Genomic DNA, 56,665 nt, shown 5'->3' with positions numbered 1-56,665 from the left:
GTGACCGGCCAGTGCGTCGAGGTCCCCTCCGAGCCGGAGAACAGCAACTTCTGCAGCAACGTCAAGCTCACCGGGTATCCGCTGGTCAAGGTCGGGGACATCCTGTGGACGTACATGGGCGACCCGGCGAAGCGGCCTGGCCTGCCCGAGTTCGAGTTCGCCCAGGTGCCGCCGGAGCAGACCTTCACCTCCAAGCGCTGGCAGGAGTGCAACTGGCTGCAGGCGCTCGAGGGCGGCATCGACTCCAGCCACGTCTCCTGGCTGCACTCCGGCGCGTTGAAGACCGACCCGCTGTTCAAGGGCGCCCGGGGCAACCAGTACAACATGAAGGACCTGAAGCCGTACTTCGAGGTCGCGGAGGCGGACGGCGGCCTGTTCGTCGGCGCCCGGCGCAACGCGGAGGAGGGCACGTACTACTGGCGCATCACGCCGTGGATCATGCCGAGCTTCACGATGGTCCCGCCGCGCGGCGACCATCCGGTGCACGGGCACCTCTGGGTCCCGATCGACGACGAGAACTGCTGGGTCTACACCTTCGACTACCACCCGGTCCGCCCGCTGACCGACGCGGAGCGGCAGGCCATGATGGACGGCTTCGGCGTGCACAGCGAGAACATCCCGGGCACGTACCGGCCGGTGCGCAACAAGGACAACGACTACCTGATGGACCGCGAGGCGCAGCGGCGCGGCGAGGACTACTCCGGGATCAGGGGCATCGCGATCCAGGACTCCTCGCTGCAGGAGAGCATGGGCCCGATCGTCGACCGCTCCAAGGAGCGGCTGGTCCCCGCCGACAGCGGGATCATCAAGGCGCGGCAGAAGCTGCGCAAGGCGGCGATCGCGCTCCGGGATGAGGGGGTGACCCCGCCCGGGGTCGACCCGGCGCACCACCGGGTGCGGTCAGCCGCCGTCGTCCTCCCGCGCGAGGAATCGTTCCTGGAAGCGTGCCGCGACGCCGTGACGGTCACCCCGGGCGTCCCGCAGGCCTCGGTGTGAGGATGGCCGGCCAGCCGATCCTGCTCAACAGCTGCGCCCGCGCCGCCACCGCGGCCGAGGCCCGCTTCAGGATCAACGTACCGATCGCCCCCGCCCGGGCGACCCGCGTCGTGGCGCTCGACGAGGCGGCGGCCGCCGTCATCCGCCGGGCCGCCGAGGGGCGCTGGAACAACGCCCGCTTCTTCACGCAGGCCGCGCCCGCGCCCGCCGCCGACGGCGACGTCGCGGACGTCGTCCTGCGGTCCGTGGACGGGACCGAGTCGTGGCTGAGTGACGAACTGGTCGGCGTCGACGCGGCCGTCATGGTCGCCACGGCCAACGACGGCGCCGCGGTCGCCGCCGCGATCGGCGACGCCTGCACGCTGGGCGGGATCATGACCGCCGGTCTGGTGCTGACCGGCGGGCAGGACACCCGGCTGGCGGTCGCCGCGCTGCGCCCGCACGCCCGGGTCCTGCTGGTGAGCGAGGACGAGAACGACGTGACCGAGGTGCTCACGGCGCTGCGGGCCTAGAGCCGGTACTGAAAGGTCGACAATGAGCAGCCAGGTTACGGTCCCCGCGGTGCAGGCGATGAAGCGGGCCGGAAGGAAGATCGTCGGTGTGGTGGTGTGGGACTACCAGATGGCCCGCATCGTCGACCGGGCCGGCGTGGACATCGTCTCGGTCGGCGACACGGTGGGCATCAACCTCTGGGGGCAGCCGAACCCCTTCGAGGTGACGATGGACCAGATGATCGTCGTCGCCCAGGCGGTACGGCGGGGGGTCACCCGGGCGCTGGTCAGTTGCGACTTCCCGTTCGGGCCGCTGCAGGAAGGGCCGGCCAGTGCGGTACGAGCCGCGATCAGGCTGGTCAAGGAGGCCGGCGTCGACATGGTGAAACTGGACGGTGCGGCCGACCATCTGGACGCGGTTGAAGCGGTCAACCGCGCTGGCATCCCCGTCTTCGCCCAGTTCGGGATCACGCCGCAGACGGCGCTGCGCTTCGGCATGGCGTATACCGCCGACCCGGGCTCCAGCGCCCAGGTTCCGGCGGAGATGACCGACGCTCTCGTGGAGGAGGCCAAGCGGCTGGAGGCCGCCGGGGCGGCGCTGCTGAACTTCACCAACTCCGGCCCTGTCGCCGGTGCCGCCGTCGCGAGCGCGGTGTCGATTCCGGTGGTCGGGGGTCATGGCGGCGGGCCGTGGCTGGACGGGCGGATGCGGATGGCCACCGCGGCGATCGGGTACGCGGAATCGGCGCTGGACGACCCGCAGGAGACGTACGCGAACGTGGCCAGGATCAGCTACGACGCCATCACCGCCTACGCCGCGGACGTACGCGCCGGGCAGCAGATCAAAGGCGGCCCCCGCGCCTGACCGCCACGGGTCAACCGGCGCCGCCGCACAGGGCGGACCGGGCGGCCGGGCGTCCACCTCACTGGAACGGAGATTGTCGTGCCCACCGCGCTCATCGACGGCATCGTCACCGACTACGAAACAACTGGTGACGGGCCGCCGCTGCTCATGTTCTCGCCCGGCGGCTTCAACGCCGTCCGGGACAACTGGCGGACGCAGGGCGTCTACCGCCGGTTGGACCTGCTCGACCAGCTGGCCGCCAACTACACGTGCATCACCTTCGACCGGCGCGAGTCCGGGCGGTCGGGCGGCCGGGTGCAGCGCATCGGCTGGCTCGACTACGCGGTCCAGGGCAAGGGACTGCTCGACCACCTCGGTTTCGCGCGGGCGCACCTGATGGGCGGCTGCGTCGGCTGCTCCATCGTCACCACGTTCGCGGTCGCCTATCCGGAGGCGGTGGCGAGCATGGTGCTCTACTCGCCGGCTGGGGGCCCGCGGTACAGAATCACCCAGCACGAGCGGCTCTGGCGGCATCTGGCGTACGTCGCCGAGCACGGCCTGGAGCAGGTCGTCACGCTCGCGACCAGCACCGAAGCCGGTTTCAGCCAGGATCCGCGGCCAGGTCCGTGGGTGACCGTGCTGCGGCGGGATCCGGGGTTCGCCGAGGTCTACGCGAAGCTGGACACCGGCCGGTACACCGCGATGGTGGCCGGTATGGCCCGGGTGCTGTTCGACCGGGACACCGTGCCCGGGGCCGAGCCGGAAGATCTCATGCAGCTGGACATCCCGGCGCTGGTGGTGCCCGGCGAGGACGCCTCGCACGCTCCGTCGGCGGCCCGCTACCTGCAGGAGTGCCTGCCGCTGGTGGAGTACTGGGACGCGCCGGTGAGCGAGCAGACGCGGCGGAGCGCGCCCGCCCGGGTGCTCGCGTTCCTCGACGCGAACGCGGGCTGACCGATTCGTCCGTCAGTCGAGGTCCGTCAGCCGAGGTCCGTCAGCCGAGCGGCTCGCCGCGCTCCAGCGCCTCGATCTGGTCGAGCCGCCGCTGGTGCACTCCGCCCTTGAACGGCGTGATGAGCCACACCTCGGCGATCCGCACGGCCGCCTCCTCGTCGATCACCTTGGCGCCGAGGACGAGGACGTTGCTGCGGTTGTGGGCGCTGGAGATCTCGGCGAGGAACTCCGAGTGGCACAGCCCGGCGCGGATGCCCCGGATCTTGTTGCAGGCGATCGCCTCGCCGCCACCGGTGCCGCCGACCACGATCCCGCGTTCGGCGCTTCCGCCGGCGACCTGCTCCCCGACGGACGCGCACAGGGCCGGGTAGTCGACGACGTCGCCGCCGTGGGTGCCCAGGTCGTCGACCTCGTGGCCCCGATCCGCGAGCCAGGCGGCGAGCCGCTTCTTCATGGCCACTCCGTTGTGGTCCGCGGCGATGACGATCCGCATGGCCTACCTCCTCAGGCGATCAACTGGTGGGTGCTCTCCGGGAAGAGCTCCGCCATGGCAGGCGGACGTTCGATGATCCGTTGCCGTACGGCATGGCGGATCAGCTCGTCGATCATCGGCCGGTTCGGGGCGATGCCGTACGGCAGCGGATCCGCGCCGGTGATGTCCATGACCCGCCGGTGCATCCGGTCGATCCGGGTGGGCGCCCCGATCGCGTCGCGGCGGAGGCGGTCGACGTAACGCCGTTTGGCTTCGGCGAACGCCTCGAAGAGGGCGGGCGCGAGCCCGGAGTGCTCCGCGAGCAGCGCGTCCTTGACCACCACGAGGTGGTTGATGGGGTAGAGGCCGCGGCGGCGCAGCGCGTCGAAGGCGGCCTCCTCGGCGTCGGGGATGAGAGTCGGGAACGCGTCCGACTCGACCCCGATCGCCGCGGCGAGGTCGCCGCCGGCCAGCATCGTCTCCAGGTCAGAACCGGCCGGAACGTCCGCCACGTTGCCCGGCGGGCGGTACTCGGCCACGTGCTCGTCGCCGGAGCGCACCCAGGTCACCCGGTCGAGATCGACGCCGTACTCGTCGGCGAGAATGCCGCGGGCCCAGACGCCGGTGGTGACGGTGTAGCCGCGGCTGACGCCGACCCGCCGGCCGTGCAGCGCGGCCGGCGTGCGGACCTCCGCGCCGCGCCGGATCGCGCCGTGGTGCAGCCCGCGCACCAGGAAGACGGGCAGGGCCGTGAAGGGTTTGCCGTGCGCCTTCGCGCACAGGTAGGTGGTGAACGCCATCTCGCACACGTCGAACTCCAGCGTGCGCACCATCCGGCGGAACGCCTGGACCAGGACGGGCACCTCCTGGAAGGCGAGGGGGAAGCCGTCGGGCGTGACGGCGCCCTCCTTGAGGGCTGCGTTGTTGCCCTGGGTACGGGTCACGGCGGTGAGCGGTACGAGCGCCATGGTTGGAGACCGTAGCACGTCTTATGGTATTACCATAAGACCTTCAGCTAGAGTGGCCGCACCGTTGAGATGAGGAACGTTCATGGCAGAGCAGGTGGTGGCAGCCGTGCGCACGGCCCCCGGCACGACCGAGTTCCGTGAGTACCCGATGCCGGACATTCCCGACGACGGCGCGCTGCTCAAGGTCGAGGTGGCCGGCATCTGCGGCACCGACGTCAAGATGTACGGCAAGCCGGTGATCAAGGACCCGGTCATCATGGGCCACGAGAACGTCGGCGTGATCGCCCGCGCCGGCCGGACCTTCCGGGAACGGCAGGGCCTGGCCGAGGGCGACCGGGTCTTCGTCGAACACTACGTGCCGTGCCGCCGGTGCGAATGGTGCCACCTCGGCGAGTACCGCCACTGCGAGGCGACCGACTGGCGGACGAACCCGGACGCGCGCCGCTACGGCTACACCTCGGCGGAGAATCCGTACCACCTCTGGGGTGGTTTCGCCCAGTACATGTACCTGCCGTGGAACGCCGTCCTGCACCGGGTGCCGGACGGGGTCTCGGCGGAGCGCGCCGGGATCGCCACGCCGATGTCGAACGGCATCGAGTGGGCGCTGTTCGACGCGGGCGTGGGCTACGATTCGGCGGTGCTCATCCAGGGGCCGGGCCAGCAGGGACTGGCCCAGACGGTCGCGTGCAAGCAGGCGGGCGCCTCGCGCATCATCGTGACCGGCACGACGCGGGACGCCGCCCGGCTGGAGCTCGCCAGGACCCTGGGCGCGGACCACGTCATCGACGTCCAGGCGCACGACCCGCTGGAGCAGATCATGGACATCACCGGGGGGAAGGGCGTCGACGTGGTGCTCGACTGCACCTCGGGCGCCGGTGTCACCCCCGTCCTGCTGGGCATCGACGCGCTGAAGCGGCGGGCCGGGACGCTGCTGATCCAGGGAGAGATGGCCGCCTTCCCCGACTTCCCGGTGAAGAAGGTGACCGAGAAGGCCATCACCATCAAGAGCGCCCGCGGGCACAGCTACCGGTCCTGCGAGCTGGCCCTGGCGCAACTGGCCTCGGACCGCTTCCCGCTGGACCTGCTCACCACGCACACGTTCGGCCTGCACGACGTGGACAGCGCGGTCCGCACGGTGGCAGGGCAGGGCGATCCGGACGCCATCCACGTGTCCGTGCTGCCGAACGCCTGACCGGGGGAGTGGGATGAGCATCGTCGTCCGTAACATCCACCGCCCCGACGAGTCGGCGGTGGCGGGATTCGCGGCGCTGGGCGTCGCGACGATCCACGAGGCGCAGGGGCGTACCGGCCTGCTGGACGCGCGCCTGCGGCCGATCTACCCGGGCGCGCGCGCCTGCGGCCCCGCGGTGACGGTCAGCGTGCCGCCCGGCGACAACTGGATGATCCACGTCGCGGTGGAGCAGTGCCGCGCCGGCGACCTCCTGGTGGTGGCCCCCACCTCGCCCTGCGGGGACGGCTACTTCGGCGAACTGCTCGCCACCGCGCTCCAGACGCGCGGGGTACGCGGACTGGTGATCGACGCCGGGTGCCGGGACGTGGCGGAGCTGACCCGGATGGGCTTTCCGGTCTGGTCGACGTGCGTCTCCGCGACGGGGACCGTCAAGGAGACCCTCGGCGACGTCAACACCCCGCTGGTCATCGCCGGCGCGCTGGTCCACCCCGGGGACGTGATCGTCGCCGACGACGACGGGGTCGTCGTCGTGCCGCGCCGCCGGGCCGACGAGGTCCTGGCCGCCGCGCGGGCGCGCGAGGAGAAGGAGGCGGCCTCCCGGGCCCGCTACCTGGCCGGAGAGCTCAGCCTCGACGTCGGCGGGATGCGGGAGCGGCTCGCGCGCCACGGACTCACCTACGTCGACCAGGAGCCGGACGAATGATCATCGACTGCCACGGCCACTACACCACCGCACCGGCCGCGCTCGGGGCCTTCCGCGACGACCAGCTGGCCCGCCTGGCCGACCATGGCCGCCCGGCGCCGCGGCTCGCCGCCATCAGCGACGACGCCATCCGCGAGAGCATCGAGGGCACCCAGCTCAGGCTGCTGCGCGAGCGCGGCGGCGACCTGATGATCTTCTCGCCGCGGGCGTCGGGCATGGCGCACCATGTCGCCGACCCGGCCACCGCCCGCGCCTGGGCGCAGGTCTGCAACGATCTGGTGCACCGGGTGGCCGAGCTGTTCCCGCGGCACTTCGCCGGGGTCTGCCAGCTGCCGCAGACGCCGGGCGGATCGCTTGACGACTCGATCGCGGAGCTGCGCCGGTGCGTGGGAGAGCTGGGTTTCGTCGGCTGCAATCTCAACCCGGATCCGTCCGGCGGCCACTGGACCGCCAAGCCGCTGACCGACGAGTACTGGTTCCCGCTGTACGAGGCGATGGTCGAGCTGGACGTGCCGGCGATGATTCACGTCTCGGAATCCTGCAACCCCAACTTCCACGCGCTCGGCGCGCATTACATCAACGCGGACACCACCGCGTTCATGCAGTTGCTCGAGGGCGACCTGTTCGGCCGGTTCCCGACCTTGCGGTTCGTGATCCCGCACGGGGGCGGCGCGGTGCCGTACCACTGGGGCCGCTACCGGGGGCTGGCCGACCGGCTCGGGCGGCCGCCGCTGGCGGAGCATGTCATGCGCAACGTCTTCTTCGACACCTGCGTCTACCACCAGGCCGGGATCGACCTGCTGCACCGGGTCATCGACGTCGACAACATCCTGTTCGCCTCCGAGATGTTCGGCGCGGTGCGCGGCGTCGATCCCGAGACCGGGCACCACTGGGACGACACGAAGCGCTACATCGACGCCCTCGATCTGCCGGCGGAGGCGCGGGCGAAGGTGCTGGAGGGCAACACGCGGCGGGTGTACCCCCGCCTCGACGCCCGGCTCAAGGAGGCCGGGCTCTAGGGAGCGGGGGTCGCGACGAGCAGGTCCTTGAGCGGCACGTCGGCGCGTGCGGCCAGGTCCGCCGGCAGCGGGGTGCCCTTGGCCAGCGCCTTGCGTACCACCAGGTAGTCGGCGGTGCGGTTGACCGCGTTGACGGCCAGCAGCGCACCGCCGCGGTAGTACAGCGCCGAGAACGCCTCGCCGTCCGGGTCGCCGCGCACGACGACCTGGTCGTAGCCGTCCGCGACGCCGGCGATCTGCAGCTTGAGGTCGTATTGGTCGGACCAGAACCACGGCACGTCCGCGTACGGCTGCGGCTTGCCGGCCAGTGTCGCGGCGGCGACCCGGGCCTGCGCGATCGCGTTCGGCATCGACTCCAGGCGCACCCGGCCCTCGCCGGTCAGCGGGTTCGGCAGCACCGTGCAGTCACCGGCGGCGACGACGGACGGATCGCTGGTCCTGGCGAACTCGTCGACGACGATCCCGCCGTCGCACAAGAGGCCCAGCTGCTCGGCGAGCTCGGTGCGCGGCACGACGCCGACGCCCGCGACGACCAGGTCGGCGGGCAGCCGGGCGCCGTCGGCGAGGCGGACCCCGGTGACCCGGCCGTGCTCGCCCTCGATCCGGGTGAGCTGCGCCCCGAGCAGCACCTCGGCGCCCCGCCGGGCATGGGCGCGACGGTAGAACTCCGAGACCACCGGGGCCACCGCCCTGGTCATCAGCCGCGGGGCAGCCTCGACGACGGTGACGTCGCGGCCCTCGGACCGGGCCACCGCCGCGACCTCGAGCCCGATGAAGCCGCCGCCGACGACCACGACGTGGCGGGCCGGGGTGAGGTGATGGCGCAGCAGGGCGGCGTCGGCGAGATCGCGCAGGTAGCAGACGCCGGTGAGGTCGGAGCCCGGTACGGTGAGCCGTCTGGCCCGCGCCCCGACGGTCAGGGCGACACGGTCGAAATCGAGCACGCGCCCCTGATCGGTGAGCGCGGTGCCGGACGGAAACCGGCGGATATGGGTGACACGTTCCGCGGGCAGCAGGTCGATCCGCTTGCTCGCGTAGAACGCCTGGTCACGCAGTTCGAGGGAGGTGGCGTCGGCGGCCCCGCCCAGGTAGGCCTTTGACAGCGGGGGACGCTGATACGGCGGTTGCGACTCGGCGCCGACCAAAGTGATGGGCCCGTCATGGCCGTGCTCGCGGAGCGAAACCGCCAGCTGCACGCCGGCCTGGCTCGCGCCGACGACCAGGACACCGGCGCCGGTCACGGCTGCTCCTTCGGCGTCTCGACGACGAGGCCGTCGAGCGCCTCGGTCACGCTGATCTGGCAGGACAGCCGGCTCGTCGGCCGGCGATCGGAGACGGCGAGGTCGAGCATGTCGTCCTCGAGGTCGCCGGGCGGGCCGACCAGCGGCATGAAGTCCTCGCCCACGTAGACGTGGCAGGTGGCGCACGAGGCGTTGCCGCCGCACTCCCCGATGATGCCGGGGACGCCGTTGCGGACGGCCGCTGCCATGACCGACTCCCTGACCCGGGCGTTCGCCGTGTGCCGGGATCCGTCAATGGAAACGAAGGTGACCGTAGGCACTATCACAGTCCTCTCGCGCTCCGGAACCATATGGCTAATGGACTAACCATATTACCCTATCGGGACTCGCGGGCGATAGCGCCTTGCGACGTCTGGTAGAACGGTTATACCATTCGTCCAGTTCGATCGAGCTTGCGGCCGGTCGATGAGGAATGGAGCGGGCATTGGGTAAGAGTGGACGTGTCTTCGTACGCGGACTGACATCGCAGACCTACGGCCTCGGCGAGTTCCGCAGCCGCCAACTCGCCGTGCACCGGGTCCGCGACGACAGCGTCGTCGTGGACGACGCGAAGGTGGGTCACTCCGGTGACAGCGAGAAGAGCCGCACCTGGTGGCGCATCGGCCCGGGCGACGAGGAGTTCCTCACCCAGACGATCCAGGTCCACTTCGTGGAGCTGCCGCCGGAATCGTCCAACCACGGCCACGGCCACCAGAACGAGGCCGCCTTCTACATCCTGGAGGGGCGCGGCTACGAGATCCACGACGACCAGCGCTACGACTGGGCGAAGGACGACCTCGTCTACGTGCACACCGACTCGGTGCACCGGCACTTCAACCCCTACCAGGAGCGGGCCGTCGCGCTGGTCGTGAAGGCCAAGTGCACCTGGATGTTCATGGGCTTGATCCAGCAGGGACGTTCCGGGCCGATCGACCGCCCGGAGGAGTTCGGCCCGCGCGAGGACTGGTCGCGGATCTGGACGCCGGGCGTGCTGGAGCGCAAGAAGGTCATCAGCCCCGCCGACACGGTGTGGGAGGACACCCCGCTGGGCCGGGTCCGCGTCATGGCCTCGCCGGACCGCACCGACGGCCGCATCTTCAGCACTGACGCCTTCGAGCTGGACATCCCCGCCGGCGGCCGCAGCGGCAAGTACTGGAAGATGGCCGACGAGGTCTACTACGTCCTGGACGGCTCCGGCTACGCCCTGCAGTGGGAGGTCGAGGCCGAGATCGCGGAGAAGTACTACGCCCGCGTCGCGCTGGAGCCCAAGCGGTACGAGATCACCCGCGGCGACACGCTCTACGTCCCGCAGAACCACGTCTGCCAGCTGTTCGCCGCCGACGGCACCCCGCTGCGGCTGTTCAACGCCCAGAACCGCGTCTTCAAGCACCTCGGTTACGACACCGTCCACTACTTCGAGCCGGCCTCGTGAGGGCCCGGACCACCACCGGCGTCAGCCACTACGAGGTGCAGAAGACCCGGCGGGCGAAGTTCATCGAGGACTGGCGGGACAACCGCCGCGACGTGGTGTCCCTCGCCGACGTCACCCTGCACGACAGTCCGCGCGGCAGCCGTATCGGCGTGTACGTCGGGGTCGACGGCGACCGTCCCACCCGGACCATGGACGCCCTCGCCCACGAGTTCCCGCCCGGCACGGTCACCACCGTGCACCGGCACTCGTGGGACGCCATGGTCCTCGTCGTCGCCGGCTGGGGGTGGACGGAGATCGACGGGCAGCGCGTCGAATGGGGGCCCGGCGACTCGCTGCACATCCCCGCCTGGGCCTGGCACCGCACCGGCAACGACGGCTCCGCGACCGCGCGCTACCTCACCTTCTCCAGCGAGCCGATGCTCTCCACCATGGGCATGTCGATCGTGGAGGACGCCGGGCACACCCCGTACCGCGACCTGGCGCCACGGCCCGAGTTCACCGCGCACCTGGACGGGGACGACCCATACGCACGGCGGGTCCGCCGTCTCGGCCGCGAGCAGGCCACCCGCCGCGCCGGACGGCTGCACACCAGCTGGGACGATCTCGAACTCGTCAACACCCCGCGCGGCACGCGCACCACCTTCCTGCTCGACCGCGCCATCGGCTACCAGGCGTCCGGCATCACCATGGCCATGTTTGAAATCGCCCCGCGGCGTGGCCAGTCCATGCACCGCCACCCCGGCGAGGCCTGGCTGTACGTCCTGGACGGTCAGGGCCACACCTACCTGGGCACCGAGCCGGAAGGCGGCACGGTGCACCCGTGGCGCAAGGGGGACCTGATCGTCGTCGACCACTTCCTGTGGCACCAGCACTTCAACGACGACCCGGAACGCACCGCGAAGGTGGTGCGCATCCACATGTTCGACAGCCTGCTCGAAACGATGCGGGCCCTGTGCGACCCGCTGGTGCTCTTCGAGGAGCCGCCGACGCACATCCGCGACCGGCAGGCCGGCGATCCCGGCACCGTGGACTGGCCGGCGCCGCACCGCCCCAGCTGGCCCTGACCGTGGCCGACCTTCGCCTGCCGCCGGGTATCAGCGGCATCCACACCCTGCCCGCCGACCACCACGACGGCCCCTGGGACTCGATGATCGTCCCACCGGGGACGAAAGAGCGCCTGCTCGGCACGGCCGTTCTCGTGCTGCGCCACGGGCGGGCGCTGCGCTCGCTCTCCGGGCCGCCGCACGGCCTGGTGGTCCTGTCCGGGCCGCCCGGCACCGGCAAGACCACCCTGTGCCAGGGCCTGGCCCAGGCGGCGGCCGTCGCGGTCGCCGCCCGCGGCGCCACCACGTTCGTGGAGGTCGACCCGCACGCTTTTCCCGGCGAGATGCTCGGCGAAAGCCAGCGCGCCGTCCGGCGGCTGTTCACCGAGACCCTGCCCGAACTCGCCGCCCGCCGCCCGCACACCGTCGTGCTCGTCGACGAGGTCGAAGCCCTCGCGGTACGCCGGAGCGCCGCCTCCTTCGAGACCAACCCGGTCGACGTGCACCGCGCCACCGACGCCGTCCTCGCCGGCCTCGACTCGCTCCGCGACGCGTGCCCCCATCTGCTGCTGCTCGCCACCACCAACCTCACCGGGGCCGTCGACGAGGCGTTCCTGTCCCGCGCCGACCTGGTGCTGGAGCTGGACCTGCCTGACACCGACGTCCTCGCCCGCATCGTCGCCTCGTCGCTGGCCGAACTCGCCACCCTCTGGCCGAAGTTGCGGCCGCTGGCCGAGGACACGCCATTGCACGCCAAACTCGCCACCGCCTGCGCGGGCTTCGACGGCCGCCGGATGCGCAAGACCGTCCTCGCCGCCGTGGCACAACGGCCCGAACTGGCCGCCGACCCCGAACGCCTGACCGCCGATGACCTCCTGGCCGCCGTCGATGTCGCCGCTATCCCGGCGGTGACAGCGTGAATCCCGACGTGGAACGGCCGGAGGGACTGTCGCCCACGCGGGGGCTCCCCGCGTGGGGCAGTGACCTCGTCGTCGACCTGCTGCATGCCCAGGACGTGCCGTACCTGCCGATGAACCCCGGCTCATCGTTCCGGGGCCTGCACGACTCGGTGGTCAACCACGGCGGCAACCGGAGCCCGCAGCTGCTGCTGTGCCTGCACGAGGAGATCGCGGTCTCGCTCGCCCACGGCTGGTCCAAGGCCACCGGACGGCTCGGCGTGGCCGCCGTGCACGATCTCGTCGGGTTGATGCACGCCTCGATGGCCGTCTACAACGCCTGGTGTGACCGCACACCGCTGCTGCTGCTCGGCGGCAGCGGCCCGGCCGACCCGGCGCTGCGCCGCGCCATCGACTGGAGCCACTCCGCCACCACCCAGGCGCAGCTGGTCCGCGACTTCGTGGTCTGGGACGCCGAACCCGCCACCGCCGGCGCGTTCGCCGCCGACCTGCTGCGGGCCAGGCAGCGGGCGCTGTCGGCGCCGCGCGGACCGGCGTACGTCTCGCTCGACGCCGGTGGGCAGGAGGAACGCCTCGATGCGGTCCCACCCCTTCCCGACCCCCGCGCGTTCCTCCCCGCACCCGCCTTCGGACCGGATCCGGCCATCCTGGAGGAGGCGGTGAACGCCCTCGCCGCCGCCGAGCGCCCGGTCGTGATCGCTGGGCGTGTTGCCCTCGACCCGGCGTCGGCCCCGCCGCTGGCCGCGCTCGTGGAGCTGCTCGGCGCGGCCTACCACGACGACCGCAACATGACCGCGCTCCCAACAGCCCACCCGCAGAACTGCACGGGTGATCGGGGCGTCATCGGCGAGGCCGACGTCGTCCTCGCCGTCGACGTCGTCGACCCGGCCGCCATACTGAACCCGCGCCCGCGCGGCCCGCGCCACGGCGGCCCCGAACGTTCGGCGGACGCCCGGGTGGTCATCGACCTGTCCCACGGTGACCTCGGCCTGCGTTCCTGGAGCAACGCCGGGGCCGCGCCGTACCCACGCGACATCGCGCTGCTCAGCGATCCGCTGCTCGGCCTGCGGATGCTGCTCGACGCGCTCGCCGACCGGGTGAAACCGGCGGCCGCATCGGCCCGTCGTGAGGTCGTGCGCGAGCGCGCGGCCCGGCTTCGACGGCGGCAGCGCGGGGCCGTCGAGGCCCGCTGGGCGGACCGGCGCATCTCTCCGGCCCGGCTCGTCGGCGAGGTCTGGCAGGCGGTACGCGACGCCGACCATCTGCTGTGCCTGCGCAACACCCGGACCTGGCCGGAAGGGCTCTGGCAGCTGCCGGGCGCCGGTTCCTACCTCGGCCACTCAGGGGGCGGCGGCGTCGGTTACGGGCCGGGGGCGCTGATCGGCGGAGCGCTCGCCGCGCGCGACCGTGGCCAGCTCGCCGTCGGCATCATCGGCGACGGCGACCTGCTGATGGCCGCCGGTGCGCTGTGGACCGCCACCCACTACCGGATACCGGCGCTGATCGTGGTCAACGACAACAGCTCCTTCTACAACGACGAGCCGCATCAGGCAGAGGTGGCGAACGAGCGTGGCCGCCCGGCTGAGAACAGCTGGATCGGCATGCGCATCGCGGACCCTGCCGTCGACATCGCCGCGCTGGCCCGCTCGTACGGCTGCTGGGCGACAGGCCCCGTCGAGGATCCGGACGAGCTGGGGCCATCGCTGCGGAACGCGCTCGCGGCGGTCCGCGAGGGTGCGACCGCGGTGGTCCACGCCCGGGTGGCTCCCCGATGAGCCCGGCCGATGTGCAGCACCGCCTGATGCTGGTCGGCGGCGCCTGGGTCGACGCCGCGGCCGGTGGCCGGATCGAGGCCGTGGACCCGACCAGCGAGGAGCTCATCGCGACCATACCCGCCGCCGGCGCGGCGGACGTCGAGGCAGCCGTGGACGCCGCCCACGCGGCCGCCCCCGGCTGGCGCGACCTCGGCTGGGCGCGCCGCGGCGCCCTGCTGCGGGAGCTGGCCCGGCGCATCGACGCCGAGGCGGAGTGGCTGGCCCACCTCGACGTCCGCGACGCCGGTCTGCCGCTGTCCGGCGCGCGCGCCGACGTGACCGGCGCGGTCGCCGAGATCGGCTACTACGCCGGGCTGGCGCCGGAAGCCCGGGGCAGTACGGCTCCGCCCGCACCGGACACGCTGTCCTACACGGTGCGCGAGCCGTACGGGGTGGTGGCCAGGATCGTGCCGTTCAACCATCCGTTCAAGTTCGCCGCGGGCAAGGTCGCCGCACCGCTCGCCACCGGCAACACGGTCGTGCTCAAACCGGGCGAGCAGTCGTCGCTGTCCGCGCTCGAACTCGCCAGGATCGCCGCCGACGTGCTTCCCCCCGGCGTGCTCAACGTGATCACCGGTACGGGCGCGGCGGCCGGCGCGGCCCTGGTCGCCCACCCTGGCGTGCACCGGATCGCCTTCACCGGCTCCGTCCCCTCCGGCCGCGCCGTGCTCCACGGCGCGGCGGAGGGGATCAAGCACGTCACGCTCGAACTCGGCGGCAAGAACCCGATCATCGTCTTCCCCGACGTGGACGTCGACCGGGCCGCCGCGGCCGCGATCGCCGGGATGAACATCGCCCGGTGCACCGGGCAGTCGTGCGGCTCCACCTCCCGCCTCTACGTGCACGCCGACATCGCCGGGCGGTTCCAGGACGCGCTCGTCGAACAGCTGGCGCGGCTGCGCGTCGGCGACCCGATGGGGGAGGACACCCAGGTCGGGCCGCTCGCCTTCCGCGCCCACCACGACCGGGTCCTGGGATATCTCGACACCGCCCGCCGGGAGGGCGCCACCATCGCGTACGGCGGCGGTCGCCCGGCCGGTCGCCCGCGCGGCTTCTTCGTCGAACCGACCCTGCTCACCGGCCTCGACGACACCATGACCGTGGTCCGGGAGGAGATCTTCGGGCCGGTCATGTCGCTGCTCACCTGGCGGGACGTCGACGACGTGGTCCGCCGTGCGAACGACACGCCGCTCGGCCTGACCGCCAACGTCTGGACCAGGGACGTGTCGGCCGCGCACCGCACCGCGGCCGCGCTGGAGGCGGGCTACGTCTACGTCAACGGCACCGGCAGGCGCCCGACCGGCACCCCGTTCGGCGGCTGGAAGAGCAGCGGCCTGGGCAAAGAGAACAGCTTGGAGGAACTCGTGTCGTACACCCGCGAGAAGACCGTGACGGTGACCCTGTGGTGAACTTCGCCCCCTACTCCGAGCCGGTCTGGGGCTCGGACGTGATGGTGGACGTGCTGCGCGGGCTCGGGCTCAAGTACGTCGCGCTCAACCCCGGCTCGTCGTTCCGCGGGCTGCACGACTCGCTCGTCAATTACGGCGGCGACGAGATCACCATGATCGAGTGCCCGCACGAGAAGATCGCGATGGGCGTGGCGCACGGGTACGCGAAGGTGACCGGCGAGCCGATGGCCGTCATCCTGCACGACCTCGTCGGGCTGCTGCACGGCACCATGGGCGTCTACTACGCCTACATCGACCGCACCCCGGTCCTCGTCCTCGGCGGCTCGGGCCCCGCCGACCACGTCCGCCGCCGGCCCAACATCGACTGGATCCACTCCGCCAACGTGCAGGGCGAGGCGGTGCGCGCCTACACCAAGTGGGACCACGAACCGCGCTCGCTCGCCTCGGTGCCGGCCATCCTCGCCCGCGCCCACCGGATCGCCCGCGAGCAGCCGGCCGGTCCGGTCTACGTCGCGCTCGACGCCGGGCTGCAGGAGGACCAGGTGAGCGACCCCGTGCCGCTCCAGGACCTGGCTCGCCTCGCCGCGCTGCCCTCGGCCCTGGCGCCTGAGCCGGCCGCGCTGCGCGACCTGGCCCGGCGGCTGTGCGCCGCCGACCGCCCCGTGATGGTGCTCGGCTATCCGGGCCGGCACCCGGAATCCTTCGACACCCTCACCCTCCTCGCGGCGGAGGTGGGGATCGGCGCGGTCGAGACCCACTGGCGGCTGAACTTCCCCAACCGGCACGAGCTCAACGTGACCGGTTCCGCGGCGCTGGAGCGCGCCGACTGCGTGCTGTTCGTCGACGTGAAGGACATGGGCAAGGCGACCCAGCGGCTGGAGTCCGCCACCCGGCGGATCACCTCCCGCCTCGCCGCCGGCACCGCCATCCTCGACCTGGGCTTCAACGACGTGGGCATCTCCTCGTGGAGCGAGGACTACGCCGAGCTGGTCCCGACCGACCTGCAGGTTACCGCGGACACCTCGGTGGCGCTGCCGCTGCTGCTGGACGAGTGCCGCCGCGTCCTGGCCCAGGAGCCGCAGATGCGGCGGGCACGGCGGGAGGCGTGGCGCGACGAGCTGCGCGACCTGCACCGGGACACCTGGGCCGGCTGGCGGACCGCCGCGGACAAGCAGGCCGGGGACTCGCCGGTGTCCACCGCCCGGCTGGCCGCCGAAGTCTGGGAGGTGGTCCGCGAGCACGACTGGGTGCTCACCGCGGGAACCGCCGCCGAGTGGGCCCTGCGCACCTGGGACTTCGACCGCCCCCACCGGCACCCGGGCCGGCAGCTCGGGACGGCCACCCAGATCGGCATCTCGCTCGGCGTGGCCCTCGCCCACAAGGGCACCGGGCGGCTGGTGGTCGACCTGCAGCCCGACGGCGACCTCATGTTCGACGTGGGCGCGCTGTGGGTGGCCGCCAGGTACGAGCTGCCGATGCTGGTCGTGATGTTCAACAACCGCGCCTACTACAACGACTGGGAGCACCAGGAGCGGCTGGCCCGCCAGCGCGGCACCCCCCTGGACCGGGCCGCCATCGGCATGGCGATCGACACCCCGGCCCCCGACTTCGCCGCCGTCGCCCGCGGCTTCGGCTGGCAGGCCGAGGGGCCGGTGACCGACCCCGACGCGGTGCGGGCCGCGGTACGCCGGGCCGCCGACCACGTCATGGCCACCGGCCGCCCGGCGCTCGTCGACGTGGTCTGCCAGCCCAAGTAGCTCACTCCTCGGCGACGACGCCGGTGTAGGAGCGCACCACGGGTTCCCGCGTCCAGAACGCCGCGGCCACCAGGATCGGGCCGAAGGCTCCGACGGTGAGCGCGGCGACCGGGCCGACCAGCCCGGCGAACGCGCCGACGACGACATCCCCGATGGCCGGGCCGCCGCGGGAGGACATCTGGTAGAAGGCGGTGACCCGGCCGCGGATCTCGTCCGGCGTGTCGATCTGCACGGCGGCGTGCCGGATGGTGGTGGCCATCGCGTCGCAGGCGCCGAGCAGCCCGGCCGCCACGACCGCCGTCCAGTACAGCGGCGCGTGCGCCAGCAGCAGCGCCGACACGCCGTAGAGCGCGGTGGCGGCGAGCAGCACCGCGCCCTGCCTGCTGCTGCGCTGGACGGTCCGGTAGACGGAGTACGTGGCGAGCAGCGCCCCGGCCGAGGGGGCGGCCGACAGCACGCCGTACCCGGTGGAGCCGACCTGCAGGACGTCGACGGCGAGGGCCGGGAGCAGGACCCGGTAGGCGCTGAACACGGTGGCGGACAGGTCCAGCGCCATGAGCCGGTAGATGAGCGGGCGGTGCCGGATGTACCGGGCGCCCTCCGCGATGGAGTGCAGCACCGAGCGCCGCTCCCCGCCCGGCGTCAGGCCGGCGATCCGCATGACGGCGAGCACCGCGACGAGCAGGCCGTAGGTGGCCGCGTCGACGGCGTACATGAGCCCGGGACCGGCGACGGTGATCAGCATCCCCGCCAGCAGCGGCCCGACCAGGATCGCCAGTTCCCGCGACGGATTCAGCAGCGCGATCGCCTGGCCGATCTGGGCCCGGGGGACCAGGGCCGGGATGAGCGCCTGCCGGGCCGGCTGGTCGAACGTCGCGGCGGCGGTGGTGAGCACCACGGAGGCGACGACCTGCCAGGCCTGGACGCGGCCGGTCAGGGTCAGCCAGGCCAGCGCGGCGGCCACCACGAGCGCCACCCCCTGCGCCGCCTGAAGCAGCCTGCGCCGGTCCAGCCGGTCGGCCAGCGCGCCGCCGAGCGGGCTGAGCACCAGCAGCGCGACCGCCTGCGCCGCGCCCACCAGACCGGTGTACGCGATGGACCCGGTCAGCTGGTACACGTGGTAGAAGTTGGCGGCCACGGTGCCGCGGGTGCCGATCTGGGAGGCGACGACCCCGGCCCAGTAGAGGGTGAAGTCGCGGTTGCGGAGGACGGAGCGTTCAGTCAACCGGCACCAGCGACAGTTGGTCGGGGTCCAGCCGCACGAAGACGTCGGTGCCCGGCCGGATGGACACCGACGGGTTCCCGCGCGCCCGGATCTCGCGCTCGCCCACGCGCACCACGTGGTCGACGGCCTCGCCGAGGAAGGCGCGGGTCAGCACGGTGCCCTTCCACTCGTTGAGAGCCTCCCCGGTGCGCGGGACGGTGCCGACCTCGACCGCCTCCGGCCGGATGGAGACGATGACGTCGGCGCCGACGGCGATGTCCGCGGTCGAGTTCAGCGCCAGCGGACCGTCCAGGGCGTTCACGGTGTAGCGTTCGCCGTCCCGCGCCTCGACCTTGGCCGGGATGAAGTTCGAGGTGCCGATGAACTCGGCGACGAACCTGCTGTTCGGCTTCTGGTAGATCTCCCGCGGCTTGCCCAGCTGGATGATGTTGCCGTCCCGCATCACCGCGACCGAGCTGCTCAGCACCAGCGCCTCGGTCTGGTCGTGGGTCACGTAGACGGAGGTGATGCCGAGCTCGCGTTGCAGCCGCTTGAGCTCGTAGCGCAGCGACTCCCGCAGCTTGGCGTCCAGGTTGGACAGCGGTTCGTCCAGCAGCAGCAGCGGCGGCTCGATGACCAGCGCCCGGGCCAGGGCGAGGCGCTGCTGCTGGCCGCCGGAGAGCTTGGTCGCCTGCCGGCCGGCGAGCGCGTCCAGCTCCATCGTGGCGAGCACCCGGCCGACGCGTTCGCCGATCTCCCGCTTGCTGGGGCGCTGCCCGCGCCGGCGTACCTGCAGGGGGAAGGCGACGTTGTCGAAGACCGACATGTGCGGCCAGATCGCGTAGGACTGGAAGACCATGCCGAGCCCGCGCTCGTTCGCGGAGACGCTGAGCACCCGCTGGCCCTCCAGGGATCGGAACAGCGCCCGGCCGCCGACCTCGATGGTCCCCGAATCCGGCCGTTCCAGCCCGGCGATCGACCGCAGGGTGGTCGTCTTGCCGCAGCCGGACGGCCCGAGCAGGGTGAACATGTCGCCCTCGGGCACGGTGAAGCTGACGTCGTTGACGGCGAAGACGCGGTCCGTGGCGCCGGTGGCCGCCGCGCGGCGGCGGCGACGTTCGCCGTCGAACGATTTGACGAGATTCTCGACGCGAAGCATCGTGTCCTCCTGATCGTGGCCCGCCGGGCCTAGTTCTCCCGCAAGCCGACCTTGGCGCCGAGCTTGTATGCCACCGTGACGAGCACGACCAGCGTCAGGACCATCACCACGCCGAGCGCGGCGAGCACGGTGAACTGGCCGTTCTCGTATTGTTCGAAGATGAGGATGGACAGGACCTCGTTGCCGGGGCTGTAGAGCAGGATCGAGCTGGACAGCTCGCGGAACGAGACCACGAGGATGTAGATCCAGCCGGCCAGCAGGCCGGGCGCGAGCAGCGGGAGCAGTACCCGCCGGAAGGTCTGCCACCAGCTGGCACCGCTGACCTGCGCCGACTCTTCGAGTTCGGTGGCGATCTGTTGCATTGAGGTGACCGAGTAGCGCATGCCGTACGGCATGTACCGGGTGACGTACGCGATGAGCAGGATGAAAATGGTGCCGTAGATCGGAATCGGGCTGCGCAGGTACACGAAGGACAGCGCGAGACCGAGCACCAGGCCGGGGATGACCAGCGGCACGAACGCGAACTGGTCGATCAGCTGGCGCCCGGGGATGCGGGAGCGCACCGTGATCCAGGCGGCGATCGCCATCACGGCCATCACCAGCGTCGCGGTCGCGACCCCGAGGAACAGCGAGTTCCGCAGCGCGGTGGCCGCCTGCGACAGGCCCAGCAGTTCGACGTAGTTGTCCAGCGACATCGACCGCAGCGCCGCCATCGACGGCGCCTGGTAGAACTTGAGCAGCGAGGTGTACAGGAGCACGACCAGCGGCGCCGCGACGGTCAGCAGGAAGTAGCAGACGATCGCCGCGCCCATCACCGGGCGCCACTTGCCGAGCTCCATCGGGCGCGGGCGGAAGCCCTTGCCGGTCACGGTCTGGAAGCTCTTCCCGGCCCGCCCGACCAGGTTGGAGATGGCGACGCCGAGCACGGCCAGCACCAGCAGGCCGAGCGCCAGGGCGCCGGCGGCGGCGAGGTCCGGCGGGTAGCTGCGGAGCACGAAGTAGATCCGGCTGGTGAAGACGTAGATGCCGTTCTGCAGGCCGAGCAGCGCCGGCACCTCGAAGCTCTCCAGGCTGCGCACCGCCATGACGAGCACGGCCGCGACGATGGCCGGGCGGGTCAGCGGCACGGTGATCTTCCGGAACACCTGCAGGCGGCTCGCGCCGCACATCAGCGCCGACTCCTCCAGCGACGGGTCCATGGAGCGGAACGCGGCGACCATCAGCAGGAAGACGATGGGGGACAGGTGCAGCCCCTCGACCCAGATCATGCCCCAGATGGTGAAGATGTCGACGGCGGCGGGGCCGAAGACCGGTTCGAGGGCCTTGTTGATGAGGCCGATGTCGGGGCTGGCGAGGAAGATCCACGAGATGGTGTACAGGATCCCCGGAATGATCAGGGGGATGATCGACGCGGCGAAGAACAGCGCCTTGAACGGCACGTCGGTCCGGACGTTGAGGTAGGCCAGGCTGGTGCCGACCACGAGGGAGAGCACCGCGGAGCCGGCCGCGAACCAGAGCGAGTTGCCGATCAGGCTGCCGATCCGGGAGTCGCCGTACGCGGTGGCGAACCCGCCGAGGGTGAAGCCCGAGGCGTCGAAGAAGGTGCCCCAGAGCAGGTAGTAGAGGGGCACGAGGGCGAGGTAGCCGATGGCGCCCGCGACCGCGATGATGATGATCAGTTTCGGGGTCGGCCACCACCGGCGTCGCGGGGTGAGCGGCGCCGACCGGTTGGCGGTCACGACGGGGGATGCGGTCGACATACCTCTCTCCATGGGACGTACGGACGTGTGATGGCGGTGCGGGCGCCGGGCCGGCGCCCGCACGGGGTTATTCGGACAGCACCTCGCCGCCGGCGACGACCTTCTCGTACCGTTGGCTCCACTCCGGGCCCTTCTCGACGAGCGTCTTGACGTCGATCGGGATGATCTTCAGCTGCTTGAGCGGGTCGTCGCCCTCGACGATGGCCGGGGTGAGCCCCTCGTCCACGAGCAGCTTCTGGCCCTCCTGCAGCATCCAGTCCGCGAACAGCAGCGCCGCCGCCGGATGTCTGGCGCTCTTCATCAGGCCGAAGCCGTTGGGGCGGGCGACGATCGGCTCGACGAACGGCAGGTAGTCGACCGGAGCGCCCTTGGTCTTGGCGCGCTGCACGATGTAGGAGTAGTTGGAGGCGACCACGGAGAACTGGCCGGCCGACAGCAGCTCGCCCTGCACCGTGTGCCCCTTGACGATCTTCGCGCCGTTCGCCATGTCAGCGAAGATCTTGTCGATGTCCGCCGCGGACTTCCCCTGCTGCTGCCAGTAGGTGTAGAGCGTCAGGTACCAGTCGTAGTCGGCGAGCTCCATCGAGAGCTTGCCGTCCCACTTCGGGTCGGCCAGCTCCTCCCAGGTCTTGGGTTGCTGCCCGGCGGGTACCAGGGTGGTGTTCCAGCTTGGCGCGAACAGGTTGAAGCGGGTCGCGGTCCAGCCGTCGAACCGGCCCGCCTCCGGCACCAGGTCCCGGCGCTCGCCCGCGTACGTGCCGAGCAGCCCTTCCTTGTTGAGCGCGAAGAGCTCGTTCGCGTTCGTCTCCACCATGTCGTTGCCCTGGTAACCGGCGCCGCGCTCCTGCAGGATCCGCTGCAGCACGGTCTCGGAACCGGCCCGGTACAGGTTGATCTCGACGTCGTAGGTGTCGGCGAACGCGTCGGTGACCACGGTGGCGACGTCGCTCGTCATCGACGTGTACAGGTCGAGGGTGCCCTCCTTCTCGGCCAGCTCGACGAGCTTGTCACGCCGGGCCTGACCGGAGAGCGGGCCTATTTCCGCGTACAGCTTCTCGGCGGCGGTGGGTCCGCTGGCGCCGCCGGCGCTGGTGCTGGCGGTCGGGGACGAACCGCAGCCGGTCGCCGCCACCGTCAGGGCAAGCCCGGCGAGGGCGACCCGTTTCATTGGACCTCCTGTCCCGCGCTGAGGATCTGGGCGTAGAGGTCGTCCCACTTCTTCGGGTTCGCGAGCAGTTCCTGCTCGGGTACGGGGACCACGGTGAGATCGGCGAACGGATCCGTGGCACCGGGGATCGAGCCCACCCGGAAGGCCTCGGCGAGGATCTTCTGCCCCTCGGTGAGTTCCCAGTCGATGAAGAGCATCGCCGCCGCCGGGCTGGTCGCGGTCTTCATCAGCGCCACGCCGTTGGGCCGGACGATGATCGGCTGGACCGGGCCGCCGGACGCCGGATGCCAGCTGACGGGGGCGCCCTTGTCGGCGGCCTTGTCGACGGTGTGGCTGTAGGAGGACACCGTGATCCCGAACTGGCCGGCCGACAACAACTCGCCCTGCGTGGTGTGCCCCTTGGCGATCTTCGAATTGGCGGCGATCCGGGTGAACAGGTCGCGCACCTCGGCCTCGGACTTGCCCTGCTGCAGGAAGTAGGTGTACAGACCGGCGAACCAGTCCACGTCCCCGACCTCCATGGAGACCTGGCCCTTCCACTTCGGATCGGCCAGATCCTCGATGGTCTTGGGCTCCTCGCCCGGCTTGACCTTGGTGGTGTTCCAGCCGACGACGAAGGCGTTGAACCGCGACGCCGTCCAGCCCTCGGCCTTGCCCTCCTTGCGGACCGCCTCGCGAAGCTCACCCTGGTACGGGTAGAAGAAGCCTTCCTTGTTCATGATGTTGAGTTCACCGGCGTTGGTGTCGATGAAGTCGTTGCCGAAGTAGTTGGCCTGCTGCTCCTGGAGGACGCGCTGCAGCACCGACTCCGAGTTGCCCCGGTACACGCTGACGTCGATCTTGTAGGTGTTCTCGAACCCCTCGACCAGGCTGTCCATGTCGGTGTTGGAGGTGTAGATGGAGAGCTTGCCCTCCTTCTCGGCGAGCTCGACCAGCGTCTTGTGGCGCTCCTCGCCGGTGAGACCGTTGATGCGGTCGTAGACCGCCTGCGCCTTGGCTGCGGCCGCGTCTTTCGCGTTGGTGTCAGTGGTGCCGGTCGCGGTCGGGGACGCACCGCAGGCCGTGAGGACGAGCGCGGTCACCATCGCGGTGACCGCGGGAAGGATCGAGGGGTGTCGCATATGCAGCTCCTGCAGTGCTCACCGGGCCGGTGTCCGCCGGCGCGGTGATGGCGTGGTTCATGTGCCCCCGAGAGATGAGCGGTGGGTCAGCTGGTGTGCGGGTCGCTGACCGGCTCGACGATCGAGTCGGCCTCGCGGCCCTGGTGTCCGCCGTGCACGGTCCCGCTGTCGATCGCGGCCCGCAGGAGTTCGAACCCCTGCTCCTTGGTGAGCTGGACCGAGTGGCGCTCGATGTTGTGCAGCCGCATGGTGCGCAGCAGACCGGTGTCCTGGATCGCGAGGTACCGTGAGGTGTCGTTCTCGTCGAGGTTGAAGTGCTGGTGCCAGGCCCACCGCGGCGGCGCGAAGAGGGTTCCCTCCGACCACTCGACCACCTCGACCGGGTCGTCATCGTAGTTCAGGAGCGAGTAGCCGCTGCCTTTGACGATGTAGAGGTAGGCCTCCGTGGTGTGCCGGTGGCGCACCGAGGCGCCGCCCGGTTTGAGCTCCGCGAGGTGCGCGTTGAGCACCTCGTAGTCGGCCAGGTCGAACCACTGGCCACGGTTGTTGCGCCACGGCCGTTCCGGTAGATCCATCTTCCGCAGGTCGTGCGGGACGACGAGGCCCTTGATCGGGGGGTGTCGCTTGTTGAACTCGTCCCGCGCCGAGATCTCGGACGCGTCGCGGTTCTTCTTCTCGCTCGACAGGACGCCTTTCAGGTATTCGTCACGCACTTTTTTCCTCCAGAACGCCGTATTGACGATGAGTAGATCCCTGTTGGGGCTAAAGGTCTAACCTATGGTCCATACTGTTACGTGAATGTTACGCCCGTTATGACTGGTAGAGCGGCCCGTTACCCAGCAGACGCGCGACATCGCCCACGCCTATGGCGGTCATCACCCGCCGCGCCGTCTCGGCGACCGGAATCTCGAAGCCGACCTCGGCGGCGAGCGTGGCCGTGTTGGCGAGATCCTTGGCGTGCCAGGTCAGGCGCATCTGCTCCAGCTCCCGCAGGGTCCGCGAGTCGGTCGGCCCGTCCATCAGCGCCCGGCGCAGCACGCGGACATCGACTCCGGCGCGGCGCGCCAGCTCCAGCGCCTCGGTGACCGCGCAGATCTGGGCCCAGTGCACCAGGTTGTTCGCGGTCTTGCCGACCTGGCCGGAGCCGAGGGGGCCCAGGTGGTGGACCGCGGCGGTCCACGGGGCGAGCAGCGGGCGCACGCGTTCCAGGGCGGCGGGGTCGCCTCCGACGAGCAGGTTGATCTCGCCCGCCTCCGCGCCGCGTACCCCACCGGTGAGCGCCGCGTCGAGCACGTCCACGCCCGCGGGCGCGTCCGCCGCGACCTGGCGGCACGTCTCGGGCCGTACCGACGAGCACAGCAGGACGACGGCGCCCGCGCGGGCGCCGGCCAGCACGCCCGAGGAGCCGAGGCAGACCTCCAGGACATCCGCGTCGGTCGGCACGAAGACGGCCACCGCGTCGGCGTCCTTCGCGGCCTCGGCGTCGCCGGCGGCGGGGTGGGCGCCGTGCTCCTGCGCGGCCCGGACCGCCACCGGGTCGAGATCGCGCACCGTCACCCGCACGCCGGCGGCGAGCAGGTGCCGCGCGACGGGCAGCCCCATCGCCCCGAGGCCGATCACCGCAACTCCCATGACTTTTCCTCCTGATCGTGGTGATTCACGTGTGGTAGAAATGTAATACCATTCGTCCAATCTGGGAGGGTTGCTCGTTGCGTCGACTGAGCGCCGGTCTCGCCGTGCGCGTGCGTGCCGCCGGGCAACGGGTGTTCCGGTCCCTCGCCATCCGGAACTACCGCCTCTACTTCGCCGGGCACGCGATCAGCGTCGCGGGCACCTGGATGCAGCGCGTCGCCCAGGACTGGCTGGTGCTCGAGCTCTCCGACTCGGCGGTGGCCCTGGGCATCTCGACGTCGCTGCAGTTCCTGCCGACGCTCGTCTTCGGGTTGTGGGGCGGCGTCCTCGTCGACCGGTGGGACCGGCGCCGCATCATCATGCTGACCCAGACGGTGAGCGCCCTGCTCGCCGCCGCCCTCGCCGCGGTTGTGCTGACCGGCAGCGTGCGGCTCTGGATGGTGTACGCCCTCGCGCTCGGCCTGGGGCTGGTCACCGTGCTCGACACCCCGGCGCGGCACGCGTTCGTGACCGACATGGTCGGCCCGGAGGACTACATCAACGCCCAGTCGTTGAACTCGACGGTGCACAACGTCGGCCGCCTCGTCGGCCCGGCGATCGCCGGTCTGCTCATCGCCGCCGTCGACGTCGGCGTCGCCTTCGCGGTCAACGCGCTGTCCTTCGCCGGGGTGCTGCTCGGGCTGGCCCGGATGGACACCACGGCGTTACGCCGGCTCCCGCCGGTCGCGCGGGCCCGGGGCCAGGCCAGGGAAGGGCTCCGGTACGTCTGGCACCGTCCCGAGTTGTGCGCCTGCCTGGTCCTGGTGGCGGTGGTCGCCCTGCTCGGCCAGAACTTCCGCGTGGTCTTCCCGCTGCTCGCCCGCGACACCTTCGGCGGCGGCGCCGAGGTGTACGGCTGGCTCACCTCCGCGCTCGGCGTGGGCGCGGTGATCGGCGCGCTGGGCAGCGCCGCCCGCCAATCGGTTATGGCCTGGTCCCTGCTGCGCTGGACGTGGGTGTTCGCGGGGGTGAGCGCGGTCGCCGCCTTCACCCCGTGGCTGGCCGCCGCGCTGGCGGTGATCGTCGGCCTGGGCGTCGCGAACATCGTGTTCAACACGCTCGCCCGTACCCTCCTGCAGATCGGCGTCGAGCCCGCGATGCAGGGGCGCGTCATCGCGCTGCACAGCCTCATCTCCCTGGGCAGCACGCCGATCGGCGGCCCGATCACCGGGCTGGTGTGCCAGCGGTGGGGCCCGGGCGCCGGGCTGCTGCTCGCCGCCGTCTCGGTCGGCGCCGCTGCGGCGGCCGTGACACCGATGTTGCGCCGGGCACGGGCGAACGGCTCGGCCTAGCCTTCTGTCTCCAGCAGGCTGAGCCCCGCGAGCCGCAACCGGGCGAGCTGGTGACGCCAGATCTGCAGGTCGTTGAAGGCGCTGCCCAGATCGGGCAGCTCCGCCACGTCCTCGGGCGGAAGGTCGGCCACCGGGCGTCCCAGCCGGGCCAGCTCGAGGCCGAGCCCGGCGAGCACCTCCAGATTCAGCGCCCGGACGACCGCCTGCTCGACTGCGTGCTCACCCGAGCCGACCGTGACGATGCCATGGCCTCTGAGCACGCACACCGGCGACGAGCCCATCGCCGCGACCACCTCGCGGCCGAGTTCGGGACGGCGGACCAGCACGGAGCGCGGGTAGACCGGCACCCCGTCGAGGGCGAGCCGGGCGGCCGGAATGTTGTAGGCCCCGAAAACGGGGCGCAGCGGGACGTCCGTCAGCCCGGCGAGGAGGACGCCGGGCGGATGGGCGTGCAGGACCGCGTCGACGTCGGGGCGCGCCTTCAGCACCTCGGTGTGGATCGGCAGCTCCGCGGGGGCCGACCAGCCGTCGAGCGGCTGGTCCCCACCGTCGAGGCCGACCAGGTGGATGTCCTGCTCGGTGGTGAAGAGCAGCCCTTCCTCGCGCGGACCGCGGCACCGGACGAGCAGCGTGTCGGCGGTGGCGCGCACGCTCACGTGGCCGAGGATGTCGGCGGCGAGTCCGGCGTTGGCGAGGATCCGGCACGCGAGCGCCACGGTTCGACGCAGCCGTCCCGCTGGTGTTGACGTCACCAACCCCGCCCTCCTCTTGAAACCGGGGAATAGTCTATTGGTATGACCACACTCCCATCGCACCGTACAATATCCACAGCGGCGGGTAGCGGCGCTCGATGCGAGAGGACGACCTGATGGCCGGCGATGAGGATTCCCGATTCGGGTCCGTGGAGTCGGGAGCCGAACTGTTCAGTCCGGTGAGCCTCTCGCGGGTCTCCCAGGTCATCGTCGACCAGATCCGCCTGCTCATGCGCCAGGGCAAGCTCAAGCCCGGCGACCGCCTGCCCAGCGAACGCGAGCTGTGCGGGCGCTTCGGGGTGAGCCGGGTCACCGTCCGCGAGGCACTGCGGGTGCTGGAGGCCGGCGGCCTGGTCGACATCCGGGTAGGGGCGCACGGCGGCGCGTTCGTGACCACGCCGACCAACGCCCGCCTCGGCGAGGGCCTCGCCGACCTGCTCAAGCTCAGCCCCCTCACCGCGGCCGAGGTGACCGAGGCGCGCATGGTCTTCGAACTCGGCATCGTCCCGCTCGTGGTGGAGCGCGCCACCACCGAGGACATCGCCGCCCTGAAGGAGATCTGCGCCCGCCAGCGCGCGGCGCTGAAGGACGACTCATACTCGATGACCCTGTCCGCCGAGTTCCACATCCGCGTCGCCGCCTGCACCCACAACATCGCCATCGAAATGCTGGTACAGAGCTTCCACGGCCCCCTCCTGATGTCCCTGCGAGAAGCCCAAACACTGGCTCCACTAATGGGCCGCCGCGGCAACACCGAACACCAGGCCTTCGTAGACGCAATCGAAGCAGGCGACACCGAGGCCGCCACCAAGATCATGCGCGAACACCTCCAGCGCACAGCCGACCGAGTCGCCAAGAGCACCTCGGAAACCTGACCGACCCGGGCCTGGGTCCTGGACAGGCTGCCGGCCGAGTGCGGTCCTGCTGTCGCCGGGACAGCCGACGACCTTCAGCCTGTCGACGGGTGGAGGTCGTCGATCCGGGGCGGGAGCGTCAGGTGGGCGCGGTCGCCTCCGCCGAGATCTCGTCGAGCATGGCATGGGCGGGGGAGTCGTCCGGCACGGCGCGAGCCGCGAGACCGGCCTTGAGCTTGATCGCGGCCAGCGCCGGTCCCAGCCCGTCGTGCAGGTCGCGGCGGAGCCGGCGGCGCTCGTCCTCCCGCGAGGCCACCACCTCGGCCCGGGATCGGGCCAGGTCGTCGTGGAGCCGCACCGCCTGCACCGCAGTGCCGACCTGCTGCGCCAGCGCGCCGATCAGGCGGAGGTCGACGGGATCCAGCGGGTCGTCGCCGCCGCGCGCCCCCGAGCCCGGCCACGAACGGCAGCGCCGACAGGCCGAGGGCTCCCCAGGGCAGAAGACGAGATTGCCCCAGCTCTGCGCGAGCAACGGGTACGGATCCGGACGCTCAACCCGCACTGCCACAACCCCCGCATCCTGCCGTACCACGTCATACGAGAGGCTCGTTCCCAGTCGCGGGCGAGCGACAGCGCCAAGACCATCGGCGAAACGACTCCCGGCGACGCCGGTCACGAGATCCCCGGCCAGCAACCCTGACCCCGCCCGCGGGACATCCACCACCACGCCGTCGAGCTGCCAGGTCGACCAGCCCAGCCGCACCACGCTGCCGTCCGACGGCGCGTCCAGTCGAACGGCGGTCGCCAAGACCCCCAGCACCACCAAGAAGATCGCGACCGCCGCCGGACCCCGCCGCGACCGCGACAGCCACGCGGACACGCACCCCATTCTCCCCGACACCCGAGCAGGAAACCATCAAAGCGAGGTCACAGGCTGCGGAGCGGCAACGCGGCGGCAACAGGGCCCGGCTATTCATGTCTCAGCGTGCAGCCGTCCGGCCGCGCCCCATCGTCTTGAGGAGACCTCGACATGAGCGACGCCTCCGCTGTCGCCGCCAACTGATCGAGGAACGGAAGGGGTTCCCCATGCACTCTCCATCGGCCGACCGGTACGACGTACTGGTCGTCGGCGCGCGCTGCGCGGGAGCCGCCACGGCGATGCTGCTCGCCCGGGCTGGACTGCGCGTCCTGGTCGTCGACCGCGCCGAATCCGGGACCGACACCCTGTCCACGCACGCGCTCATGCGCGCCGGCGTGCTGCAGCTGGCCAAGTGGGGGCTGCTCGAAAGCGTCATCGCGGCCGGGACGCCGGCGATCACCCAGACCCACTTCGACTACGGGACCCACGCCGCCACCGTCCCCATTCGAGCCACGGCGGGGGTGCCGGCCCTGTACGCGCCGCGGCGGACCGTGCTGGACGCCCTGCTCCTCGACAAGGCCGCCGCGGCCGGTGCCCACGTCACGCTCGGCGTCAACATCACCGGCGTCCACCATGATCGGCTCGGCCGGGTGTGCGGCGTCACCGGCCGGGACCGGCGGAACGTGTTCCACGCGTACGCGCCGCTGGTCATCGGCGCCGACGGCCTGCGGTCGACCATCGCCGAGGCGGTGGGCGCACCGGTGACCAAGCGCGGCCGGAGCGCGGGAGCGGTGTGGTACTCGTACGTGACCGGCCTGGCGAACGAGGGCTACCGCTGGTTCTACCGGCCGGGGGCGGCGGCCGGCTTCATCCCCACCAACGGGGGCGCCACCTGCGTGTTCGCCGGCATGCCCGCCAGCCTGTTCGGCGTGTCCCGCGTGCAGGACCACCGGCAGGCGCTCGCCGACGCCTTCGCCCGGGCGGCCCCGAGGGCGGCCGCCGAACTCCGCGCGGCCGTCCCCGCCGGGCCGGTACGCGGCTGGCCGGGCGTCCCGAGCCTCATCCGGGCGGCGCACGGCCCCGGGTGGGCGCTCGTCGGCGACGCCGGCTATTTCAAGGACCCCCTCGGCACGCACGGGATCACCCAGGCCCTGCGGGACGCGCAGCTGCTCGCCGAATCGATCGTCTCCGGTCACGGCGGATCGGAACCGATCGAGACGGCGCTCGCCCGCTACGAGCGCACGCGGGATGAGCTGTCCGCCGACCTCTTCACCGCCACCGACGCCATCGCCTCCTACGACTGGGACCTGCGCGAGGTCCACCGCCTGCTGCGCCGCCTCTCCGGGGCGATGAGCCAGGAGGTGGAGCTCCTGACCTCAGGATGCGCGACGGCTTCCGTCGTGCGGACGGCCTGACGCCGGCGCCAGGCGAAGCAGCGGCCGCGGATCCGCGACCCCCCGCAGGACGCCGGCCACGACGTGCCGCAGCCCTTCCCCGGGCTCGATGCCGAGCTCGTCGACGAGCGTGCGGCGGGCCCGCCGGTACGTCCGGTGCGCGTCCCCGGATCGGCCGTTCACCTGCAGCGCGACGATCAGCAGCTCCCAGAGCCGCTCCCGCAGCGGATGCTCGGCGACCAGGCGTTCGACCTCGCCGACCGTCGTGTCCCGCAGGCCGGCGGCCAGCCTGGCGGCGAACAGGCCCTCGTACGCCTGGAGCCGCAGTCCCTCCAGGTAGTCCGCCTCCGCGACCGCCCAGCCGTGCACCGGGCAGCCCGTCAACGCCGGCCCGCGCCACAGCGCCAGGCCGCGGGCGAAGCTCCGCGCCGCTTCGGCGTATCGCCCCTCCGCGCTGTGGCGCAAGCCGCTCGTGGCCAGCTCCTCGAACCAGTCCCGATCGACCCGTACGGCATCCGCGGCCAGCGCGTACCCCGGATCCCGCCGCTGGATCGCCCGCCCTCCTTCGACCTCGGTCAGGGCGGCGCCCAGCTTGGCGATGTGCGCCTGCAGCGTGCGCATGGCCGTGGGCGGCGCGTCCTCACCCCACAGTCCGTGCACCAGCTGCTCGGCCGTGACCATGCTGCCCGCCTTGAGCGCCAGCAGCGCCAGCAGGCCCCTGCGGCGTGGGGGCAGCGCGACGACGCGGCCCCCGCACCGCGCCTCGAGCGGCCCGAGCACGTTGATCGCCCAGGTCCCGCGCCGGATCTCGATTGCCGCGTGGAGGGTTGTCGGTTGGCCCATCTCAGTTTTCCTCATATCCGGCGGGAGCTACCCGCACCATCGCCCCGTACCTGGTCTGCCCGACCGGCTAGCTCGATCTGCAGCTCGTAGATCTCCGTCGTGGGATGTCCGGCCTTGTCGTGGACCCGGAGCACCGCTTCCTTCGACGGACCGGAGGAAAGGCAGAAGACCTTGCCCGCCTCCGGGTCAAGCCACGCGCGTTCGAAACGCACGCCCTCGCTCGCTTCGACCGCCAGAGCGCGCTCGTGCACCTCGCGCAACTGGTCTTCCGTGACATCGACGAATCCGCTGTGCACGTCCATGAACTTCGCCATGGGTACAAGCCTCTATGCGGATAGCGTGCGAATCATCGGTCAGGTGACCTATTGCGCCGGTGTCGGATACTGACGTGGAGGGGGTGCGGAATGCCGGCTCATGGTGTGGTCCAGTCGCCCGTTCTCGTCGGCAGGGACGAGTTCGTCGCGCTGGCGGATCGACGGCTCGCCGAGGCGGCGGCCGGGGCCGGCCAGTTGCTGTTCGTCGCCGGCGAGGCGGGCATCGGCAAGACGCGCCTGCTCGGCGCGATCGCGCGGCGGGCCCAGGCGAGGGGTTTCACGGTGGTACGGGCGGCGGCCTTCCCCGGTGACGCGCAGTCGTTCGCGGGTCTGCTCCTTGATCTGGCCGGGGATCTGACGGCTGCTCGCGAGCCCGCGCTGAGCGACCTCGGCCGCAGCCTGTCGTCCCGGCTGCGCGCGATCTCCACGGCCGACGGGGACGCGCATCGCCAGCGCCGCCTGCTGGTGCAGAACCTGGTCGACCTGCTCGTCATGGCCGAGCCGGGCGGCCCGATGCTGGTGATCCTGGAGGACCTGCACTGGGCCGACGAGCTGAGCCTCGATGTGCTCGGCCACCTGCCCGGCCGGCTCGCGTCGAGGCCGGTGCTGGTCGCGGGCGCGTACCGCAGCGACGAGCTGTACCCGAAGCTGCCCATGCGCGACCTGCGGGCCCGGCTGCTGCCGCAGCGGCTGGCCGAGGAGATCCGGCTGCCGCGGCTGAACCCGGACCAGATCGCGACCATGACCGGCGCGGTGCTGGGCCGGCCGGCTCCGGCCCAGGTGGTGGCGGCGATCCATGACCGGAGCAACGGCATCCCGCTGCATGTGGAGGAGTTTTTCGCCGCCATCGACCAGGACGCGCTGACGCCGCAGTCCGGCGCTGTGGTGCTGGCGGCGGCGGTGCCCGACACGCTGGCCGACGCGGTGCTGAGCCGCGCGCGGCACCTGGCCGCGCGGACCCGCGAGGTGGCGTCGGCGGCGGCCGTCATCGGCCGCTCCTTCGACTTCGACCTGCTGACCGCGGTCACCGAAGCCGCCCCGGCCGAGGTCGCCGACGCCCTGCGCGAGCTGCGGGAGGCATACCTGGTCATGCCGGGAACCGACGCCGTCACCTTCGACTTCCGGCACGCGCTGATCCGCGACACCCTCTACGCCGACACCGACCTGCCCGTACGCCGCCGCCTTCACGAGAGCGTGGCACGGACGGCGTCGGAACGCGGCTACCGCGATGAGTTCATCTCCACCCATTTCGAGCAGGCGCAGCTCGCCGAACGCGCGTACCACCACGCGCTCCTCGCCGCGCGGGAGGCCGCGTCGATATCGGCCCACGGCGAGGCGCTCCAACTGTTCCGCCGGGCGGTGCGCAACCTGCCCGCCGGGCTCTCGGCGGTGGATCGGGCGGACCTGTTCGCCGCGCTCGGCGACGAAGCGGCGGCCATAGACGACAACACCGCAGCCGCCGAGGCGTACCGGACGGCTCATGACCTGGCCACCGGCGTCGGCGAGGTGCGCGCGGCGGCCGCTCTGGTGCCGCGCATGGTCGCGGTCGCGCACCTGCTCGGCACCGGTCTCGACGCCCGGGTACGGACCCTGCGCGGCGCGCTCGACAGCCTGGAGGGCGTGACCGGTGCGGACCGCGAGCGAGCCAGGTTGCGCTCGGCGATGGCCGCCACATACCTGATGGACGACGGCCTGGACGAGGCCATCGTCCACGGTGAGCGCGGTCGCGCGGAAAGCCGGCGCATCGGCGACGACGAGGCCGTCCTCAATGCCGAGGCGACGCTCGGCTCGGTGCTGGTCTTCGTAGGCCGGATGGATCAGGGCTGGGAGCTGCTCGAAGGCGCGATCGCCCGTGCCCGCGACACCGATCAGGAGGCGGAGGCGGCGCGCGGATACCGGATGATCGGATCGTGCGCGTCCGTGCTGGTGGAGTACGACCGCGCGGAGCACTGGCTCGCGGAAGGCGTGCGCTACGGGGAGAAGGTCGAGCTCTGGAACCACCGGCACTACATGGCGTCGCATCTCGCGCATGTCCAGTGGGCCACCGGTCAGTGGGACACGGCCAAGATGACCGCGCAGCAGGCGCTCGCCGACGGGCGTGGCGGCATCACGACCAGGATCACCTCGCTGTATGTGCTGGGCTACCTCGCGATGGGACGCGGGGACTGGGACGCCGCCGCGGAGTTGCTGGGGGAGGCGTCCGCCGAGGGGGAGCGGATGGCCGAGCTGCAGCGGCTGTCGCCACCGCTGTGGGGGCTGGCCGAGGCCGCGCGGTGCCGGGGCGACCATGACACGGCGCTCATGCTCTGTGAACGTGGCCACGAGGTGTCGGCGAATGTCACCGACGCCGCGTATCTGTTCCCGTACCTGCTCACGGGGGTACGGGCGCACCTGGCGCGCGACGACGTCGAGGCCGCGCAAGCCTGGTCGGACCGGGTCGGCGTGGTGCTCGCGGCCCGTGGCATCCCCGGTACGCTGCCCGCCGTCGAGCACGCGCGCGGACTCCTCCTTCTCGCCCGCGGGGACGTAGCCGCGGCGCAGCGGACGCTGGCGGCGGCGAGTGAGTCGTGGCAGGCCAGGCGCCGGTTCTGGGAGGGCGCCTGGGCGCTGCTCGACCTGGCGGCCGTGGCCGCCAAAGCCCGGCGCCATGCCGAGGCGGGGCGGCTTGTGGCCCAGGTGCGCGGTAGCGCGGAATCGGTCGGCGCCACCACTCTCGTCGACGCGGCCGACCGGCTCGCCGTCCCGGTCGGCGGGCGGCCCGTGGATCCGTGGCATCCGCTTAGCGGGCGGGAATTCGAGGTGTCGCAACTCGTCGCGGCCGGCCTCACCAATCGGCAGATCGCCGAACGGCTCGTGCTGTCGCCCAAGACGGTGTCAGCGCATGTGGAGCACATCCTCACCAAGTTGGGGGCGGCACGCCGTACCGAGATCGCGGCCTGGTGCGCGACCGTCCGGCGCGAGCCGCCGGACCAGTGAGTCTTCAGGGCCGGGTTCGGTGGAAGTCCATCGGGATCCGGTTCGGGTCGAGTTTGACGTCGACCAGGAGCGGCCAGGTTTCGCTCGCGATCGCGTCCGTGAGGTGCTGGAAGTCGGCGAGCCGGCGGATCTCCACGCCGCGGCCGCCGAGGCTTCTGGCGACCGGGGCGAGGTCAGGCCAGTCGAAGTAGGTCGTGGCGGGGTCGTGGCCGCGCTTGACGAAGTGGTTGTGCTCGGCTCCGTAGCAGCCGTCGTTCAGTACGACGACGAGCAGCTTGAGTCGATGGCGGACAGCTGTCGTGAACTCGGACAGGCCGCCGAGCATGAAGCCCCCGTCACCGCTGACCAGGACGGAGAGCCGGGCCGGGTCGGCGAAGGAGGCCCCCATCGCCAGGCTGAGACCGAGGCCGATCGATCCCATGCTCATCGTGTGCACGTAATCGCGCGGCGACGCGACCGAGACGCGCCGCACCGATTCGAAGAAGATCCGGCCGCCGTCGACGGTGAGCAGGCGATCTTTGGGGAGTAGCGAATCCAGGAGGTCGAGGCTCTCGATGTACTCGACCGTGCCGGGACGCCGGTCGCTGGACGGCGCTGAGCGTGCCGGTCCGGACTCGATGGAGTTCTCCGAGTCTGCGGGGCTGACGACATCCCAGAGCGGCTGGTCGGAATCGATGCCGTCCGCCGCCAGTTCCGCCAGCAGTGCCCGCGCGGTCGGTGCCGCGCTGCCGTGAATGAACGGGGTGGAGCGAGCCTTCGCCGCGTCGGCGTCGATGTGGACGACGCGCTTGCCGTGTGTCGCGGCTCCCTGGGAGGTGGTGTAGGAGTTCAGGCTCGCCCCGATGGCCACGATCACGTCGGCCGCGTCGAAATACGCCGCGGACCGACCGGTGCTGAGGCCTCCGAAGATCCCGAGGTCGGCGGGGTCGCCGCGGAACAGCTCCTTCGCGCGGAGAGTCGTCGCCACCCGGGCGCCCAGGCGGCGGGCGAGGGCGAGCGTCGCGGCGCGGTCGTCTTCGGCGATCGCCCCGCGTCCCGCCAGGATGAGCGGGCGGCGCGCCCGCAGGAGCACGTCCGCCGCCGACCGGACCGCGTCCCGGGCGGGCAGGACCTCCGCCCCGGACGGGCCCGGACGTGCGATCTCGGACGGGAATGGGGACGGGGATCCGGACGGAGACGGGGACGTGGACGTGGACAGGGACGTGGACAGGGACGTGGACAGGGACGTGGACAGGGACGTGGACAGGGAGCATGGCTCGTGCGCGTAGTCGGTGGGGATGCCCACGACGACGGGCTGCGCGGAGCGGCAGGCGCGGCGGAACGCGAGGGAGAGGATGTCGTCCGTGTCGGCCAGGTGCTCGAGCCGCAGATACTCGGCTCCGGACGAGCGCACGATCGCGTCCGTGGGCACGCGCTGCACATTGTCGTCGTCCCAGGACGGCGTCTCTCCAGCGAACAGAACCAGCGGCAGGTGCGATCGTGTCGCGTCGGCGAGCGCCGTGACGGTGTTGGTGACAGCCCCCTGCGTGATCGTGGCGAGGCCCACCCGGCCCGAGACACTGGCGTATCCCGCCGCCATCAGCACCGCGGCGCCCTCGTGGGTCGCGGCGACATAGTGTCCCCCGCGCTGAATGAACGAGTCGACGAAGAACAGGTTGCTGTCCCCCGTCACGCCGAAGAGCGGCGTCTCCAGCTCGGCGCATACCCGAGCGAGCTCTGCGTGGAACGAATTCACCGTTGTCGACCTTTCTCCAGCGAACTGCATCGAACGGGGCAGCGGGAGCCCTTACGTGGGGGCCGCTGTCCGTCGGGGCGGTAGGTGGCGCTGATCTCGCCGCCGTTGCCTCCCGTTGCGCGATCAACCTGACCGGAGCGCCGCCCTGGTGCGGACGCCGCGCGCGGTGCGGGCCGGCTCAGCCTGCGCCCTGCTCTTCCGTGAGGGAGAAGGGCCCGGCGAAGCCGTACTCCTCGATGGCGGTGCGGAGCAGTGCGAGCGTCGTCCCCCGGTCCGTGGGGAGCCGCAGTCCCGGCTGGGCGTGGCGTACGAGGATCGAGATGTCGTACTCGTCGGCGAAGCCGGACGCGCCGTGCAGTTGCTGCGCCACGCGCAGCGTGTGCTTGACGACCCGCTGCGCCTCCAGGCGCACGCTCAGGGCGTCGACCAGCGAGGGGGAGGAGTCGGTGAACGTGCTCCACAGGCTGAAGCGGCACAGCAGGTCCAAGCCCTCCAGCCCGACTGACTGGTCGGCCAGGCTGTGCCGGATCATCTGGAAGTCGCTGAGGGGCTGACCGAACTGCTTGCGGACCTTGGTGTGCCCGATCGCGAGCTTGAGCGCTCGTTGCCCGATCCCGAGCAGGTGGTAGGCCCCGAGCACCAGGCTGAGCCGCCGGTCGAGCACGGTCGCCGTGCCCGCCAGGGGCCGCAGCTTGGCCGTCATCGCGAACGGCGCGATCTTCGAGTCCACGGCGGTGACGGGCTCGGCGTCGAACAGGTCTCCCGCGAGGGTCGCGGCCGTCCACGTCCCGGCGGCCAGGGCGTGATCGATGACGGGATGCTGGGCGTCGACGAGCGCGAAAGGTGTCCCGGGGGAAGTCCGGAGCAGGATCCCGGCCAGGGGGAACGGCACGGCGTGGCTTCCGCCCACCCGGCACAGCTCAGCCGCGGCGACGGCGTCGTCGAGGCCGTCGCGTGGGTCGATGTCGTACAGCCCGATGCTCGCGAGGCATTCCTCCGCTTTGGCGGCGGCGCGCGGGTCGGATTCCGCGTCACGCGCCAGATCTATGCCTCCCGCGCCGCGCAACGCGCTGTCGGCGACGCGTCCGAAGTCGAGCGCCGCTTCCGGCAGTTCTATCCGCATCAGCCCACCGCCGGGCGGCCGAGCAGCTCGCGCGACACGATCTCGCGCTGGATCTCGATGGTTCCGGACGCGACCGTCGCGGCTTGGGCGTATCGCCAGTGGTCTTCGAACGCGCCATGTGATGGTGCGCCAGCAGCGGGGCCGAGGAGGGAACGCGGTCCGAGGAGCTGGGACACCACCTCGGCGACCTGTTGGTCGCAGGTGGTGGCCGCGATTCGTGCCTGACTGGCTTCCAGGTCGACCATTTGGTTCCCTTCCTGCCGTTCCACGACGCGATAGGCCAGCAGGCGGGCCACCCGCACCTGGACCAGAGCGCTGGCCCAGTCGTTTCTGACCCCTTCGTCGTGATCGGTCCATTCGTGGCGGAGAACGTCCCGCAGCAACCACAGCAGCCGTTCGCAGCGTGCGTACCGGGCGATGCCGACACGCTCGTGGGCGAGAGCCGTCCGCATGACGCCCCAACCCGCGTCGACTTCCCCGAGCATCTCGCCGTCAGTTGCGACAACCGAGTCGAAGAAGCACTCGTTCAGGTGGTGCGGGCCGAGCATGGCGCGGACCGGCCGGACCGTGATGCCCTCGCGATCCATCGGAATCAGGAAGAGCGAGATGCCCCGCCGGCCGCTGTCCTTGGGACCCGTCCTGGCGGCGAGTACACACCAGCCAGCCATACCGGCATAGGACGTCCAGATCTTCTGCCCGGTGATCTCCCAATGGTCGCCGACCCGCGTCGCGCGCGTCTGCAGGGAGGCGAGGTCGGAGCCGCTTTCCGGCTCGCTGAACCCCTGGCACCAGATCGCATCACCCGTGGCGATGGGGGGCAGGTGCAGAGCCTTCTGCTCCGCCGTCCCGTACGCCATGATCGCGGGGCCGACCCAGTTCAACCCCATGTACTGGGGCCCCCGTGGCTCGTGGTGCGCCCACATCTCCTCGCGGACGACCGTCTGTTCCCACACGGATCCGTCCGAGCCGCCGAACTCGCGGGGCCAGGCCACCGTCAGCAGTCCTTCGCCGGCGAGCTTGCGCGAGAATTGCTGTGTCATCGCCAGGTCGGCGGGGTCGTCGGTGAAGGCCCCCAGGAAGTCCGCCGGGAAGAACTCGGCCACCATCCGCCGCAGCCTGCCGCGCAGCTCGGCGGCGGATTCCCCCATGGTGAAGTCGAGCACGGTTGTCATCTCCTCTCACCCCGTGCGGGAATATCGGTGCCGAGCGCGGCCAGCAGGCCGTCGGCCACGGCGCGCCGCAGTGATCGGGCGCTGCCGCCGAGTGCCTGGTTGAGCTTGGCTCGCCGTACGAGCAGGTGGCAGGGGTGTTCCCAGGTGTAACCGATGCCTCCGTGAATCTGCAGGGCCAGCCGCGTGACCTCGGCCGCCGCGTCACAGCCGGCCGCCTTGGCCATGGCACCGGACTGGGTGTCGCCGGACGCCACTGCCGCCTCCACCAGCACATCGGCCGACTCGACCAGGACGAACATGTCCACGCAGCGGTGTTTGATCGCCTGGAAGGAACCGATCGGCGCCCCGAACTGCTCCCTGATCTTCGCGTACGCCACGGACAGCGCGAGCGCGCTCTTGGCGATCCCGAGGCTGTCGAGCGCGAGGCCCACGGAGATCCGCCGCTCGACCGCGAGCCTCAGATCGGTCGCCTGATCACCTCGGGCGAGAATCTCGTCGAGCGGAGCGTCGTCCATGACGAGGCGCCAGAACCTGCGCGTCGGGTCGGAGCCGCTCATCTCCTCCAGCCGGGCGCCTTCTCCCTGCGACCTGACCAGGACCGCGACGGGCTCGCCGTCGTCCTCCGCGAAGACGAGCACACGCTCCACGTCGTCCGCGGCGGCCAGGCACCAGGAGACCTCACCCGAGACGCGCCCATCCGCCAGCTTCGGCGCCGCGTCCCGCCGCGGATCGGAGCCCCACGAGCACGCGACCCCGCCAGGATCCGCCGGCAGCACCGGGTTGACGCACAGGCCCGCCAGCAGTTCGCCCGGGCCGAGGGCGCCGCCCAGTTCCTGGATGGCGATCGACGCGAACGCGAACCCGTCGTCCTCGTCCTCCAGGTCCCACCAGCCCAGATCGCGGGACACCTTGCGCAGCCGCTCCGCGTTGGGGGGAAGCGCGCCGCTGGACGCGTACTCGGCGAGCGGCGGCCACGAGTCGGCCAGCACGCGCTGCACGACCTGGCGGAAGCTCGCACGCTCGGCGGTCATCGGGAGCCTCCTCTGGGCAGGCCCAGGATGCGCTCGCCGACGACGTTGCGGAGCACGTCGTTGGCGCCGCCGCCGATGGTCCACTCCCACGAGCTCAGGTAGTCGTCGAACCAGTGACCGGTCTGCCACGCTCCCGACCGGCCGTGCTTCCCTTCGTGCCCGGCCAACCCGGCCATGGCCAGCCCTTCCTTGCTCATGTCCTGCAGCAGCTCGCTGTAGACGAGCTTGAGAATGGAGGCCGCGGCGGTGTCCGTGCCGTCGATCGACGCGTCCAGGACGCGGGCGACCAGGAGCCGGAACGACTCCACCCGCTCGGCGTAGCCGCCCAGCGTCTCAACGGCGGCGGCCCGCTCGCCGGGCGGCAGCGCGGCCACCTCCCGCGTCAGGTACCGCAGGCCGGCGACCATCTCCTCGGATCGCTCCAGCATGGTGAGCCCGCGTTCCTCGCCGAGGGTGGCGTTCGCGGTCCGCCAGCCCTCGTTCTCCGCGCCGACCAGGGCCGTCACCGGAATCACGACGTCGGTGAGGAAGATGTCGGCGAACTCCTGGTGCCCGCTCGCGTTCCTGATCGGCCGGACGGACACGCCGGGAGCCGACAGGTCGAGCAGAAAGTAGGAGATACCCGCTCGTCCCGGTCCTCCCGTGCGGGCCAGCAGCAGGCACATCTGCGCCTGCGTGGCGCCGCTGGACCACGTCTTGTGGCCGTTGAGCACGTAGTGGTCGCCGCGCCGCTCGGCGCGGGTGCGCAGGCTCGCCAGATCGGAGCCCGCGCCCGGCTCCGAGAACGCCTGGCACCACCGCTGCCCGAGGCGGATCGCGGGCAGGTACTCCGCCTGCTGTTCGTCCGAGCCGGCGGTGATGAGCGTGGCCGCGGCGTGGTAGAGCGCGACGAAGTGCAGATCAAGTCGTGGCGCGCCCGCCCGGATGAGCTCACGTGCGATCGTCAGCTGATCGGCTCGCGACCGGCCGCCACCCCAGGCGGCGGGCCAGTGCGGGAAGGCATAACCCTGCTCGGCCAACCGGAGAAACCACGCCCGCTGAAGCTCCGCCCGCTCCGCCGGGTCGGAGGCGGTCATGCGGTCGCGCCAACCCGCGGCGTCCTGGGACCGGCACCAGGCCTGCACCTCGCCAGCGAGATCTGCCTGCTCAGGGAGTGACACGGATCGTTCCCCCGTCCACCTGGAGCGACGCGCCCGCGATCCACGACGCCCGCTCCGAGCACAGGAAGGCGATGGCGTCCGCGATCTCGCGGGCCTCGCCGACCCGCCCCGCCGCGACGGGCTGCAGTTCGAGCATGCGGCGCTCGACCTCCTCGGGGGTCGACCCGAGGCGTTCCGCCTGCGCCTGGTAGCCCGCCACGATTCCCTCAGTCCGGGTGAGGCCAGGGTGCACACAATTGGTCAGGACCCCGTCCTTCGCGTACGCGAGGGCCAGCGACTTCGCCGCGTGGAGGAGCGCGGCCTTCGACGACCCGTACGCCGCCCAGCGCGGGTCGGCCTCCCGGGCGGCCGTCGAGCCCACGAAGACGACGCGCCCCCATTTGCGCTCCCGCATGGCCGGCACGCACTTCATCGCCAGGGCCACGGCGCTGAGCACGTTGAGCTCGTACAGCCGGACCCAGTCCCGCCAGTCGAAGGTGCGCAGCGGGCCGTGCCCGCCGCCGGCCACGCACACCGCCATGTCCACCTGCCCATAAGCCGTGACTGCGGCCTCATACATGCCGTCGGCGGCGCCAGGCTCGGCCGCGTCGGCGACGTGCGCGACGGCGTCAACCCCAGCGGCCCGCAGCCGTGCCACCGCGGCCTCCAGCTCGGATTCCCCCCGAGCCGTCAGGAGCAGCCTGACGCCGGCCCGGCCGAGCTCCTCGGCGGCCGCCAGGCCGATGCCCTTGCTGCCGCCGGTGATGATCGCCACCCGGCCCTCGATGTCCAAGTCCACTGACTTCACTCACCTGTCGTTGAATCGTTGCTGGTCAGGCGGTCCACCACACCGGCGGTCAGGCCCTCGGCCCGCAGCCGCGCCTTCTCCACCTTGTGGGTCGGCGTCCGGGGGAGTGCCGGCAGGACGCGCCAGTACCGGGGGAGCGCGTACCGGGGCAGGTCCTCGGCGGCGCGGGCGATCACCTCGTCCAGGCCGGCTCCGGACGCCAGCACCAGGGCGACCATGACCTCGTCCTCCTCGGCGGCGTCCGGACGGGTGGCGTAGACGGTGCAGTCCATGACGCCGGGCTGCGCGAGCAGCAGGGACTCCACCTCCCACGCCGAGATGTTCTCCCCCTTGCGCCGGATCGCGTCCTTGATGCGGTCGCTGAAGAACAGATCCCCGTCCGGGTTGAGCCAGCCCGAGTCACCCGTCCAGAACCACAGGTCACGGGTGGCCTTCACGGTGTCCTGTTCCCTGCCCAGGTACCCCCGCATGAAGATGTTCGGCCGCTTGGGACGCAGGCAGATCTCGCCGACCTCGCCCGGGTGCGCCTCCTGGCCGTCGGGCCGCATCACCCGCACCGCGAAGAGGTCGCCCTCACGGCCGACGGACCCGACGGGGGAGGGGTCGGAGGACCGGTTGATCGTCGCCATGGGGGCTTCGCTCAGGCCGTACACCTCGGTGATGGCCACGCCGAAGCGGCCCTCGAACCGAGCCCAGACCTCGCGCTGCGCGCCCGCGCCCCAGGCGAGCCTGACCGCGTGGTCACGCGCCTGGTCGGCGCTGAGCTCCTGGGACGCCTTGAGGATCATCCCCAGCACGGAGCCGAGGTAGTTGAACGCGGTGATCCCGCCCGCGCGGCAGATCTCCCAGAAGCGCGAGCTGCTGAACGCGCGGTCCAGCTGGAAGCCGCACCCGGCGACGAGCGCGGCGGCGACGCCCGTGTACCGGGCGTTCTGGTGGTAGAGCGGGAAGAAGTTGAGCAGGGCGTCGCCGGGACCGTAGCCGTTGAGCCGCGCGACGGCGCGGGCCAGCTCCACACACGACTCCTGCGAGTGATGCACGCCCTTGGACGGCCCGGTGGTGCCGGAGGTGTAGAGGACCACACCTGACGACGTGGCAGAACGCAGCTTCCCGTAGTCCGCCGCGCCCGACGCGGGAGCCAGCGGGTGGACCATCGTTCTCCCCAGGACCTCCTCCGCCGCGTCGGACACCAGGACGTGGCGGACGTCGGTGCCCTCGACGCACGCCAGCACGGTGGCCAGATGCTGGGCGTCGCAGCAGACGACCTGCGCTCCCGAATCGCGCAGCAGGAAGGTGAGCAGCTCGCCGCGGTAGTTGGTGTTGAGCGGCACCTCCAGGCAGCCGAGCAGCGCCGACGCGAACCAGACGGCGATCGCCTCCTCGCTGTTGTCCATGTAGGTCGCCACGCGGGACGAACTGTCGACCCCGAGCGACCGCAACTGCTCGCCGACGGCGTTCACCCGCCCCATCAACGACGCTTTCTGCACGTCGGCGCCGTCCACCCGGAGACCGGCGTCGCCGCTCAGCCAGGTGTCCAGAAGCCGCGGAAGGGGATTCACTCGCTTTCCACCTGTTCTTTCGAGCCGCGCCCGATGTAGGCCGCGACGACCTCCGGCGAGTTCAGCACCGTCTCCGGCGGCCCGGCGGCGAGTACGGCCCCCGCGGCCAGCACCACGACATCCGAGCAGAGCTGGTTGATCACACGCATGTCGTGCTCCACCACGACCAGCGTCGGCCCGCCCTCCACCCGGAGACCGGCGAGGACCTCCACCACCTCCTCCTTCTCCGCGCGCGACAGCCCGGCCGCCGGTTCGTCCAGGAAGATGCAGCGCGGGTCGCTGACCAGCGCCCTGGCCAGGTCGACCCGCTTCTGGATGCCGTAAGGAAGCTCCTTGACGGGCCGGAAGGCGTACTGCGCCAGACCGACCCGTTCGAGCGCGTGCAGCGCCCGTTCGCGCGCGGCCCGCTCGGCCCTGCGGGCCCTGGGCAGGCCGAGCGCCGCCGAGACCAGGCCGGTACGCAGGCCCACATGGTCGCCCACCATCACGTTGTCCACCGCCGAGAGCTCGCGGACCAGCTGGGCGCCCTGGTAGGACCGGCTGATCCGGCGGAGCGCGAGTTGATGGGGTTTGATCCCGGTCGTCCGGTCGCCGTACAGGTAGACCTCGCCCGAGCTCGCGGGCACGAGCCCGCTGACGCAGTTGAGCAGCGTGCTCTTGCCCGCGCCGTTGGGGCCGACCAGGCCCGAGGTCTGCCCCGCCGCGAACGCCACGGTGACGCCGCACACGGCGTGCGTGCCGCCCAGCCAGACGTCGAGGGCCTCGGTACGCACCGCGTCGTTCTTCGCTTCAGCCGACATCGCCGTCACATCTCCAGGCCGAGGTAGGTCTGCCGTACCCGCTCGCTGCCGAGCACGTCGCCCGCGGGGCCGCTCAGCACCACGGAACCGGTCTCCAGCACGTACGCGTTGTCCGAGATGCTCTGCGCGGCGCGCACGTTCTGCTCGACCACCAGCAGCGTCGTGCCCCAGGACGCCACCACCGAGCGCAGCATGTCGAAGACCATCTCGACCGCGATCGGCGACAGGCCCAGCGAAGCCTCGTCCACCATCAGCAGCCGCGGCTTCAGCAGCAGCGAGCGCGCGATGCCCAGCAGCTGCCGCTCGCCGCCGCTGAGCTGACCGGCGGGCAGGCTCAGCCGCTCGGCGATGAACGGGAACATCGCGGTGACCTCGTCGACCAGCGCCCGGCGCGCCGCCCTGCCGCCGGACATGGGGACGGCCCGGAGATTCTCGTCCACGGTGAGGCTCGCGAAGACCTTGGCCTCCTCCGGCACGAGCACCAGCCCGCGCCTGGCCATGGCGCGTGGCGACAGGCCCGTGACGTCCGCGCCTGCGAACGTCACCCGCCCGCCGCGCACCCGTCCCGGCTCGCTCGACGCGAACCCGCCGATCCCGCGCAGCAGGGACGTCTTGCCTGCCCCGTTGGCGCCCAGCACGAGACAGACCTCGCCCTCGCGTACGACCAGGTCCACGCCGTCCACCGCGACGCTGTCGCCGCCGTACGAGACGGTGAGGGACCGGACCTCCAGCAGCGGGCCGTTCATCGCGCCCCCTTCCGGGACGGCAGCCGCAGGGCCGCCACTCGCTGGCCGAGACCGGCCAGGCCGTCCGGGCGCCAGACCAGGAACACCACGACCAGAGTGCCGTAGATGATCAGCTGGAAGTCGCCCAGATTCTGCTGGAGGAACCCCGCCACCACCGCGTCCGAAGGCAGCAGCGCGATGGCCCGGGACAACATGGGCGGCAGCAGGACGACGAAGCACGCGCCGGCGATGGCTCCGCCGCTCGAGCCCATGCCGCCGATGATGACCATCGCGATGTACTGGATGGCCAGCTCCAGCGTGAAGTTCTCGATGTAGACCGCCTGCTGGAAGTACGCGAGGAACGTTCCCGACATCGAGATGATCGCGGAGGAGACCACGAAGGCCGCCAGCTTGTAGGCCGGCAGCGAGATGCCCTGGCTCGCCGCCGCCAGCGGCGTGTCCCTGATCAGCATCCACGCGCGGCCGAACTTGCTCCTCTTGAGGTTCTCGACCAGCCGCCAGGTGGCGAGCACCACCACGACGAGCACCGCGTACCACTTGATGGCGTTGTCGATGAGCAGGCCGCCGATCGAGGCCGTCGGGAGGAAGAACCCCGCCGACCCCACCGCCCGGGTCTGGTACTCGTTGAACACGAAGATGAGGATGAAATGCAGGGCGAGGGTGGCGATGGCCAGGTAGATGCCCGACACCCGGAGCGCCGGCAGTCCCGCGAGCAACCCCACCACCGCTCCGACCAGCACCGAGCCGACGAGCACGACCAGGAAGGGCAGCTCCAGCTGGACGGCTCCGATGGCCGCCCCGTACGCGCCCAGCGCCAGCAGCGCGCTGTTCCCCGCCGTCACCAGGCCGACGAACCCGGTGACCAGCGTCAGGGCGAGCGCCCCCAGCGCCGCGATCAGGGCGGTGGTCACCAGGGAGAGCTGGTAGTCCCGCAGCGCGAGCGGCAGGACGCAGACCAGGGCCAGGATCGCGATCCGCCGCAGCGCCTGGCCCCGACCGCCTTCGCTCATGGTCGTGGCGGTGTTGAAGAGGGTCCGTACCGTCGTCATACCCGCTGCACCTGCTTGTCTCCGAACAGTCCCTGGGGCCGGATCAGCAGCACCACGAGGATGACGATCCAGGCGGCCACGTCCTGAAACGAGCCGCCGAAGACCTTGGTGCCGAACGTCTCGGCCAGGCCCACGATCAGGGCGCCGGGAATCACGCCCCGGACGCTGGTGAGGCCGCCGATCAGGGCCGGCGCGAGACCGCGCATGCCGAGCGCCTCCACGCCGTGGAAGCTCAGCGCGGTCTGGTACGCGTACATGATCCCCGCGATGGCCGCCACGGTGAGCGCCATCGCCCACCCCAGAACGTAGACCCAGTCGACGGCGATGCCGCCCTGCGCGGACAGCACCGGGTTCTCCGCCGCCGCCCGCATGCGGATCCCGACGGTCGAGAACTTGAAGAAGGTGTGCGCCGCGGCGAACACCAGGACGGCGGCCCCGAGCCCGCACAGGCCGTAGAGGGTGGTCGTCGCCTGGTCGCCGAAGGTGACCACCTGGCTCGGCACCGGTTCCCGCATGACGCGCGCCTCGGTGCCCCAGATCAGGGAGCTGACCCCCTTGAGCGCGCTCGCCAGGCCGAGCGTGGCCACCACCAGCGCGAACTCGGGCTGCCCCGACAGCTTCTTGAACACCACCCAGTGCGTCACGCCGCCGAGCGCGGCCACGGTGGCCAGGGTGCCGAGCACCACCACCGGCCACGGCAGCTGCCAGCTGGTCGCGAACTGGTTGAAGATGAACGCCCCGATCGCCAGCTGGGCGCCGGTGGCCAGGTTCAGGATGCCGTTCGTCCGCCGGAGCAGCACCCAGGCGAATCCCACCAGAGCGTAGATGGCCGACAGCGTCAGCGCGCCGAGCAGGAGGGTCAGCATCGGCGGACCCTCCGCCGCGAGAGAAAAACGATCATGAGACGGCCTTGACCCAGTCCGTCAGCGGCTTGGCCTGGTCGGCGCTCTGGTCCCAGGTGAAGAAACGCACGGTCTTCACCAGCTCGTGGCTGTCGGCGCTCACCTGCAGCGGCCCGGAAAGGCCGTTCGTGTCGATATCGCCGAGTTTCTCCAGGGCGTTCCGGAAGCTCTCCCCGGTCGGACACTGCGCGCCGCAGGCCTGGAGCGTCTTCTCCAGCAGGGAGCCGGCGACCCAGCCCTGCGTGAAGTACGGGTTGGTCATGTTGTTCGCCTCGCCCGCCTTGGTCGCCGCCGCCTTCATCGCGTCGACGGCGGCGTTGCCCGTCTCGGTCGGGCTCGCGTAGGTGCGGAACGCCGCGTACTTGTCGCCGAGCTGCTTCAGGGTGGCGTCGGACGAGCCCGCCCACTGGTTCACCACGAGCACGTCCACGCCCTGCGCGCGCAGACCGCGCACCGCGACGAGCGATCCAGCGTCGTTGTGGCTCATCAGGACGTAGTCGGGGTTGCTCGCCTTGATCTCGGACGCCTGCGCGGTCACGTCGGTGGGCGCCACGGGCATGTACTGGACCGTCGCTTCCGTCCAGCCACGACTGGCGATGTCCTGGGTCGCGAGTTTCACCATGTCGCGGTTGGAGGGGGTGTCGACGGAGAAGACGGCGATGCGCGGCTTGGCGATCCCGTCCTCCTGCGCGCGGGTGGCGAGGTAGTTCAGGATGGCCGACTCCAGGCGTTCCGCCCGGAGCTCGTAGGAGAAGTAGTAGGACTGGACCGGATCGAAGAGGCTGGCAGGCCCGCCGAGACCGACGATCGGCATCTTGTTCTGGGTGGCCACGGGCAGCGTGGCCAGACTGAGGTTGGAGAGGATGAAGCCGAACGTGGCCAGCCGCTTCTCCGACGCGAACTGCTGGACGTTGGCCCGGCCCTTGGCGACGTCGGAGCCGTCGTCGAGGACCTTGAGGTCGATCTTCTTGCCGTTCACCCCGCCCCGGCTGTTGAGGTCGGCGACGTAGGCCTGGAACCCGGCCGCCGCCGGTTTGCCGTTGAAGGAGATCGCGCCGGACAGGTCCATGGACATCCCGATGGGGTAGTCACCCTCGGCCGAGGATTCGGACGCGCCGCCGCAGCCCGCCAGAATCAGCGTCGCCGCGAGGCCGGCCGCCAGGGCGGCGGCGGCCGGAGTGTTCTTGTGAATCACTGGTCGTTCCCTTCATCACCTTGTGGAACTTGTGGGACATCCGGCTTCACTCTCGCCCCGAACCTTTGGAGATGAAGTCGTGCTTCCTCGCTCAGGAGCGAGTCGTAGGCATCGCTCATGGACGGCAGCGGCATCGCCTCGTTGAAGATCGACTTCAGCTTCGCGATGGCCGCCTGCGAGGATTGTTTGAGCTGGTCGAGCAGGGTGCGTACCCGGACGTCCAGGTCGCCGGAGTCCTCGGCGACCTCGGACAGCAGCCCCGCCCGCATGGCCTCCTCGGCCGTGAACGGCGAACCCGTGTACATCCAGCGGCGCAGCACGGCGTCCGGAACCCGCCCCCGGAGCAGGCGCGGCAGGTGCCCGTCCACGATCCCCACCCGGGCCTCCGGGATGGCGAAGGTGGACGTCGCCGTGGCCAGGCGCAGATCGCACATCATGGCCAGGGTGAGCCCGCCGCCCATGCACAGGCCGTCGATGACCGCGACAGTCGGCTTCGGAACCTGCCGCAGCGCCTCGAACGGCAGATCGTCCTCGTAGGACAGGATCGCCGCGGGGTCCGCGGACGAGAGCAGCGCCAGCATCTCCTTGAGGTCGCCGCCGACGGCGAAGGCCCCGGCCGAGCCTTGGACGACGAGGGCGTCGATGGAGGTGTCGGTGCGTACGGCACGAGCCACATCGCGCACCGCCGCGTACATCTCGCGGTTGAGGGCGTTCTTCGCCCGCGGCCGGTCGAGCGTCAGCCACGCGACACGATCCGCCACCTCGACGCGGACGAAGGTCGACGACGGCGTGGATATCACGATGCGGCTCTCCTGACTTGTGAGGTTGGTGACGGCTATCTAAGCTATCTTTTAGAAGATAGTCAACGGCTTGGAGTGAAGCAGCCGGGCCCGCAGGCCTGGTGCGCCGCGGCGAGCAGGCCGCGCTCCACCTTGCCGGTCACGCCTCTCGGGAACTCCTCCGCCGCCAGGACGTGCACCGCCTGAGGGCGCTCGAAGCGGGCGAGAGTGGCCGTCGCGGACTCCAGCACCGCGCGCGCGTCGGCCTGGTGGGCCAGTGCCACGTAGGCCGCCGGCACCTGCCCGAACCGCGGGTGGGCCGCCGGGATGACCGTCGCCTCGGCGATCGCGGCATGGCTCAGCAGGGCACGCTCGATGGTGGCGGGGTACACGTTCTCGCCGCCGCACTTGAACATGCGCCCGCGCCGTTCCACGAAGACGAGCGCGCCGTCGGCCCCGGGGCGGACGAGGTCTCCGGTCCTGAACCAGCCGTCCGTGAACTCCGCCCTCGACACGCTACCCGCCGACCAGTAGCCGCTGAACAGCGTCGGGCCGCGCAGCCAGAGCTCACCGGTCGAGCCCGGGTCGACGTCCCCGCCGTCGGCGTCCACGACCCGGTGCTGGCAGAACAGCGTGGGGCGTTTGTCGAGAAGCGGCTGGTCGCCGACCCAGGTGAGCCTCGACGCGCCGGGGACGAGACCCGCTTCCGTGCTCCCGAACGTGTTCAGGAAGGGCGCCCCCAGGCGGCGCTCGGCTTCGCGGAGCTGCTCGGCGGGGACCAGGTCCGCCATCGCGCCCGCGCACCTGAGCGAGCGCGGGCGCCGGGCGCCCAGCGCGCCGAGGACGTCGTCGATCACGCCGGGGATCAGGAACAGCCAGCCCACCTCGCGGGTGACCAGCTCAGTCGCGATGAGGTCGGCGTCGAAGCGTTCGAGGAGCACGAAAGTGCCGCCCAGGATGAGCGTGGCGTACAGGTAGTCGGCGGAGGAGATGTGGAAGAGCGGCGCCCAGCCGATGAAGGCGTCGGACGGCTCGACGCCCAGTTCGGCGTGGAGCACCAGCGCGCGGGCCACCATCGCGGCCTGGGAGATCGCCACGCCCTTGGGCCGGCCCGTCGAGCCGCTGGTCGACATGATGGTGATCAGGTCGGAGCCCTGGACCGCGTGCGGGTTGATCCCGTTCGCCCCGGACGCGCCGAGCCCCAGCCACCGGGGATCGCCCTCGTCGAGGTCCACCACCGCGACGTCCGTGGCGGCCCGCGCCACCTGGGCGAACGTGTTCGTCGCGAAGACCGCCTTCGGCGCGAGATCCGCCACGACCGCCGTGGCCGCCTCGGCCGAGAGCCGCCAGTTCACCGGTGCGATGACAGCGCCGGCCGTGGCCGCGGCCACCATGAGCAGCGCCACCTCGAGCCGGTTCGGCGCGAGCACCGCCACCCGATCGCCGCGCCCGACCCCGAGCTCGCGAAGCGCCCGGCCCACCGCCCCCGCGCGGCGATAGAGCTCCCGGTAGGAGAGCTGCGCCTCCGCCGTGGCGAGCGCCGTCCGGTGGGGGCGCTCGCGACAACGTTGCCAGAACGCGTGCGCGAAGGTCATCTGAGCGCAACCTTCAGTCGTCATCATCGTCTCCTGACTGGTCCACCACAACCCGCTAACTGTGTTATCTTTGTACAGTAAGTTCCCGTGACGGTGGAAGAGAAGGAGGCTGCGTGAGCAGCGACTCCGACCTAATCCGGCAGCCCGCCGGAACCCTCCCGCAGATGGCCCAGCCCGCCATCGCGGACATGGTGGCGGATCTGATCCGGAACAGGATCATCAGCGGGGAACTGCCGGAGGGCTCGCTCCTGCCGCGGCAGGAGGAGATGATGCGCGAGCTCAACGTGAGCCGGCCGTCGTATCGGGAGGCGCTGCGCATCCTGGAGGCGGAGGGGCTCGTGTCGGTGCGGCGCGGGAACCAGGGCGGGGCGGTGGTCCACGCGCCGTCCCAGATCAGCACCACCTACAGCTTAGGACTCCTGCTCCGCTTCCAGCAGGTCACCGTCGGCGACCTGGCGGACGCCATCAGCGAGATCGAACCGCTCTGCGCCGGGGTCGCGGCGTCCCGTCCCGACCGGCAGCGCGAAGTCGTCCCGCAGCTCAACGAGCTGGTGGACAAGCAGGAAGGCGCGCTCGGCGTCGCGCACCAGTTCACCCTCATCGGCCGGGAGTTCCACGAGACGCTCGTCCGGCTGTGCGGGAACGCGACGCTCACGCTGACGGCCGGAGCCCTCGCGGGCCTCTGGTCGACGCAGGAACTCGAGTGGGCCGACGTCGTCGCCATCACGGCCAGCTACCCCGCGCTGGAGCAGCAGCGCCGGGTCCTGCAGACCCACCGCATGATCATCGCGGCTATCGCGGCTGGGGACAGGCAGCAGGCGACGACGCTGATGCGCGCCCACTCCCTGGCGTCGCACCACCACGTCCTGGCGGAGCGGGAGCACCTTCCGGTCACGCCGCTGACGCATTCCAGGGCGACCGGCGGGCGTTAGGCGTACCAACCATCGAGGAGTTTCCCATGCCTGTGCCGTTCGGCGCCCTGCCCGAGGATGCCGACGCCGATCTGCTGTTCGACGTCGCCGACGGCATCGCGCGTATCACCCTGAACCGTCCCGCCCGTGGGAACTCGCTCACCGTGGCGATGTTTCCGCAGTTCCGCGCCGTCTGGGAGGAGGTGCGGATGAACGCCGAGATCCGTTGTGTGATCATCACGGGGGCGGGTGGCAGGCACTTCTGCACCGGTGTCGACGTCGACTCCGTGGCGGAGACCGGGCGGGTCGCGATGGGCAGCGGGAACATCTCCGACGAGCTCCACTTCACCTCCCGCCAGAACCGGGTGTGGAAGCCGGTCATCTGCGCGGTCAACGGGCTGGTGGCCGGCGGCGGCCTGCACTTCGTCGTCGACAGTGACATCGTGGTCGCCGTCGAACACGCGGAGTTCCTCGACACGCATGTGAACGTGGGGCAGGTGGGCGGCATCGAGAACACCGGCCTGGCCAGGCGGCTCCCACTCGGTACGGCGCTGCGCATGACGCTTCAGGGGCGTAACTTCCGCCTTCCTGCGGCACGGGCGTACCAGCTCGGCCTGGTCGACGAGCTGACCGCGCCCGATCAGCTCATGGACACGGCGCTGCAGATCGCCCGGGACATCGCCGCCAACTCGCCGCAAGCTGTGTCCCTGTCCCAGCAGGCCGTGTGGGCGTCGACGGAGATGCCCTATTCCCAGGCCGCCGAATACGGCTGGTCACTTGTACGGTCCCATTGGTCGCACCCGGATTTCGTGGAGGGACCGCGCGCGTTCGCCGAGCGCCGTGAGCCCCGGTGGACGTCCGGATGAGTTCCGGACCTCTGGCGGGAATCGTCGTCGTCAGCCTGGCCGAGCAGTACCCCGGGCCCTTCGCCACCATGGTGCTGGCCGACCTCGGCGCGCAGGTGACCATGGTCGAGCGGCCTTCTGGTGACCCCACTCGGCGTCACCCGGCGCTCTTCCGGGCATTGAACCGCAACAAGCGGTCCATCGTGCTCGATCTCAAGACCCTGCGGGGGCAAGCGGCCCTGAGGTCGATGCTGGCGGACGCCGATGTGTTGATCGAGGGCTTCCGGCCCGGCGTGATGGGACGGCTGGGCTTCCCCCCGGAAGAGCTTCGGCGGGATTTCCCGGACCTGGTGATCGCGTCGGTGTCGAGTTACGGGCAGACCGGGCCGGATCGTGAACTCGGCAGCCACGACCTCACCGTGCAGGGGCGGGCCGGGTTGCTGGATGGGGCTCGCGACGGTGTCGGCGTGGTCCCGACGGCCGATCTCGTGGCGGGAGCCTTCGCCGTCATCGGGGTGCTGAGCGGTCTGGTCGCACGTCAGGCTCGCGGCGGGTCGCACGTCGATGTCTCGATGCTCGACTGCCTGGTGGCCTGGCAGGCGGTGCGGATGGCCGGATACCTGACGGGCGATGAGACCACGGGTTATCCGCCTCGGGAACCGGCATACGGGGTGTTCCAGTGCGGGGACGGCGGTTCGGTGACGCTTGCGATCGCCGGGGAGGACCCGCAGTGGGCCACGCTCTGCGATGTGCTGGAGCTGGGCGATCTCGGTGAACTCCGCACCGGCGAACGGGAGGGCCGCGCCGACGAGTTGCGAACACTTCTGAGCCGTGCGCTCGCCGCACGAGATTCCGGCGACGTCATTCGCCGACTTGAACAGCGGGGTGTCAGCTGCGGTCACGTGCGCCGTCCCTCGGACGTGCTCGGTGACCCGCAGGTCAAGGCACGACGGCTCCTGCTCGACGTCTCGTCAGGCCACCAGTCCGTCCGGCAACCGTTGCTCTTCGACGGCCAGGCCATCACCGCATGTCCCGGCGCTCCGGCGCTGGGCGAGCACAACGAGCTCTATGGCCTCGATCCGGTTCAGGCCGACCGATGACGGCTGCGTCGCCGCGCAGGGCCTGCGCGGTGGGGATCGCGATACAGCCTGACCTGCTCACCACGACCGATCTCGCCCAGTTCGCCCAGGCCGTCCGCGACGCCGGCCTCGATCACGTGTCGGTGGGCGATCACGTCAGCTATCGGGGCGGCCAAGGTATCGATGGTCTCGTCGCGGCGGCGGCGCTCCTGGCGGCCGGACCCGACCTCCACGTGGTCGTCGGCGCCTTCCAGCTGGCGCTGCGGCACCCGCTCGTCGCCGCTCGGCAGCTCGCCACCGTGACCTCGTTCGCGCCAGGACGTCTCGTCCTCGCCGTCGGGGCGGGCGGCGACGACCCCAGGGAGGTCTCCAACTGCGGCGTCGACCCCCGTCGCCGCGGCGAGCGCCTCAACGAAAGCCTCGACGTGCTGACCCGGCTGATGCGCGGTGAGGTGGTCGACCACCACGGCGCGCACTTCGACCTGGAGCAGGCGTCGATCGCGACCACGGGTCCCACCCCGCCCCTGGTGATCGCCGGATCCGGCGAGGCGGCCATCGAGCGCGCGGCCACCTACGGATCCGGCTGGCTGGGCTTGCTGTGCACGCCGCGCCGGTACCACGAGACACGCCGGGAGATCGTCCGGCGTGCGGCGGCCTTGGGCCGTCCCGCTCCGGACTGGTTCGGTCTCAATGTCTGGTGCGCGTCCTCCCGGGGACAGCTCGAGTCGAGCCTCAGTCGTTGGTTCGGCCCTGCCGCTCCTCGCCTGCTCCACCTGTGTGGCATGGGGGAGGACTCCCAGATCGCCGCGTGGCTGGCGGACTACGTCGCCGCCGGAGCGACCCACCTGAGTATTTCGGTTCCGGCGGCCGAGGCGATCGAGGCCGTCGAACGGGTCGCCATGCTCGCCGAACTACTCACCGAGCAGATCGAGGACGCTGTCGCGCATCCGGACTCGAATTAGCGAGTAGGGCGTTGGCGAGGTCGGCCATACCGCCCGCCTTGAATACGCGCGCGCTCGGCATCCCTCTCACCAGCGTCTCCCAGTGGGCCCAGCAGCACCTGCGGCCCTGGGGCACTAACTCTTGACAGATTAAGCCACTTTTCCTACCTTTTTACTAGGAAATATGGGAGGTCGTGGCATGACGTACGACATCGGAATCATCGGGGCCGGTGTGCACGGCGCGGCCGCCGCGTTTCACCTCGCCCGGCGCGGCGCGTCCGTGGTCGTGTTCGATCAGGGCCCGATCTCGGGCGGCCCCACCGGGCGCTCGGGCGGCATCTGCCGGGCCTACTACACCGACCCGTTCCTGGCGGAGACGGCGCGTGACGGCATCGCGTTCCTGGCCGACTTCGAGGAGCGCACCGGCGGGCACCAGTCCGGGTTCCGCCGGACCGGCGCGTTCTACCTGCACGGCCCCGACGACGTCGCGGCGGCGGCCGAGACCGCCGCGCGACTCGGCTCGCTCGGCGTCGACAGTGAGCTCGTCGGCGCCGACGCGTTGCCCGCCACGCTGCCGAACCTGGACCTGGACGGTGTGGCCGTCGCGGTCTGGGAGGCGAACGCCGGATACGCCGACCCGTACGCAACGACGGTCGGGCTGGCCGCGGCGGCGCGGCGCCACGGGGCGGTGTTCCACCCCCACCGACCGGCCGTCGCGCTGACCGAGGAGAGCCGCGGGGCGGCGGTGACCACGTCCGACGGCCGGGTGCACCGATTCGCACGACTGCTCGTGGCCGCGGGGCCGTGGACCGCCGCCCTGCTGCGGCCGCTCGGCGTGGACCTGCCGCTGACCGTGGAACGGCACGTCGTGGCCGTCGCCGAGCATGACCCCGCCGACACCGCCGAACTCGTGCCACACGTCCTGATCGACATCCCCGGCGGCTACTACACGACCCCGCAGCCCCGCACCCAGTACCTGACCGGCGGTGTCATCCCTGGCTCCGCCGCCGACCCCGGCGACTTCCCCGGCCCGCTCCCCGGTGAGCTGGACAAACTCGCCGCGGCCTCCGCCGCTCGTTCGGCCGCCCGCCGCCGCGCCACGGTGATCGGCGGCTGGGCCTCGGTCTACGACGTGAGCCCGGACTGGCAGCCGGTCGCCGGTCAGGTCAGCGAGCACGTGTTCGTCGACGCGGGCACCAGCGGCCACGGTTTCAAACTCGCACCCGCCTGGGGCGACCACGTCGCCCGGCTGCTTCTGGACGACCCCGACCCCCGCTTCGCCGCCTTCACTCCCTCCCGCTTCGCGACCGGCGGCGAACTGGCCGCCGGCTTCGGCGCGGCCCGGATCATCGGCTGACCCACCGAGGAGGCCCCATGACACTCCCTGTGTCAACCTCAGGCAGCGATCGGCTCCATGAGCGCCGCTGCGGCCCCGTGTTTGGCGGGGTCGTAGACAACACCGTCGAGCCAGCAGCGCCAGATCACGCGGATCCAGGCGCGGGCCAGAACGCGGACCGCGTGGGGATGATCCTTGCCCGCTTTGCGGGCTTGGGTGTAGATCTTCGCGGCCCAGGGGCTGGCATGCCGGCTGTTGTCGGCGAAGGTCGTCAAGGCGAGCCGGAAGCGTTTGTTGCAGGCCCAGCGGAAATGCACGGCCCGATGTTTGCCGGACTCCTTGGTCACCGGGGTGCAGCCCGCCAGGGCGGCGACGGAGTCGGGACTCTCGTAGGCTTGGCGGCAGTCGCCCCACTCGGCGAGTATCTGGGCGGCGTTGATCTGACCCGACCTTGGCAGCGACGTGAAGATCTCGCCGTCCGGATGCTCCCCGAGGTGGGCGGCACACGAGCGGTCCAGGTCCTTGACCGCGGCGTTAAGTGCCTTGAGCACGGCGGCCAGGCCCAAGACGGCGTCACGCAGCGCTTCGGTGAGGGCCTCGCCCCTGGCCCCGGCCGGGGCCGAGCGGAGCCGTTGCAGCAGCACGGCGGCGGGGCGGCGGCCGGAGTAGCCGTGCTTGGTCATGAACGCCCGCATGCGTTTTTCGCCGAGGTGGCGGGCGGCGTCGGGGGTGGGGTAGCGGGTCAGGAATTCCAGGCTGATCGGCGACTCGAGGTCGGCGAAGACGGCTTTGGCGCCGGGCCAGTGGTCATCCAGCAGGGCGGCCAGCTGGTTGGTGGCCGCCACCCGCGCCTCGACCAGGTCGGTGCGAGTCCGCACGACCGTCCGCAGCGCGCGGGTCTGGTCGGAGTAGGGCAGGGCCACCCGCAGCCGGTGTTGCCGCAGCCGCAGGTAGTCGGCGATCACGGCGGCGTCCCCGGCGTCGGACTTCGCCCCGGACGGCACCTCGCCGTCCCGCCAGGCCTTGATGGCGTTGGGGGACACCGGGACGACCGGGTGCCCTGCCTCCAGCAGCAGATCGACCAGACGGCCGTTCGGTCGTTCGATCGCGATCTGCACGTCGGCGGCGTCGGCGAGTTTGGCCAGGCGGCGGATCAGCATCGCGATCCCGTCCGCGGTGTGGGCGATGGTGAACCGGTCGGCGATCGTCCCGGTGGCGTCCATCACGCAGACGGCGTGGACCTCGGTGGCCCAGTCCAGTCC

The 56,665-nt window shown here is 71.2% G+C and carries 52 protein-coding genes (1 of these 52 cut by a window edge); 22 read left to right on the top strand and 30 right to left on the bottom strand.

Features of this window, described 5'->3' with window-relative positions:
- The 4 genes from Amac_RS03245 to Amac_RS03230 all read left to right on the top strand — a co-directional run.
- On the top strand, positions 1 to 996 hold the 3' portion of the coding sequence (locus tag Amac_RS03245; protein ID WP_155352784.1) for an aromatic ring-hydroxylating dioxygenase subunit alpha. 291 nt of this gene lie to the left of the window's left edge; the window shows 996 of its 1,287 coding nt (coding positions 292-1,287); its start codon lies beyond the left edge, outside the window; its stop codon occupies positions 994 to 996.
- A 2-nt stretch (positions 997 to 998) separates the two neighbouring features.
- Positions 999 to 1,508, top strand: coding sequence for a 3-methyl-2-oxobutanoate hydroxymethyltransferase (locus tag Amac_RS03240; RefSeq protein WP_155352783.1), 510 nt, complete (start codon positions 999 to 1,001; stop codon positions 1,506 to 1,508).
- 22 nt (positions 1,509 to 1,530) lie between these two features.
- Positions 1,531 to 2,352 (top strand): 3-methyl-2-oxobutanoate hydroxymethyltransferase, encoded by an 822-nt coding sequence (locus Amac_RS03235; protein WP_155352782.1) that lies wholly within the window; start codon positions 1,531 to 1,533, stop codon positions 2,350 to 2,352.
- Between the two features lie 78 nt (positions 2,353 to 2,430).
- Positions 2,431 to 3,285 carry an alpha/beta fold hydrolase gene (locus tag Amac_RS03230; protein WP_174900137.1) on the top strand — a complete coding sequence of 285 codons (855 nt, stop codon included), beginning with the start codon at positions 2,431 to 2,433 and terminating at the stop codon, positions 3,283 to 3,285.
- 40 nt (positions 3,286 to 3,325) lie between these two features.
- On the opposite strand, the gene Amac_RS03225 is transcribed toward Amac_RS03230, so the two are convergent.
- The gene (locus tag Amac_RS03225) at positions 3,326 to 3,778 is read right to left on the bottom strand and encodes an RpiB/LacA/LacB family sugar-phosphate isomerase (protein WP_174900136.1); all 453 of its coding nucleotides are present in this window, start codon (positions 3,776 to 3,778) and stop codon (positions 3,326 to 3,328) included.
- 11 nt (positions 3,779 to 3,789) lie between these two features.
- On the bottom strand, positions 3,790 to 4,725 hold the full coding sequence (locus Amac_RS03220; protein WP_155352781.1) for a substrate-binding domain-containing protein: 936 nt from the start codon (positions 4,723 to 4,725) through the stop codon (positions 3,790 to 3,792).
- 82 nt (positions 4,726 to 4,807) lie between these two features.
- Between Amac_RS03220 and Amac_RS03215 the strand changes: the two genes are divergently transcribed.
- Genes Amac_RS03215 through Amac_RS03205 form a run of 3 tightly spaced genes read left to right on the top strand, consistent with a single transcriptional unit; the run spans position 4,808 to position 7,639 of the window.
- Positions 4,808 to 5,917: a zinc-dependent alcohol dehydrogenase gene (locus tag Amac_RS03215; RefSeq protein WP_155352780.1), complete on the top strand. Its 1,110-nt coding sequence runs from the start codon at positions 4,808 to 4,810 to the stop codon at positions 5,915 to 5,917.
- A 13-nt stretch (positions 5,918 to 5,930) separates the two neighbouring features.
- Positions 5,931 to 6,620, top strand: a complete 690-nt coding sequence (locus Amac_RS03210) for a 4-carboxy-4-hydroxy-2-oxoadipate aldolase/oxaloacetate decarboxylase (protein ID WP_155352779.1) — start codon at positions 5,931 to 5,933, stop codon at positions 6,618 to 6,620.
- Positions 6,617 to 7,639, top strand: coding sequence for an amidohydrolase family protein (locus Amac_RS03205; RefSeq protein WP_155352778.1), 1,023 nt, complete (start codon positions 6,617 to 6,619; stop codon positions 7,637 to 7,639). The genes Amac_RS03210 and Amac_RS03205 overlap by 4 nt, the downstream gene beginning before the upstream one ends.
- Here the strand turns inward: Amac_RS03205 and Amac_RS03200 are convergent.
- Positions 7,636 to 8,880, bottom strand: coding sequence for an NAD(P)/FAD-dependent oxidoreductase (locus tag Amac_RS03200; RefSeq protein ID WP_155352777.1), 1,245 nt, complete (start codon positions 8,878 to 8,880; stop codon positions 7,636 to 7,638). The two genes, Amac_RS03205 and Amac_RS03200, sit on opposite strands and share 4 nt — an antisense overlap.
- Positions 8,877 to 9,230: a 2Fe-2S iron-sulfur cluster-binding protein gene (locus tag Amac_RS03195; RefSeq protein ID WP_281356242.1), complete on the bottom strand. Its 354-nt coding sequence runs from the start codon at positions 9,228 to 9,230 to the stop codon at positions 8,877 to 8,879. Before Amac_RS03195 ends, Amac_RS03200 begins: the two co-directional genes overlap by 4 nt.
- A 134-nt stretch (positions 9,231 to 9,364) precedes the next feature.
- Between Amac_RS03195 and Amac_RS03190 the strand changes: the two genes are divergently transcribed.
- The 6 genes from Amac_RS03190 to Amac_RS03165 are packed head-to-tail and all read left to right on the top strand — an operon-like array spanning position 9,365 to position 17,291.
- Positions 9,365 to 10,351, top strand: a complete 987-nt coding sequence (locus Amac_RS03190) for a cupin domain-containing protein (protein ID WP_155352775.1) — start codon at positions 9,365 to 9,367, stop codon at positions 10,349 to 10,351.
- The gene (locus tag Amac_RS03185) at positions 10,348 to 11,415 is read left to right on the top strand and encodes a cupin domain-containing protein (protein ID WP_155352774.1); all 1,068 of its coding nucleotides are present in this window, start codon (positions 10,348 to 10,350) and stop codon (positions 11,413 to 11,415) included. Before Amac_RS03190 ends, Amac_RS03185 begins: the two co-directional genes overlap by 4 nt.
- Positions 11,416 to 11,417: 2 nt before the next feature.
- On the top strand, positions 11,418 to 12,314 hold the full coding sequence (locus Amac_RS03180; RefSeq protein ID WP_218040859.1) for an AAA family ATPase: 897 nt from the start codon (positions 11,418 to 11,420) through the stop codon (positions 12,312 to 12,314).
- Positions 12,311 to 14,086 (top strand): thiamine pyrophosphate-binding protein, encoded by a 1,776-nt coding sequence (locus tag Amac_RS03175; protein WP_155352773.1) that lies wholly within the window; start codon positions 12,311 to 12,313, stop codon positions 14,084 to 14,086. Before Amac_RS03180 ends, Amac_RS03175 begins: the two co-directional genes overlap by 4 nt.
- Positions 14,083 to 15,534: an aldehyde dehydrogenase family protein gene (locus tag Amac_RS03170; protein WP_155352772.1), complete on the top strand. Its 1,452-nt coding sequence runs from the start codon at positions 14,083 to 14,085 to the stop codon at positions 15,532 to 15,534. The genes Amac_RS03175 and Amac_RS03170 overlap by 4 nt, the downstream gene beginning before the upstream one ends.
- The gene (locus tag Amac_RS03165) at positions 15,531 to 17,291 is read left to right on the top strand and encodes a thiamine pyrophosphate-binding protein (RefSeq protein WP_155352771.1); all 1,761 of its coding nucleotides are present in this window, start codon (positions 15,531 to 15,533) and stop codon (positions 17,289 to 17,291) included. Before Amac_RS03170 ends, Amac_RS03165 begins: the two co-directional genes overlap by 4 nt.
- 1 nt (position 17,292) lies before the next feature.
- Here the strand turns inward: Amac_RS03165 and Amac_RS03160 are convergent, their stop codons facing one another.
- The 7 genes from Amac_RS03160 to Amac_RS03130 form a co-directional block, all read right to left on the bottom strand.
- Complete coding sequence (locus tag Amac_RS03160) at positions 17,293 to 18,516, bottom strand: MFS transporter (protein WP_155352770.1); 1,224 nt, start codon at positions 18,514 to 18,516, stop codon at positions 17,293 to 17,295.
- Positions 18,509 to 19,654 (bottom strand): ABC transporter ATP-binding protein, encoded by a 1,146-nt coding sequence (locus tag Amac_RS03155; RefSeq protein WP_155352769.1) that lies wholly within the window; start codon positions 19,652 to 19,654, stop codon positions 18,509 to 18,511. Before Amac_RS03155 ends, Amac_RS03160 begins: the two co-directional genes overlap by 8 nt.
- A gap of 29 nt (positions 19,655 to 19,683) precedes the next feature.
- Positions 19,684 to 21,414 (bottom strand): ABC transporter permease, encoded by a 1,731-nt coding sequence (locus Amac_RS03150; protein WP_218040858.1) that lies wholly within the window; start codon positions 21,412 to 21,414, stop codon positions 19,684 to 19,686.
- A gap of 67 nt (positions 21,415 to 21,481) precedes the next feature.
- Positions 21,482 to 22,582 carry an ABC transporter substrate-binding protein gene (locus Amac_RS03145; RefSeq protein WP_155352767.1) on the bottom strand — a complete coding sequence of 367 codons (1,101 nt, stop codon included), beginning with the start codon at positions 22,580 to 22,582 and terminating at the stop codon, positions 21,482 to 21,484.
- Complete coding sequence (locus Amac_RS03140) at positions 22,579 to 23,703, bottom strand: ABC transporter substrate-binding protein (protein ID WP_155352766.1); 1,125 nt, start codon at positions 23,701 to 23,703, stop codon at positions 22,579 to 22,581. Before Amac_RS03140 ends, Amac_RS03145 begins: the two co-directional genes overlap by 4 nt.
- Before the next feature lie 86 nt (positions 23,704 to 23,789).
- Positions 23,790 to 24,416, bottom strand: a complete 627-nt coding sequence (locus Amac_RS03135; RefSeq protein ID WP_155352765.1) for a cupin domain-containing protein — start codon at positions 24,414 to 24,416, stop codon at positions 23,790 to 23,792.
- A gap of 97 nt (positions 24,417 to 24,513) precedes the next feature.
- On the bottom strand, positions 24,514 to 25,335 hold the full coding sequence (locus tag Amac_RS03130) for an NAD(P)-dependent oxidoreductase (RefSeq protein WP_155352764.1): 822 nt from the start codon (positions 25,333 to 25,335) through the stop codon (positions 24,514 to 24,516).
- A 77-nt stretch (positions 25,336 to 25,412) separates the two neighbouring features.
- Between Amac_RS03130 and Amac_RS03125 the strand changes: the two genes are divergently transcribed.
- Positions 25,413 to 26,666, top strand: coding sequence for an MFS transporter (locus tag Amac_RS03125; RefSeq protein ID WP_170322281.1), 1,254 nt, complete (start codon positions 25,413 to 25,415; stop codon positions 26,664 to 26,666).
- Here Amac_RS03125 and phtC read toward each other — a convergent pair.
- Positions 26,663 to 27,418, bottom strand: coding sequence for a 3,4-dihydroxyphthalate decarboxylase (gene phtC / locus Amac_RS03120; RefSeq protein ID WP_155352762.1), 756 nt, complete (start codon positions 27,416 to 27,418; stop codon positions 26,663 to 26,665). The genes Amac_RS03125 and phtC overlap by 4 nt on opposite strands.
- Positions 27,419 to 27,516: 98 nt before the next feature.
- Between phtC and Amac_RS03115 the strand changes: the two genes are divergently transcribed.
- Positions 27,517 to 28,293 carry a FadR/GntR family transcriptional regulator gene (locus Amac_RS03115; protein ID WP_218040857.1) on the top strand — a complete coding sequence of 259 codons (777 nt, stop codon included), beginning with the start codon at positions 27,517 to 27,519 and terminating at the stop codon, positions 28,291 to 28,293.
- 118 nt (positions 28,294 to 28,411) lie between these two features.
- Here the strand turns inward: Amac_RS03115 and Amac_RS03110 are convergent, their stop codons facing one another.
- The gene (locus tag Amac_RS03110) at positions 28,412 to 29,152 is read right to left on the bottom strand and encodes a histidine kinase (RefSeq protein WP_174900135.1); all 741 of its coding nucleotides are present in this window, start codon (positions 29,150 to 29,152) and stop codon (positions 28,412 to 28,414) included.
- A 206-nt stretch (positions 29,153 to 29,358) separates the two neighbouring features.
- Here Amac_RS03110 and Amac_RS03105 point away from each other — a divergent pair, with 206 nt between their 5' ends.
- Positions 29,359 to 30,546, top strand: a complete 1,188-nt coding sequence (locus tag Amac_RS03105) for an FAD-dependent oxidoreductase (protein ID WP_155352760.1) — start codon at positions 29,359 to 29,361, stop codon at positions 30,544 to 30,546.
- On the opposite strand, the gene Amac_RS03100 is transcribed toward Amac_RS03105, so the two are convergent.
- Both Amac_RS03100 and Amac_RS03095 read right to left on the bottom strand, forming a co-directional pair.
- Entirely contained in the window at positions 30,508 to 31,368 is an 861-nt protein-coding gene (locus Amac_RS03100) for an AfsR/SARP family transcriptional regulator (protein ID WP_170322280.1), read from the bottom strand. The genes Amac_RS03105 and Amac_RS03100 overlap by 39 nt on opposite strands.
- 11 nt (positions 31,369 to 31,379) lie before the next feature.
- The gene (locus Amac_RS03095) at positions 31,380 to 31,682 is read right to left on the bottom strand and encodes a nickel-binding protein (protein ID WP_155352758.1); all 303 of its coding nucleotides are present in this window, start codon (positions 31,680 to 31,682) and stop codon (positions 31,380 to 31,382) included.
- Between the two features lie 90 nt (positions 31,683 to 31,772).
- Between Amac_RS03095 and Amac_RS03090 the strand changes: the two genes are divergently transcribed.
- On the top strand, positions 31,773 to 34,658 hold the full coding sequence (locus tag Amac_RS03090; RefSeq protein ID WP_155352757.1) for a helix-turn-helix transcriptional regulator: 2,886 nt from the start codon (positions 31,773 to 31,775) through the stop codon (positions 34,656 to 34,658).
- Positions 34,659 to 34,662: 4 nt separating this feature from the next.
- Here the strand turns inward: Amac_RS03090 and Amac_RS03085 are convergent, their stop codons facing one another.
- The 14 genes from Amac_RS03085 to Amac_RS03020 all read right to left on the bottom strand — a co-directional run bounded on the left by Amac_RS03085 (position 34,663) and on the right by Amac_RS03020 (position 50,291).
- On the bottom strand, positions 34,663 to 36,393 hold the full coding sequence (locus Amac_RS03085; RefSeq protein WP_170322279.1) for a thiamine pyrophosphate-binding protein: 1,731 nt from the start codon (positions 36,391 to 36,393) through the stop codon (positions 34,663 to 34,665).
- A gap of 178 nt (positions 36,394 to 36,571) precedes the next feature.
- Complete coding sequence (locus Amac_RS03080; protein WP_155352755.1) at positions 36,572 to 37,516, bottom strand: acyl-CoA dehydrogenase family protein; 945 nt, start codon at positions 37,514 to 37,516, stop codon at positions 36,572 to 36,574.
- Positions 37,516 to 38,688 carry an acyl-CoA dehydrogenase family protein gene (locus Amac_RS03075; RefSeq protein ID WP_155352754.1) on the bottom strand — a complete coding sequence of 391 codons (1,173 nt, stop codon included), beginning with the start codon at positions 38,686 to 38,688 and terminating at the stop codon, positions 37,516 to 37,518. The genes Amac_RS03080 and Amac_RS03075 overlap by 1 nt, the downstream gene beginning before the upstream one ends.
- Positions 38,685 to 39,719 carry an acyl-CoA dehydrogenase family protein gene (locus Amac_RS03070; RefSeq protein ID WP_155352753.1) on the bottom strand — a complete coding sequence of 345 codons (1,035 nt, stop codon included), beginning with the start codon at positions 39,717 to 39,719 and terminating at the stop codon, positions 38,685 to 38,687. Before Amac_RS03070 ends, Amac_RS03075 begins: the two co-directional genes overlap by 4 nt.
- Entirely contained in the window at positions 39,716 to 40,879 is a 1,164-nt protein-coding gene (locus Amac_RS03065) for an acyl-CoA dehydrogenase family protein (RefSeq protein WP_155352752.1), read from the bottom strand. The genes Amac_RS03070 and Amac_RS03065 overlap by 4 nt, the downstream gene beginning before the upstream one ends.
- On the bottom strand, positions 40,866 to 41,657 hold the full coding sequence (locus Amac_RS03060) for an SDR family NAD(P)-dependent oxidoreductase (protein ID WP_170322278.1): 792 nt from the start codon (positions 41,655 to 41,657) through the stop codon (positions 40,866 to 40,868). The genes Amac_RS03065 and Amac_RS03060 overlap by 14 nt, the downstream gene beginning before the upstream one ends.
- A 5-nt stretch (positions 41,658 to 41,662) precedes the next feature.
- On the bottom strand, positions 41,663 to 43,225 hold the full coding sequence (locus tag Amac_RS03055) for an AMP-binding protein (RefSeq protein WP_155352750.1): 1,563 nt from the start codon (positions 43,223 to 43,225) through the stop codon (positions 41,663 to 41,665).
- Complete coding sequence (locus Amac_RS03050; protein ID WP_155352749.1) at positions 43,222 to 44,025, bottom strand: ABC transporter ATP-binding protein; 804 nt, start codon at positions 44,023 to 44,025, stop codon at positions 43,222 to 43,224. The genes Amac_RS03055 and Amac_RS03050 overlap by 4 nt, the downstream gene beginning before the upstream one ends.
- 5 nt (positions 44,026 to 44,030) lie before the next feature.
- The gene (locus Amac_RS03045) at positions 44,031 to 44,771 is read right to left on the bottom strand and encodes an ABC transporter ATP-binding protein (RefSeq protein ID WP_218040856.1); all 741 of its coding nucleotides are present in this window, start codon (positions 44,769 to 44,771) and stop codon (positions 44,031 to 44,033) included.
- A complete protein-coding gene (locus Amac_RS03040) occupies positions 44,768 to 45,820 on the bottom strand; it encodes a branched-chain amino acid ABC transporter permease (protein WP_155352748.1) in 1,053 nt (350 codons plus the stop codon). The genes Amac_RS03045 and Amac_RS03040 overlap by 4 nt, the downstream gene beginning before the upstream one ends.
- Positions 45,817 to 46,686, bottom strand: coding sequence for a branched-chain amino acid ABC transporter permease (locus tag Amac_RS03035; RefSeq protein ID WP_155352747.1), 870 nt, complete (start codon positions 46,684 to 46,686; stop codon positions 45,817 to 45,819). The genes Amac_RS03040 and Amac_RS03035 overlap by 4 nt, the downstream gene beginning before the upstream one ends.
- A gap of 31 nt (positions 46,687 to 46,717) precedes the next feature.
- Positions 46,718 to 47,917 carry an ABC transporter substrate-binding protein gene (locus Amac_RS03030; protein ID WP_155352746.1) on the bottom strand — a complete coding sequence of 400 codons (1,200 nt, stop codon included), beginning with the start codon at positions 47,915 to 47,917 and terminating at the stop codon, positions 46,718 to 46,720.
- Positions 47,914 to 48,717 (bottom strand): enoyl-CoA hydratase/isomerase family protein, encoded by an 804-nt coding sequence (locus Amac_RS03025; RefSeq protein ID WP_170322277.1) that lies wholly within the window; start codon positions 48,715 to 48,717, stop codon positions 47,914 to 47,916. Before Amac_RS03025 ends, Amac_RS03030 begins: the two co-directional genes overlap by 4 nt.
- Before the next feature lie 62 nt (positions 48,718 to 48,779).
- The gene (locus Amac_RS03020; RefSeq protein ID WP_170322276.1) at positions 48,780 to 50,291 is read right to left on the bottom strand and encodes a class I adenylate-forming enzyme family protein; all 1,512 of its coding nucleotides are present in this window, start codon (positions 50,289 to 50,291) and stop codon (positions 48,780 to 48,782) included.
- Positions 50,292 to 50,404: 113 nt separating this feature from the next.
- Between Amac_RS03020 and Amac_RS03015 the strand changes: the two genes are divergently transcribed.
- The 5 genes from Amac_RS03015 (at position 50,405) to Amac_RS02995 (ending at position 55,424) form a co-directional block, all read left to right on the top strand.
- On the top strand, positions 50,405 to 51,223 hold the full coding sequence (locus Amac_RS03015; RefSeq protein ID WP_155352743.1) for a FadR/GntR family transcriptional regulator: 819 nt from the start codon (positions 50,405 to 50,407) through the stop codon (positions 51,221 to 51,223).
- Between the two features lie 26 nt (positions 51,224 to 51,249).
- Positions 51,250 to 52,068: an enoyl-CoA hydratase/isomerase family protein gene (locus Amac_RS03010; RefSeq protein ID WP_155352742.1), complete on the top strand. Its 819-nt coding sequence runs from the start codon at positions 51,250 to 51,252 to the stop codon at positions 52,066 to 52,068.
- Positions 52,065 to 53,147, top strand: a complete 1,083-nt coding sequence (locus tag Amac_RS03005) for a CaiB/BaiF CoA transferase family protein (protein ID WP_155352741.1) — start codon at positions 52,065 to 52,067, stop codon at positions 53,145 to 53,147. Before Amac_RS03010 ends, Amac_RS03005 begins: the two co-directional genes overlap by 4 nt.
- Complete coding sequence (locus Amac_RS03000; RefSeq protein ID WP_170322275.1) at positions 53,144 to 54,088, top strand: LLM class flavin-dependent oxidoreductase; 945 nt, start codon at positions 53,144 to 53,146, stop codon at positions 54,086 to 54,088. The genes Amac_RS03005 and Amac_RS03000 overlap by 4 nt, the downstream gene beginning before the upstream one ends.
- A gap of 178 nt (positions 54,089 to 54,266) precedes the next feature.
- Positions 54,267 to 55,424, top strand: a complete 1,158-nt coding sequence (locus Amac_RS02995) for an NAD(P)/FAD-dependent oxidoreductase (protein WP_155352739.1) — start codon at positions 54,267 to 54,269, stop codon at positions 55,422 to 55,424.
- Between the two features lie 38 nt (positions 55,425 to 55,462).
- Here Amac_RS02995 and Amac_RS02990 read toward each other — a convergent pair.
- On the bottom strand, positions 55,463 to 56,665 hold a 1,203-nt coding region (locus Amac_RS02990; protein ID WP_155352738.1), incomplete at its 5' end, for an IS110 family RNA-guided transposase.

It is taken from the genome of Acrocarpospora macrocephala (assembly GCF_009687865.1).
Taxonomy (GTDB): Bacteria; Actinomycetota; Actinomycetes; order Streptosporangiales; family Streptosporangiaceae; genus Acrocarpospora; species Acrocarpospora macrocephala.
The sequence above is the reverse complement of the archived record's forward strand: the minus strand, read 5'-3'. Positions and strand labels throughout refer to the sequence as shown.

What these genes read in the sequence shown, in the direction of transcription:
- Amac_RS03210 (WP_155352779.1), top strand. Translation starts at nt 5,931, where the DNA reads ATGAGCATCGTCGTCCGTAACATCCACCGCCCCGACGAGTCGGCGGTG.
- Amac_RS03080 (WP_155352755.1), bottom strand. Translation starts at nt 37,516, where the DNA reads ATGCGGATAGAACTGCCGGAAGCGGCGCTCGACTTCGGACGCGTCGCC.
- Amac_RS03195 (WP_281356242.1), bottom strand. Translation starts at nt 9,230, where the DNA reads ATGGTTCCGGAGCGCGAGAGGACTGTGATAGTGCCTACGGTCACCTTC.
- Amac_RS03050 (WP_155352749.1), bottom strand. Translation starts at nt 44,025, where the DNA reads ATGTCGGCTGAAGCGAAGAACGACGCGGTGCGTACCGAGGCCCTCGAC.
- Amac_RS03095 (WP_155352758.1), bottom strand. Translation starts at nt 31,682, where the DNA reads ATGGCGAAGTTCATGGACGTGCACAGCGGATTCGTCGATGTCACGGAA.
- Amac_RS03215 (WP_155352780.1), top strand. Translation starts at nt 4,808, where the DNA reads ATGGCAGAGCAGGTGGTGGCAGCCGTGCGCACGGCCCCCGGCACGACC.
- Amac_RS03115 (WP_218040857.1), top strand. Translation starts at nt 27,517, where the DNA reads ATGCGAGAGGACGACCTGATGGCCGGCGATGAGGATTCCCGATTCGGG.
- Amac_RS02995 (WP_155352739.1), top strand. Translation starts at nt 54,267, where the DNA reads ATGACGTACGACATCGGAATCATCGGGGCCGGTGTGCACGGCGCGGCC.
- Amac_RS03100 (WP_170322280.1), bottom strand. Translation starts at nt 31,368, where the DNA reads ATGGGCCAACCGACAACCCTCCACGCGGCAATCGAGATCCGGCGCGGG.
- Amac_RS03220 (WP_155352781.1), bottom strand. Translation starts at nt 4,725, where the DNA reads ATGGCGCTCGTACCGCTCACCGCCGTGACCCGTACCCAGGGCAACAAC.
- Amac_RS03155 (WP_155352769.1), bottom strand. Translation starts at nt 19,654, where the DNA reads ATGCTTCGCGTCGAGAATCTCGTCAAATCGTTCGACGGCGAACGTCGC.
- Amac_RS03000 (WP_170322275.1), top strand. Translation starts at nt 53,144, where the DNA reads ATGACGGCTGCGTCGCCGCGCAGGGCCTGCGCGGTGGGGATCGCGATA.
- Amac_RS03045 (WP_218040856.1), bottom strand. Translation starts at nt 44,771, where the DNA reads ATGAACGGCCCGCTGCTGGAGGTCCGGTCCCTCACCGTCTCGTACGGC.
- Amac_RS03145 (WP_155352767.1), bottom strand. Translation starts at nt 22,582, where the DNA reads ATGAAACGGGTCGCCCTCGCCGGGCTTGCCCTGACGGTGGCGGCGACC.
- Amac_RS03010 (WP_155352742.1), top strand. Translation starts at nt 51,250, where the DNA reads ATGCCTGTGCCGTTCGGCGCCCTGCCCGAGGATGCCGACGCCGATCTG.
- Amac_RS03040 (WP_155352748.1), bottom strand. Translation starts at nt 45,820, where the DNA reads ATGACGACGGTACGGACCCTCTTCAACACCGCCACGACCATGAGCGAA.
- Amac_RS03225 (WP_174900136.1), bottom strand. Translation starts at nt 3,778, where the DNA reads ATGCGGATCGTCATCGCCGCGGACCACAACGGAGTGGCCATGAAGAAG.
- Amac_RS03035 (WP_155352747.1), bottom strand. Translation starts at nt 46,686, where the DNA reads ATGCTGACCCTCCTGCTCGGCGCGCTGACGCTGTCGGCCATCTACGCT.
- Amac_RS03235 (WP_155352782.1), top strand. Translation starts at nt 1,531, where the DNA reads ATGAGCAGCCAGGTTACGGTCCCCGCGGTGCAGGCGATGAAGCGGGCC.
- Amac_RS03070 (WP_155352753.1), bottom strand. Translation starts at nt 39,719, where the DNA reads ATGACCGCCGAGCGTGCGAGCTTCCGCCAGGTCGTGCAGCGCGTGCTG.
- Amac_RS03020 (WP_170322276.1), bottom strand. Translation starts at nt 50,291, where the DNA reads ATGACCTTCGCGCACGCGTTCTGGCAACGTTGTCGCGAGCGCCCCCAC.
- Amac_RS03170 (WP_155352772.1), top strand. Translation starts at nt 14,083, where the DNA reads ATGAGCCCGGCCGATGTGCAGCACCGCCTGATGCTGGTCGGCGGCGCC.
- Amac_RS03205 (WP_155352778.1), top strand. Translation starts at nt 6,617, where the DNA reads ATGATCATCGACTGCCACGGCCACTACACCACCGCACCGGCCGCGCTC.
- Amac_RS03005 (WP_155352741.1), top strand. Translation starts at nt 52,065, where the DNA reads ATGAGTTCCGGACCTCTGGCGGGAATCGTCGTCGTCAGCCTGGCCGAG.
- Amac_RS03075 (WP_155352754.1), bottom strand. Translation starts at nt 38,688, where the DNA reads ATGACAACCGTGCTCGACTTCACCATGGGGGAATCCGCCGCCGAGCTG.
- Amac_RS03090 (WP_155352757.1), top strand. Translation starts at nt 31,773, where the DNA reads ATGCCGGCTCATGGTGTGGTCCAGTCGCCCGTTCTCGTCGGCAGGGAC.
- Amac_RS03240 (WP_155352783.1), top strand. Translation starts at nt 999, where the DNA reads ATGGCCGGCCAGCCGATCCTGCTCAACAGCTGCGCCCGCGCCGCCACC.
- Amac_RS03140 (WP_155352766.1), bottom strand. Translation starts at nt 23,703, where the DNA reads ATGCGACACCCCTCGATCCTTCCCGCGGTCACCGCGATGGTGACCGCG.
- Amac_RS03150 (WP_218040858.1), bottom strand. Translation starts at nt 21,414, where the DNA reads ATGTCGACCGCATCCCCCGTCGTGACCGCCAACCGGTCGGCGCCGCTC.
- Amac_RS03105 (WP_155352760.1), top strand. Translation starts at nt 29,359, where the DNA reads ATGCACTCTCCATCGGCCGACCGGTACGACGTACTGGTCGTCGGCGCG.
- Amac_RS03130 (WP_155352764.1), bottom strand. Translation starts at nt 25,335, where the DNA reads ATGGGAGTTGCGGTGATCGGCCTCGGGGCGATGGGGCTGCCCGTCGCG.